General features: G+C 71.6%; 50 protein-coding genes and 1 pseudogene (1 of these 51 running past the window's edge). 28 read left to right on the forward strand and 23 right to left on the reverse strand.

The window, feature by feature from the left end:
* Positions 1–152: 152 nt before the first annotated feature.
* Genes ACIA8D_RS15050 through ACIA8D_RS15060 form a run of 3 tightly spaced genes read left to right on the forward strand, consistent with a single transcriptional unit; the run spans position 153 to position 3,832 of the window.
* On the forward strand, positions 153–710 hold the full coding sequence (locus ACIA8D_RS15050) for a 2Fe-2S iron-sulfur cluster-binding protein (protein ID WP_399232126.1): 558 nt from the start codon (positions 153–155) through the stop codon (positions 708–710).
* Complete coding sequence (locus ACIA8D_RS15055; RefSeq protein ID WP_399232127.1) at positions 707–1,699, forward strand: FAD binding domain-containing protein; 993 nt, start codon at positions 707–709, stop codon at positions 1,697–1,699. The genes ACIA8D_RS15050 and ACIA8D_RS15055 overlap by 4 nt, the downstream gene beginning before the upstream one ends.
* 39 nt (positions 1,700–1,738) lie before the next feature.
* A complete protein-coding gene (locus ACIA8D_RS15060; RefSeq protein WP_399232129.1) occupies positions 1,739–3,832 on the forward strand; it encodes a xanthine dehydrogenase family protein molybdopterin-binding subunit in 2,094 nt (697 codons plus the stop codon).
* Between the two features lie 84 nt (positions 3,833–3,916).
* Here ACIA8D_RS15060 and ACIA8D_RS15065 read toward each other — a convergent pair whose 3' ends face one another.
* Entirely contained in the window at positions 3,917–5,032 is a 1,116-nt protein-coding gene (locus ACIA8D_RS15065) for a serine hydrolase domain-containing protein (RefSeq protein ID WP_399232131.1), read from the reverse strand.
* A gap of 154 nt (positions 5,033–5,186) precedes the next feature.
* Between ACIA8D_RS15065 and ACIA8D_RS15070 the strand changes: the two genes are divergently transcribed.
* Both ACIA8D_RS15070 and ACIA8D_RS15075 read left to right on the forward strand, forming a co-directional pair.
* Positions 5,187–5,969, forward strand: coding sequence for a MerR family transcriptional regulator (locus ACIA8D_RS15070; protein ID WP_399232132.1), 783 nt, complete (start codon positions 5,187–5,189; stop codon positions 5,967–5,969).
* A gap of 276 nt (positions 5,970–6,245) precedes the next feature.
* A complete protein-coding gene (locus ACIA8D_RS15075) occupies positions 6,246–7,727 on the forward strand; it encodes a DHA2 family efflux MFS transporter permease subunit (RefSeq protein WP_399232134.1) in 1,482 nt (493 codons plus the stop codon).
* Positions 7,728–7,753: 26 nt separating this feature from the next.
* On the opposite strand, the gene ACIA8D_RS15080 is transcribed toward ACIA8D_RS15075, so the two are convergent.
* From ACIA8D_RS15080 to ACIA8D_RS15110, 7 genes are all read right to left on the reverse strand, one after another.
* Positions 7,754–8,698, reverse strand: a complete 945-nt coding sequence (locus ACIA8D_RS15080; RefSeq protein WP_399232136.1) for a 3-carboxyethylcatechol 2,3-dioxygenase — start codon at positions 8,696–8,698, stop codon at positions 7,754–7,756.
* A complete protein-coding gene (locus ACIA8D_RS15085) occupies positions 8,695–10,461 on the reverse strand; it encodes a bifunctional 3-(3-hydroxy-phenyl)propionate/3-hydroxycinnamic acid hydroxylase (RefSeq protein WP_399232137.1) in 1,767 nt (588 codons plus the stop codon). Before ACIA8D_RS15085 ends, ACIA8D_RS15080 begins: the two co-directional genes overlap by 4 nt.
* 52 nt (positions 10,462–10,513) lie before the next feature.
* Positions 10,514–11,374 carry an alpha/beta fold hydrolase gene (locus tag ACIA8D_RS15090; RefSeq protein WP_399232139.1) on the reverse strand — a complete coding sequence of 287 codons (861 nt, stop codon included), beginning with the start codon at positions 11,372–11,374 and terminating at the stop codon, positions 10,514–10,516.
* A gap of 213 nt (positions 11,375–11,587) precedes the next feature.
* On the reverse strand, positions 11,588–12,631 hold the full coding sequence (gene dmpG, locus ACIA8D_RS15095) for a 4-hydroxy-2-oxovalerate aldolase (RefSeq protein ID WP_399232141.1): 1,044 nt from the start codon (positions 12,629–12,631) through the stop codon (positions 11,588–11,590).
* On the reverse strand, positions 12,628–13,575 hold the full coding sequence (locus tag ACIA8D_RS15100) for an acetaldehyde dehydrogenase (acetylating) (RefSeq protein WP_399232142.1): 948 nt from the start codon (positions 13,573–13,575) through the stop codon (positions 12,628–12,630). The genes dmpG and ACIA8D_RS15100 overlap by 4 nt, the downstream gene beginning before the upstream one ends.
* A 3-nt stretch (positions 13,576–13,578) precedes the next feature.
* Positions 13,579–14,427, reverse strand: a complete 849-nt coding sequence (locus ACIA8D_RS15105) for a 2-keto-4-pentenoate hydratase (protein WP_399232144.1) — start codon at positions 14,425–14,427, stop codon at positions 13,579–13,581.
* An 85-nt stretch (positions 14,428–14,512) separates the two neighbouring features.
* On the reverse strand, positions 14,513–15,277 hold the full coding sequence (locus ACIA8D_RS15110; RefSeq protein ID WP_399232145.1) for an IclR family transcriptional regulator: 765 nt from the start codon (positions 15,275–15,277) through the stop codon (positions 14,513–14,515).
* Positions 15,278–15,398: 121 nt separating this feature from the next.
* Here ACIA8D_RS15110 and ACIA8D_RS15115 point away from each other — a divergent pair, with 121 nt between their 5' ends.
* A complete protein-coding gene (locus tag ACIA8D_RS15115; protein WP_399232146.1) occupies positions 15,399–16,085 on the forward strand; it encodes an IclR family transcriptional regulator in 687 nt (228 codons plus the stop codon).
* Between the two features lie 252 nt (positions 16,086–16,337).
* Positions 16,338–17,714: an MFS transporter gene (locus ACIA8D_RS15120; protein WP_399232147.1), complete on the forward strand. Its 1,377-nt coding sequence runs from the start codon at positions 16,338–16,340 to the stop codon at positions 17,712–17,714.
* Positions 17,715–17,771: 57 nt separating this feature from the next.
* On the opposite strand, the gene ACIA8D_RS15125 is transcribed toward ACIA8D_RS15120, so the two are convergent.
* The 3 genes from ACIA8D_RS15125 to ACIA8D_RS15135 all read right to left on the reverse strand — a co-directional run bounded on the left by ACIA8D_RS15125 (position 17,772) and on the right by ACIA8D_RS15135 (position 20,949).
* A complete protein-coding gene (locus ACIA8D_RS15125; protein ID WP_399232149.1) occupies positions 17,772–18,755 on the reverse strand; it encodes a helix-turn-helix transcriptional regulator in 984 nt (327 codons plus the stop codon).
* Positions 18,756–19,054: 299 nt separating this feature from the next.
* A complete protein-coding gene (locus ACIA8D_RS15130; RefSeq protein WP_399232151.1) occupies positions 19,055–19,972 on the reverse strand; it encodes a cupin domain-containing protein in 918 nt (305 codons plus the stop codon).
* Between the two features lie 68 nt (positions 19,973–20,040).
* On the reverse strand, positions 20,041–20,949 hold the full coding sequence (locus ACIA8D_RS15135; protein ID WP_399232153.1) for a zinc-binding dehydrogenase: 909 nt from the start codon (positions 20,947–20,949) through the stop codon (positions 20,041–20,043).
* Positions 20,950–21,508: 559 nt separating this feature from the next.
* Here ACIA8D_RS15135 and ACIA8D_RS15140 point away from each other — a divergent pair.
* The 4 genes from ACIA8D_RS15140 (at position 21,509) to ACIA8D_RS15155 (ending at position 25,887) form a co-directional block, all read left to right on the forward strand.
* On the forward strand, positions 21,509–22,684 hold the full coding sequence (locus tag ACIA8D_RS15140; RefSeq protein ID WP_399232155.1) for a hypothetical protein: 1,176 nt from the start codon (positions 21,509–21,511) through the stop codon (positions 22,682–22,684).
* Positions 22,685–22,724: 40 nt separating this feature from the next.
* Positions 22,725–22,910: a hypothetical protein gene (locus ACIA8D_RS15145; RefSeq protein ID WP_399232157.1), complete on the forward strand. Its 186-nt coding sequence runs from the start codon at positions 22,725–22,727 to the stop codon at positions 22,908–22,910.
* A gap of 434 nt (positions 22,911–23,344) precedes the next feature.
* Complete coding sequence (locus tag ACIA8D_RS15150) at positions 23,345–23,701, forward strand: hypothetical protein (protein WP_399232159.1); 357 nt, start codon at positions 23,345–23,347, stop codon at positions 23,699–23,701.
* A 302-nt stretch (positions 23,702–24,003) separates the two neighbouring features.
* Positions 24,004–25,887 carry an FHA domain-containing protein gene (locus ACIA8D_RS15155; RefSeq protein ID WP_399232161.1) on the forward strand — a complete coding sequence of 628 codons (1,884 nt, stop codon included), beginning with the start codon at positions 24,004–24,006 and terminating at the stop codon, positions 25,885–25,887.
* On the opposite strand, the gene ACIA8D_RS15160 is transcribed toward ACIA8D_RS15155, so the two are convergent.
* The gene (locus tag ACIA8D_RS15160; RefSeq protein WP_399232163.1) at positions 25,854–26,399 is read right to left on the reverse strand and encodes a hypothetical protein; all 546 of its coding nucleotides are present in this window, start codon (positions 26,397–26,399) and stop codon (positions 25,854–25,856) included. The two genes, ACIA8D_RS15155 and ACIA8D_RS15160, sit on opposite strands and share 34 nt — an antisense overlap.
* 311 nt (positions 26,400–26,710) lie before the next feature.
* Between ACIA8D_RS15160 and ACIA8D_RS15165 the strand changes: the two genes are divergently transcribed.
* A complete protein-coding gene (locus ACIA8D_RS15165; protein ID WP_399232164.1) occupies positions 26,711–29,371 on the forward strand; it encodes a penicillin acylase family protein in 2,661 nt (886 codons plus the stop codon).
* Between the two features lie 63 nt (positions 29,372–29,434).
* Here ACIA8D_RS15165 and ACIA8D_RS15170 read toward each other — a convergent pair whose 3' ends face one another.
* The 3 genes from ACIA8D_RS15170 to paaI all read right to left on the reverse strand — a co-directional run bounded on the left by ACIA8D_RS15170 (position 29,435) and on the right by paaI (position 32,289).
* A complete protein-coding gene (locus ACIA8D_RS15170) occupies positions 29,435–30,358 on the reverse strand; it encodes an LLM class F420-dependent oxidoreductase (RefSeq protein ID WP_399232166.1) in 924 nt (307 codons plus the stop codon).
* Positions 30,359–30,565: 207 nt separating this feature from the next.
* The gene (gene paaK, locus ACIA8D_RS15175; protein WP_399232167.1) at positions 30,566–31,909 is read right to left on the reverse strand and encodes a phenylacetate--CoA ligase PaaK; all 1,344 of its coding nucleotides are present in this window, start codon (positions 31,907–31,909) and stop codon (positions 30,566–30,568) included.
* Between the two features lie 2 nt (positions 31,910–31,911).
* Positions 31,912–32,289, reverse strand: a complete 378-nt coding sequence (gene paaI / locus ACIA8D_RS15180; protein WP_399232232.1) for a hydroxyphenylacetyl-CoA thioesterase PaaI — start codon at positions 32,287–32,289, stop codon at positions 31,912–31,914.
* Positions 32,290–32,479: 190 nt separating this feature from the next.
* On the opposite strand from paaI, the gene paaN reads away from it, so the two are divergent.
* The 8 genes from paaN to paaE are packed head-to-tail and all read left to right on the forward strand — an operon-like array spanning position 32,480 to position 40,031.
* A complete protein-coding gene (gene paaN, locus ACIA8D_RS15185) occupies positions 32,480–34,222 on the forward strand; it encodes a phenylacetic acid degradation protein PaaN (RefSeq protein ID WP_399232169.1) in 1,743 nt (580 codons plus the stop codon).
* The gene (locus tag ACIA8D_RS15190; RefSeq protein ID WP_399232171.1) at positions 34,215–35,447 is read left to right on the forward strand and encodes a thiolase family protein; all 1,233 of its coding nucleotides are present in this window, start codon (positions 34,215–34,217) and stop codon (positions 35,445–35,447) included. Before paaN ends, ACIA8D_RS15190 begins: the two co-directional genes overlap by 8 nt.
* Positions 35,444–36,223, forward strand: a complete 780-nt coding sequence (locus ACIA8D_RS15195; protein WP_399232173.1) for an enoyl-CoA hydratase/isomerase family protein — start codon at positions 35,444–35,446, stop codon at positions 36,221–36,223. Before ACIA8D_RS15190 ends, ACIA8D_RS15195 begins: the two co-directional genes overlap by 4 nt.
* The gene (gene paaA, locus ACIA8D_RS15200) at positions 36,220–37,227 is read left to right on the forward strand and encodes a 1,2-phenylacetyl-CoA epoxidase subunit PaaA (protein ID WP_399232174.1); all 1,008 of its coding nucleotides are present in this window, start codon (positions 36,220–36,222) and stop codon (positions 37,225–37,227) included. The genes ACIA8D_RS15195 and paaA overlap by 4 nt, the downstream gene beginning before the upstream one ends.
* Entirely contained in the window at positions 37,224–37,517 is a 294-nt protein-coding gene (gene paaB, locus ACIA8D_RS15205) for a 1,2-phenylacetyl-CoA epoxidase subunit PaaB (protein ID WP_399232176.1), read from the forward strand. Before paaA ends, paaB begins: the two co-directional genes overlap by 4 nt.
* 17 nt (positions 37,518–37,534) lie before the next feature.
* Positions 37,535–38,401, forward strand: coding sequence for a 1,2-phenylacetyl-CoA epoxidase subunit PaaC (gene paaC, locus ACIA8D_RS15210; RefSeq protein WP_399232177.1), 867 nt, complete (start codon positions 37,535–37,537; stop codon positions 38,399–38,401).
* Positions 38,395–38,907: a 1,2-phenylacetyl-CoA epoxidase subunit PaaD gene (paaD, locus tag ACIA8D_RS15215; RefSeq protein WP_399232178.1), complete on the forward strand. Its 513-nt coding sequence runs from the start codon at positions 38,395–38,397 to the stop codon at positions 38,905–38,907. Before paaC ends, paaD begins: the two co-directional genes overlap by 7 nt.
* A complete protein-coding gene (paaE, locus tag ACIA8D_RS15220) occupies positions 38,907–40,031 on the forward strand; it encodes a 1,2-phenylacetyl-CoA epoxidase subunit PaaE (protein WP_399232180.1) in 1,125 nt (374 codons plus the stop codon). The genes paaD and paaE overlap by 1 nt, the downstream gene beginning before the upstream one ends.
* A gap of 26 nt (positions 40,032–40,057) precedes the next feature.
* Here the strand turns inward: paaE and ACIA8D_RS15225 are convergent.
* Positions 40,058–41,352 (reverse strand): annotated as a pseudogene (locus ACIA8D_RS15225) (aminotransferase class III-fold pyridoxal phosphate-dependent enzyme).
* Positions 41,353–41,432: 80 nt separating this feature from the next.
* Here ACIA8D_RS15225 and ACIA8D_RS15230 point away from each other — a divergent pair.
* The gene (locus tag ACIA8D_RS15230) at positions 41,433–41,867 is read left to right on the forward strand and encodes an Lrp/AsnC family transcriptional regulator (RefSeq protein WP_399232181.1); all 435 of its coding nucleotides are present in this window, start codon (positions 41,433–41,435) and stop codon (positions 41,865–41,867) included.
* A 43-nt stretch (positions 41,868–41,910) separates the two neighbouring features.
* On the opposite strand, the gene ACIA8D_RS15235 is transcribed toward ACIA8D_RS15230, so the two are convergent.
* The 3 genes from ACIA8D_RS15235 to ACIA8D_RS15245 all read right to left on the reverse strand — a co-directional run bounded on the left by ACIA8D_RS15235 (position 41,911) and on the right by ACIA8D_RS15245 (position 46,292).
* A complete protein-coding gene (locus ACIA8D_RS15235; protein WP_399232183.1) occupies positions 41,911–43,440 on the reverse strand; it encodes an aldehyde dehydrogenase family protein in 1,530 nt (509 codons plus the stop codon).
* Positions 43,441–43,648: 208 nt separating this feature from the next.
* Positions 43,649–45,070 carry a 2-oxoadipate dioxygenase/decarboxylase family protein gene (locus ACIA8D_RS15240; RefSeq protein WP_399232184.1) on the reverse strand — a complete coding sequence of 474 codons (1,422 nt, stop codon included), beginning with the start codon at positions 45,068–45,070 and terminating at the stop codon, positions 43,649–43,651.
* Between the two features lie 37 nt (positions 45,071–45,107).
* The gene (locus ACIA8D_RS15245; RefSeq protein ID WP_399232186.1) at positions 45,108–46,292 is read right to left on the reverse strand and encodes an NAD(P)/FAD-dependent oxidoreductase; all 1,185 of its coding nucleotides are present in this window, start codon (positions 46,290–46,292) and stop codon (positions 45,108–45,110) included.
* A 246-nt stretch (positions 46,293–46,538) separates the two neighbouring features.
* On the opposite strand from ACIA8D_RS15245, the gene ACIA8D_RS15250 reads away from it, so the two are divergent.
* Entirely contained in the window at positions 46,539–47,495 is a 957-nt protein-coding gene (locus tag ACIA8D_RS15250) for a LysR family transcriptional regulator (RefSeq protein WP_399232188.1), read from the forward strand.
* On the opposite strand, the gene ACIA8D_RS15255 is transcribed toward ACIA8D_RS15250, so the two are convergent.
* Complete coding sequence (locus tag ACIA8D_RS15255) at positions 47,450–48,376, reverse strand: LysR substrate-binding domain-containing protein (RefSeq protein ID WP_399232190.1); 927 nt, start codon at positions 48,374–48,376, stop codon at positions 47,450–47,452. The two genes, ACIA8D_RS15250 and ACIA8D_RS15255, sit on opposite strands and share 46 nt — an antisense overlap.
* Positions 48,377–48,552: 176 nt before the next feature.
* Here ACIA8D_RS15255 and ACIA8D_RS15260 point away from each other — a divergent pair, with 176 nt between their 5' ends.
* A complete protein-coding gene (locus ACIA8D_RS15260; protein ID WP_399232192.1) occupies positions 48,553–49,698 on the forward strand; it encodes a Glu/Leu/Phe/Val dehydrogenase in 1,146 nt (381 codons plus the stop codon).
* Positions 49,699–49,714: 16 nt separating this feature from the next.
* Here the strand turns inward: ACIA8D_RS15260 and ACIA8D_RS15265 are convergent, their stop codons facing one another.
* The gene (locus ACIA8D_RS15265) at positions 49,715–51,313 is read right to left on the reverse strand and encodes a GMC oxidoreductase (protein WP_399232194.1); all 1,599 of its coding nucleotides are present in this window, start codon (positions 51,311–51,313) and stop codon (positions 49,715–49,717) included.
* 266 nt (positions 51,314–51,579) lie between these two features.
* On the opposite strand from ACIA8D_RS15265, the gene ACIA8D_RS15270 reads away from it, so the two are divergent.
* Positions 51,580–52,218 (forward strand): TetR family transcriptional regulator, encoded by a 639-nt coding sequence (locus ACIA8D_RS15270; protein WP_399232195.1) that lies wholly within the window; start codon positions 51,580–51,582, stop codon positions 52,216–52,218.
* Positions 52,219–52,255: 37 nt separating this feature from the next.
* On the opposite strand, the gene ACIA8D_RS15275 is transcribed toward ACIA8D_RS15270, so the two are convergent.
* A complete protein-coding gene (locus ACIA8D_RS15275; RefSeq protein WP_399232197.1) occupies positions 52,256–53,875 on the reverse strand; it encodes an FAD-dependent oxidoreductase in 1,620 nt (539 codons plus the stop codon).
* A gap of 119 nt (positions 53,876–53,994) precedes the next feature.
* On the opposite strand from ACIA8D_RS15275, the gene ACIA8D_RS15280 reads away from it, so the two are divergent.
* The 3 genes from ACIA8D_RS15280 to ACIA8D_RS15290 all read left to right on the forward strand — a co-directional run bounded on the left by ACIA8D_RS15280 (position 53,995) and on the right by ACIA8D_RS15290 (position 55,385).
* Positions 53,995–54,351 (forward strand): histidine kinase, encoded by a 357-nt coding sequence (locus ACIA8D_RS15280; protein ID WP_399232234.1) that lies wholly within the window; start codon positions 53,995–53,997, stop codon positions 54,349–54,351.
* A complete protein-coding gene (locus ACIA8D_RS15285; protein ID WP_399232199.1) occupies positions 54,257–55,087 on the forward strand; it encodes a hypothetical protein in 831 nt (276 codons plus the stop codon). The genes ACIA8D_RS15280 and ACIA8D_RS15285 overlap by 95 nt, the downstream gene beginning before the upstream one ends.
* 127 nt (positions 55,088–55,214) lie before the next feature.
* The gene (locus tag ACIA8D_RS15290) at positions 55,215–55,385 is read left to right on the forward strand and encodes a hypothetical protein (RefSeq protein WP_399232201.1); all 171 of its coding nucleotides are present in this window, start codon (positions 55,215–55,217) and stop codon (positions 55,383–55,385) included.
* A gap of 24 nt (positions 55,386–55,409) precedes the next feature.
* Here the strand turns inward: ACIA8D_RS15290 and ACIA8D_RS15295 are convergent, their stop codons facing one another.
* Positions 55,410–55,874, reverse strand: a complete 465-nt coding sequence (locus tag ACIA8D_RS15295; protein WP_399232203.1) for an SRPBCC family protein — start codon at positions 55,872–55,874, stop codon at positions 55,410–55,412.
* 46 nt (positions 55,875–55,920) lie between these two features.
* Here ACIA8D_RS15295 and ACIA8D_RS15300 point away from each other — a divergent pair, with 46 nt between their 5' ends.
* Positions 55,921–55,922 carry a 2-nt sliver of a TetR/AcrR family transcriptional regulator gene (locus ACIA8D_RS15300; protein ID WP_399232205.1) on the forward strand. Its footprint extends 610 nt past the window's final position, so only 2 of the gene's 612 nt are visible here; its start codon straddles the right edge of the window (only 2 of its three bases are visible, at positions 55,921–55,922); its stop codon lies beyond the right edge, outside the window.

The following is a 55,922-nucleotide window of genomic DNA, read 5'->3' on the forward strand; positions in this document are numbered from 1 at the left end:
GTCACGCGACTCAGGCCCTGCCGTTTCGTGGCGGACCGAGCCCTCGCATGGCGCGTCTTCGGCGTGCCCGAGTGCGTGCCCTGGCCCAGTCTGGATACACGGGGCCGTACGACGGACCAGGCTTCGACGTCGGACGAGGGAGCAGAGCGCGCATGGCAACCGATGCCTTCCACTCGGCAGTGTCACTCACCGTGAACGGCAAGCGCTGCGATCTCACGGTCGACCACCGCGCCACACTGCTGGACGTCCTGCGCGAGCGGCTGGATCTGACCGGCGCGAAGAAGGGGTGCGATCACGGTCAGTGCGGCGCCTGCACCGTGCTCGTCGATGGGCGGCGCGCCAACAGCTGTCTGTTACTGGCCGTGGCCCACGAGGGATGCGACATCACCACCGTCGAAGGGCTGGGCGCCGACGGCGAGGACGCTGCGGGAGAGGGGGGCGAGGGCGGCCTGCATCCGCTCCAGCGCGCCTTCGTCGCCCGTGACGCCTTCCAATGCGGCTACTGCACACCCGGACAGCTCTGCTCGGCCGTCGGTGCCATCGCCGAAGCGGAGGCGGGCCGGCCCTCGTACGTGACGGATCCGGACGCGACCCCGGGCGAACCCGTCGAGCTGAGCCGGGACGAGATCCGCGAGCGGCTCAGTGGCAATCTGTGCCGCTGCGGCGCCTATCCGCACATCGTCGAGGCCGTCGAGGACGTGACCCGATGAAGCCCTTCCAGTACGTACGTGCCCGCAGCGTCGACGAGGCGACCGCGGCCCACGCGCGTCACCCCGGATCCCGTTACCTGGGCGGTGGCACCAACCTCGTCGACCTGATGAAGCTGGGGGTGGAGACGCCCGGAACGCTGGTCGACGTGAGCGGGCTGCCGCTGGACGGCGTCGAGGAGCTCGACGATGGCTCCGTGCGCGTCGGAGCGACCGTCCGCAACAGCGATCTCGCCGCCCATCCACTGGTGCGCACCCGCTATCCCGTCCTGTCCCAGGCACTGCTCGCGGGGGCCTCGGGGCAGCTGCGCAACATCGCCACGACGGGCGGCAACCTCCTCCAGCGCACCCGCTGCCCCTACTTCCAGGACCTGGGCAAACCCTGCAACAAACGCGAGCCCGGCACCGGCTGCGGCGCCCGCGACGGCGTCCACCGCGACCACGCGGTCCTCGGGCACTCGCCGCAGTGCATCGCCACCCACCCCTCGGACATGGCGGTCGCGCTCACCGCGCTCGACGCCCAGGTGGAGCTGCACGGAGCCGAGGGCCGGCGCACGCTGCCCGCGGCCGAGTTCCACCGGCTGCCCGGCGACCGCCCTGACCTGGACACCGAGATCGCGCCCGGCGAACTCGTCACCGGCGTCCTGCTCCCGGCCGCCACCGCCGGGCTGCCCTCCGCCTACCGCAAGGCCCGCGACCGCGCCTCGTACGCCTTCGCGCTCGCCTCGGTGGCCGTCGCGCTCAGGGTGGAGGACGCCGTGGTGCGCGAGGTCCGGATCGCGTTCGGCGGGCTCGCCCACCGGCCCTGGCGGGCCCTGCGCGCCGAACGGGCGCTGACGGGCGAGGCCGCGGGCGACGCGGCGTTCGAGCGGGCCGTCGACGCGGAACTCGCCGCCGCCGAGCCGTTGCGCGACAACGCGTTCAAGGTGCGCCTCGCCCGCAATCTCGCGTGCGACATGCTGCGCCGCCTGATGCCGCCCACCGCGCCCTGACACGTCCGCCCACGACCCCGCCTTCCAGGGAGAAGAACCATGCCGGACACCATCAGTGCCCTCGGGACGCCCGCCGTGCGCAGGGAAGGCCCGGCCAAGGTGACCGGGGCCGCCCGTTACGCGGCCGAACACACCCCCGAGGGATGCGCCTACGCCTGGCCGGTGCCTGCCCTGGTGGCACGCGGTGAGGTCACCGCCGTCGACGACACGGCGGCGCGGGCACTGCCCGGCGTGGTCACCGTCCTCACCCACCACAACGCGCCGCGCCTGACCGAACCGGACGACGCCACGCTCGGTGTGCTCCAGAACGCGAAGGTGCCGCACCGCGGCTGGTATGTCGCCCTCGTCGTCGCCGACACCCTGGAGACGGCACGCGAAGGCGCCGCCGCCGTCCGCGTGACGTACGCCGAGGAACCCCACGACGTCACCCTGACCGCCGACCACCCCGACGCCTACGTTCCCGAGGACTCCGACGGGACCTCGGGCGAGCACGTGCGCGGCGACGCCGACACCGCGTACGCCGACGCGACCGCCCGGGTCGATGTCACCTACCGGGTGCCGCCGCTGCACAACCACCCCATGGAACCGCACGCGGCGACCGCCCACTGGCAGGGCGACCGGCTCACCGTGCACGACTCCAGCCAGGGCGCCACCACGGTCCGCGACGTCCTGGCCGGTCTGTTCGAGCTGCCGAAGGAGCAGGTGACGGTCGTCTCCGAACACGTCGGCGGCGGCTTCGGCGCCAAGGGCACACCACGGCCGCACGTCGTGCTCGCCGCCATGGCCTCCCGCGTCACCGGGCGACCGGTCAAACTCGCCCTGCCCCGTGCGCAGTTGGCGGCCGTCGTCGGCCACCGCTCACCGACCGTGCAGCGGGTCCGGCTCGCCGCGGAGGCCGACGGCACGCTCACGTCGGTGATCCACGAGGTGACCTCGCACACCTCCCGTATCAAGGAGTTCGTCGAGACGGCGGCCGCCGCCACCCGCGTCATGTACGCCTCGCCGCACGGCCGCACCACCCACCGGGTGCTCCCGCTCGACGTCCCCAGCCCCTCCTGGATGCGGGCACCGGGGGAGGCGCCGGGCATGTACGCCCTGGAGTCGGCGATGGACGAACTCGCCGCGACCCTCGGCATCGACCCCGTCGAACTGCGGCTGCGCAACGACACCCAGCACGAACCCGACAGCTCCCGCCCCTTCAGCAGCCGCCACCTCGCCGAATGCCTGCGCGAGGGAGCCCGCCGCTTCGACTGGTCCGCCCGCGACCCGCGCCCCCGCTCGCGCGCCGAAGGCCCCGTCCTGGTCGGCTCCGGCGTGGCCGCGGCGACGTACCCCGTGATCGTGGCGCCGTCGCGCGCGAGCGCCCACGCCGCCCCGGACGGCGGCTTCGTCGTCCGGATCAACGCCACCGACATCGGGACCGGCGCGCGCACCGTCCTCGCCCAGATCGCCGCCGACGCGCTCGGCGTCGCGGTCGACCGCGTGCGCACGGACATCGGCAACAGCGACCTCCCCAGCGCCTCCCTGGCGGGAGGCTCCTCCGGCACGGCCTCCTGGGGCTGGGCCGTCCACGAGGCCTGTACGCGACTGGCGGCGGACCTGGCCGACCGCGAGGGGCAACCGCTTCCCCCGGAGGGGATCGAGGCCACCGCCGACACGGCGGGCCGCGCCGACGCCGACAGCGAGTACGCACGGCACTCCTTCGGGGCCCACTTCGCGGAGGTCGGTGTCGACACGGTGACCGGCGAGGTCCGGGTGCGGCGCCTGCTCGGTGTCTACGCGACGGGCCGCATCCTCAACTCCCGTACGGCACGCTCCCAGTTCATCGGCGGGATGACGATGGGCCTGGGGATGGCCCTCACCGAGGGCAGCACGCTGGACCCGGCCTTCGGCGACTTCGTGGAACGCGACCTCGCCGCCTACCACGTACCGGCGCACGCCGACGTGCCCGAGATCGAGGCGCACTGGATCGACGAGGACGACCCGCACCTCAACCCCATGGGCAGCAAGGGCATCGGCGAGATCGGCATCGTCGGAACGGCCGCCGCCATCGGCAACGCCGTGCATCACGCGACCGGCACCCGGCAGCGCGATCTGCCGATCACGCCGGACCGGGTGCTGACGGGCGGGTGACCGGGGCGGGGGCGGACGTGGAGTCGGGCGCCCCGGTCGCTGGGACGCCCGACTCACTCCCGCTGCCCGCCCTCCTGCGCGGGCTCAGCTGCCGAACACCGCCTCGACGAGCCTGTCCTGCGCCTTCATGAACGGTGCCGCCAGGGTCATCGCGGCGTCGTCCACGTAGTTGAGCGCGGCCGTCAGGGTCCTGCTGCCGTCGGCCGTGCTGTACATCAGCGCCGCGTGGCCGCTGTGTCCGCCGTTGTGGAACAGGAGGGTGTCGCCGCCGTCGGGGGTGGTCTGCTGGATGCGCAGGCCGAGCCCGAAGCCGCTCGCGGGGTGCGGCTTGCTCATCTCGGCGACCAGCGGTGCGGGCAGCAGCTCGCCGCGGGCCAGCGCGGAGATGAAGGTGTGCAGGTCCTCGGTGGTCGAGATCATGTCGCCGCCGGCGTCGACCCAGGACGGGTTCTGCCGGCTGACGTCGACCGTACGTACCTGGCCGGCGTCCTCGTACCGGTAGTAGGCGTGGGCGTACGGCTCGGGAATGTCCTGCGAGCTGCCCGGCACCACCGTGCCCGTCAGGCCGAGCGGGTCCAGGATCCGCTCCCGTGTCACCTCGGCGATCGGGCGGCCGGTGACGTTCTCGACCAGCAGCCTGGCCAGCACGTAGTTGGTGTTCGAGTAGCTCCAGCCCGCGCCCGGTTCGAAGCGCGGCGGCTTCGACAGCGACAGCCGGGCCAGGTCCTGTGGGCGGTGGCTGTGGAAGCGGTTGTCCACCCATTCCTTGCCCGCGAGGGTCGAGATGATCCCGGGAACCATGCTCCCGTCCTCGGAGAACTCGCCGGTGTGGTTGAACACCCCGCTTGTGTGCTGCAGCAGCATGCGCACCGTGACCCGGCGGTCGAGGTCGTACTCGGGGAGGTGGTCGACGGCGGGCGCGTCGAGGTCGACCTTGCCCTCGGCGACCAGTTGCAGCACCAGGGTCGCCGTGAAGGTCTTGGTGTTGCTGCCGATCCGGACGTGTCCGTCGACCGGAGGTGCGGCGTCGCGGTCCAGTTCTGCCGCGCCGGCGGTGGCGGCCCACGTGCCCCGTTCGTCGTGCACGCGCAGCTGGATTCCGGTGATGCCGGAATCGACGATCTCCTGGAGGACGTCGCGCAGTTCCGGGCGGTCCGGACCGGCGGGGGAGTGGGTCGCGGTGTTCGGGGACTGGCTCATGATCGTCTCCTCGGTTCCTGAGTTCCTGAGTTCCTGAGTTCCGGAATTCCGGCGTTCTGGGATTTCTGCGTTCCTCTGCCGGAAGCGGCAGTACGGCGAGCGTGGTCCCTGCCCTAAGGTCAAGGTCAAGTCTCTTCGGGGGGAGTGGGATCGAATGCGTGCCAGGGGCGGGCTCACCATCGGTCAGGCGGCGGCCTACGCGGGCGTCACGATCAAGACCGTGCGGCACTATCACCGGCTCGGACTGGTCGCCGAGCCGGAGCGGGACACATCGGGCTACCGGCGTTACGGATCGGCCGAACTGCTCCGCCTCGTCCAGGCGCGGACCCTCGCCGGGGCCGGAGTGCCGCTCGCCGAGGTCGGTGAGCTGCTCGACGCGGAGCCCGAGCGGTTCAGCACCGCCGTGGACGACGTCCACCGCCGGCTCACCGACCAGATCGAGGACCTGGTCGCCCGCCGCGACACGCTGCACCGGATCGCCCACGGCGACCGGGCCCTGCTGCCCGACCGGGCCTGCGCGGTCCTGGACCGCATGGCCGAACTCGGCTTCAGCGCCGACTACTTGGCCACGCAGCGGGAAGCGCTGGTGCTCACCCGGGCGCTGGTCCCGGAGATGCTCGACCCCTTCGTCACCCGGCTCGAGCACGTCCTCGACGACCCCGAGCATGTCGAGCTGACCAAACGGGCCTGGGAGGCGGGGTCCTGGCCGCCCGACGACCCGCGGCTCGACGGACTGGCGGCGGCGCTCGCGGAGAAGGTGCTGGCCGACAGCGAGTTGCTGGCGGCGGGGACCGGGCTTCGCGGCCGGTCCGACAACGCGGCCCGATACGCGCTGGTGAATCGCCACCGGGAGGACGTCGCGCCCTCAATCGCCCGGCTGAATGAGCTGGTTGAGGCGCGGTTGCTCGAGGCCGGTGTCGACTTCCCGCGAGGGTAGGCGACGACTGCGATCCACCGCGCAGGCGTGGCCGGTCGAAAATCGCGTGACCGGTTCCGATGGCACGTGATCTGCTGTGATCACCGTCATGCCGGGAATTCCCGGCCCCGACGGGCCGTTGGGGAGTGAGTGCGCACTGCGTGCGCGCGCGGTTCTCCTGCCCTGCGGCGAGCGCCCTGAGCGGCCCGGCCCGTCCATGTGTGCCAGTTCCCTGGCTCGCGGCGTACGGCAGCCCGGCCGATGACCACGACCGACTCTTGCGAGGTACAGCCCCACATGAGCCAGCCAACCAACGTCGAGAACCTGGACGCGCCCGGGGAGGACGGCGGTGCGGCCGTCACGCCCGCGGACGGGACGTCGGCGCGCGCGGGCGTCCTGATCGCGGTCCTTGTGGCCTCCGCGTTCGTGATGATCCTCAACGAGACGATCCTGAGCGTCGCCCTGCGCGACCTCACCGTCGACCTGGGGGTCTCCACGACGACCGTGCAGTGGCTGACCAGTGGCTTCCTGCTGACGATGGCCGTGGTCATCCCGATCACCGGTTTCCTTCTCGAACGCTTCTCCGCGCGCCAGATCTTCCTGGCCTCGCTGACGGCGTTCAGCACCGGCACCCTGATCAGCGCCCTCGCGCCGGGCTTCGGCGTGCTGCTCACCGGACGCGTGGTGCAGGCATTCGGCACCGCGGTGATGATCCCGTTGCTGATGACGACAGTGATGCGCCTGGTCCCCGCGGAGCGCCGCGGGGCGATGATGGGCACCATCACGATCGTCATCGCGGTGGCCCCGGCCATCGGCCCCACGGTGGGCGGCGCGGTGCTGTCCTCGCTGGGCTGGCGCTGGATGTTCTGGATCGTCCTGCCGCTTTCACTGGCGGCATTGGTGATCGGCGCGATATGGCTGCGCCTGGACAGCGAGACGCGGAAGGTGCCGCTGGACGTGCTGTCGGTGGTGCTCTCCGCCCTCGGCTTCGGCGGCGTCCTCTACGGCCTCGCCTCCATCGGCGAGTCCGGCGGCGGCGAGCACACCGTAGCGCCGTGGATGCCGATCGTCGCCGGTCTGCTGTCCCTCACCGTGTTCGTCCTGCGCCAACTGCGCCTGCAGCGCCAGGATCGCGCCCTGCTGGACCTGCGCCCGCTGGCGAACCCGACCTTCTCCGTGGCCCTGTTGCTGTCCGCGCTGCTGTTCATGTGCATGCTGGGCGCGGCCGCGATTCTGCTGCCGCTCTACCTCCAGACGGTCATGGGGACGACCACCTTCGTCAGCGGCCTCGCGGTCCTCCCCGGCGGCCTGCTCCTCGGCCTCCTCGGTCGCCCCGTGGGCCGGCTCTACGACCGCGTCGGCGCGCGCCCGCTGGTGATCCCGGGAGCGGCCGCGCTGGCGGCGTCGCTGTGGCTGTTCTCGCTGCTCGGCCCGGAGTCCCCGATGGCGGCGGTCGTCGGCATCCACCTGCTGCTCATGGGCGGGCTCGGCCTGATGATGACCCCGTTGATGACGGCATCCCTGAACGTGCTGCCGGACCACCTGCACTCCCACGGCAGCGCGATCCTCGCGACGATGCAACAGGTCGCGGGCGCCTTCGGCACGGCGGTCTTCGTCACCGTGGCGTCCCGCGCGTCCGACGCCGCATCCGGCGCACCCGACGCGAGCGGCCTGAGCGCGGCGTTCATCCTGGCGGGTGTCATCGGCCTGGTGGCGTTCGCGGCGTCGCTGTTCTTCGGGCGCGGTGCGGGCTCCGTGCAGAAGGAGACCGGGGTGTAGTCGCGGTCGTACTGCCGCACTCCGCGTCACTCCGCCCCCTGCGCCACCATCACCCCGAACCCCGCGATGTACTCCTTGATCGGACGGTAGAAGGAGTACGTCACGTCGTAGCGGCCCGCCGCGCCGAGAGCCGCGAAGGCTGCGACCCATGTGCGCACCTCGTGGGCGGAGTTGCCCGCGTCCTCGGCCATCTGGTCCGGTGTCATCGCGTCGACGGGGGAGAGGTCGCCGGAGGCGAAGGTGGCCATCAGGGACGTGTCCCAGTCGGGGTTGAGGTCCTGGATGGGCGCCGTGCCCGCCGCGAACGCCTTCGCCGTGTCGATGACCCGCCGCTGGCGGGCGTCGCGGGCCGCGGCCGTGGGGTGTCGGCCGTTGAGCAGCATGGCGCGGGCGGTGTCGTCGGCGGTGGCCCACTGGGGGACCGGCGGGTCGTGGGAGAGGCCGCCGGAGCCGATGACCAGGACGCGTTCGTGTTCCAGGCCGGCGAGGTAGCCGCCGATCGCCTCGCCGAGCCTGCGCACCCGGCGCATCGTCACGAACGGCTTGGCGACGCCGTTGACGAAGACCGGGATGGTCGGCACCGTGTCGATGCCGTCGAAGAGGATCTCCAGCGGCTGGATCGCGCCGTGGTCGACCTCCATGCGACGCGAGATCGCCACATCGATGTCGCGCTCCGCCACCCACTGGGCGAGTTCCTCGGCTCGCTCGGTCGGCACGTTCAGCGGGCCTTCCGAGGTGCCGTAGTCGCCGACGCCCAGGGCCTCGTAGCCGATGCAGAACGGTGGCATCAGATCGTAGAAGAAGCCGTTGTAGTGGTCGGGCGCGAAGGAGACCACCAGTGTGGGGTCGTAGTCCCGGACGAAGGTGCGCGCCGCCGAGAAGGCGCCCTGGACCGCGGCGTTCACCTCGGCGGGCGGGTCCGCGTACTCCAGCAGCGGGCTGTGCGACATGGTGACGAGGGCGACGGTCATGCCGATGCTCCTTCCAGGGGCTGCGGGGCCTGGTCCGCGGCGGGTTCGGTGGCCAGCGAGGCCGCCTTGCGCAGCGCGGCGAGCGCCCGAGGTGCCTGGCGGGCGAGGCAGGCCGCGGCCACGAAGTGATCGGGGCGCAGGACGACCAGGCCGCAGGCGCGCACGTCGAACCAGTCCTTGAGGGCGCCGGTGCTGTCGCCGACGACGGTCACCGGCGCCGGGGCGTCGGCGTACTGCCGTTCCGCCCAGGCGCGTTGGGTCTCCGGCATGAAGGACACCAGCTTGATGCGGTGGCGGCGCACGAGTTCGAGATCGGTGTCGTTGAGGTACGCCGTCGGGTCGGTGCCCCAGGTGGCGAGCGTCCACCAGTCGCCGGTGACGTCGTCGAGCAGCACGTTCGCGGCGTCCGCGGTGTTCACTCGCGGTTGGATGAACTGCAGTCCCACCGGGGAGAGTTCACCGGACGAGTCCACGAACGGGGCCAGTGGGCCGGGGAGTTTGCCGCCGCGCCGCCTGGTGGCCTTGAAGTCGGCGCGGGCCCGGCCCGGTGTGAGCGTGGCCTGGTCGACCACGACCCCGGTCGCGTAGCGCGGCATCGGCTTGAAGCGCAGCTCGGTGAAGTACGACTTCCACTTGGGTACGAGGTTGAGCGCGGACGCGGCGAGGTCGCGCACGGCGCCGCCGAAGCGGCCCATCTTCATGACCGTGCCCGCCGCCATGTTCACATCGATCATGTCGGAGGCGTGCTTGCGGCGCTCCGCGGTGTACGTGTCCAGGAGTGTGTCGGAGGCGTCGCCCGCGAGGACGGCGGTGAGCTTCCACGCCAGGTTGGTGGCGTCGCGGATGCCGGAGTTCCAGCCCTGGCCGAGCCAGACCGGCATCAGGTGCGCGGCGTCGCCGGCGAGGAAGACACGTCCCTTGCGGAAGTCGGCGGCCACCCGGCCGTGATGGGTGAAGGTGCGCTGGTTGATGACCTGGAGCGCGGCCGGGTCGGGGACGTGGCGGCGCAACAGCGAGCGCATGAACGCGGGGTCGTCGCACAGCTCGGTCGGCTCGTCGTCGTGGAGCATGAACTCCCAGCGGCGGATGCCCTGCGGCAGGCCGATGGAGACATAGGGGCGGCGTGGGTCGGCGCCGAGGTAGACCGACGGGGTGCCGATCGGGTCGTTGGCGACGTCGACGACCACCCAGCGGGTCGAGGGCGAATCGCCCTCGAAGGCCACGCCCATCCACTTGCGGGTGAAGGAGCTGCCGCCCTCGCAGCCGACGGCGTACCGGGCGGTGACGGTGACCGTGTCGGTCAACTCGCCTTCGGCGTCACGTCGTTCGGCGGTGACGACGACGTGGTCGCCGCGGTCCTCAAGGCCCACCACCTGGTGGCCGAAGCGGAGTTCGGTGGCAGGGAAGCGGTCGAGGCCCGCGGCGAGCTCCTTGTCGACCAGCGGCTGCACGAAGCCGTGCTTGCGCGGGTAGCCGAACTCCTGCGTCCGCGGGTTGTTGGTGGCCAGGACCTGGCCGGTCCCGTTGACGAGGCGCACCACGTGGTGCGGGACGGTGAACGGCTGGACCCGTTCCCACAGTCCTGCGGTGTGCAGGGTGCGGATGGACTCGTCGTCGAGCCCGACGCCGCGCGGGTAGTCGATCAGCTCCTGGCGGGCTTCCAGGACGGTGGCCCGGTGGCCGCGGACGCCGATCAGGTTGGCGAGGGTGAGGCCGACGGGCCCGGCTCCGATGACGACGACGTCGGTGTCGAAGGTGGTCATGGGGTGTTCCGATCGATTCAGATGCCGGTGCTGTACCGGTGCGGGGGCCGGTTCAGTTGTGCGACAGGAAGTCGACGACGAGGCGGTTGAACTCCGCGGCGTGCTCGATCATCGCCCAGTGGCCGCACCGATTGAGCAGCACCAGACGGGAGTTGGGGATGTTCGCGAGGAGCCACAGGCTGGTCTCGTAGTGCAGGACGCGGTCGTCCTTGCCGTGGATCAGCAGGGTCGGCGTCTCGATGCCGGGGATCCTGTCGCGGTCGACCTTGATCGGGATGGGCGCGCCGTGCGCGAGGCCCTCGACGTAGTTGGCGAGATGGTCGGGGCGGGCGAGCGCCGCCTCGGAGCGGGCCCGCGTGAGTTCCGGCGTGGCGAAGCGAGCCTTGTCGTACGTCATGATCTCGACGAGCGCCCTCATGTTCTCCGGGCTCGCGTCCTTGTACGCCTTGACCAGGACCTTCAGGCCCTCGCTCGGACCGTCGCCCGGGCCGAAGAGGGAGGCGGGGCCGCGGCCGAGCGAGGCGCCCATGGTGACGAGGTGGGTGATGCGCTCGGGGTGCAGCGTGGCGAAGCGGACGGCGGTGTGGCCGCCCATCGAGTTGCCGACGAGCGCGGCCTTCGCCAGGCCCAGCGCGTCGAGGAACTCCACGAGCGTCGCGTCGTGGTCCATGTCCTTGGTGGCCTGGGCGTCGGAGTCGCCCCAGCCCGGCATGTCGGGGGCGACGACATGGAATCCGGCGTCGGCGATCGCGCCGATGTTGCCCGAGAAGTTCGACCATCCCGTTGCGCCGGGGCCCGAGCCGTGCAGCAGCACGACCGGGGTGGCATCGGCGTCCCCGGCCTCGTAGTAGCGCATGCGCAGGCCCGACGGAAGGGCGATGTCGTGGGACGCGGCTTCCTTGGTGAGGGACATGACCCGACTCCTCGTTCTTTATATGCACGCTGGTGATCGTTATTTACACGCCAGTGATTCCGATGGAACGCTTGCCCGCTACGAATGTCAAGGGTTCCGAGGCGACTGTGATCAGGGCTTTCGTGCGCCGCACGGCCAGGGGTGGTCGGCCGTGCGGGCACGCCGCGCAGGGCCGGGGGCTTCAGCCCTCCCGGCCCTGCGGTGTCCGTGGTGTCAGCTCGCCTGCGCGAGTCCGAGCGCCACGTCGACGATCATGTCCTCCTGGCCGCCGACCAGGCCGCGCTTGCCGACCTCGACGAGGATCGTGCGGACGTCGACGCCGTACCGCTCGGCCGCCGCCTCCGCGTGGCGCAGGAACGAGCCGTAGACCCCTGCGTAGCCGAGCGTGAGGGTCTCGCGGTCCACGCGCACCGGGCGGTCCTGGAGCGGACGCACCAGGTCCTCGGCCGCGTCCTGCAGTGCGAACAGGTCGCAGCCGTGCTGCCAGCCGTTGAGGTTCGCGACGGCGACGAACGGTTCGATCGGGCAGTTGCCCGCGCCCGCGCCCTGGCCGGCGAGCGAGGCGTCCACGCGGGTCACGCCCTCCTCGACGGCGACCATGGAGTTGGCGACGGCCAGCGAGAGGTTCTCGTGGGCGTGGATGCCGATCTCGGTGGCGGGGTCGAGCACGTCGCGGTAGGCGCGCATCCGCCCGCGGACGCCGTCCATCATCAGGCGGCCGCCGGAGTCGGTGACGTAGACGCAGTGGGCACCGTAGGACTCCATCAGCTTGGCCTGACCGGCGAGGGTCTTCGCGTCGGCCATGTGACTCATCATCAGGAAGCCGGACACGTCCATGCCCAACTCGCGTGCGGTGGCGATGTGTTGGGCCGACACATCGGCTTCGGTGCAGTGCGTGGCCACCCGCACGGAGCGCACCCCGAGGGCGTAGGCCCGCTTCAGCTCCTCGATGGTGCCGATGCCCGGCAGCAGGAGGGTGGTCAGGCGGGCGTTCTTGATGTGTGCGGCCGCGGTCTCGATCCACTCCCAGTCGGTGTGGCTGCCGGGGCCGTAGTTGAGGGAGCCGCCGGCGAGACCGTCGCCGTGGGACACCTCGATGCCGTCGACGCCTGCCGCGTCGAGCGCGGCCACGATCTTCCCGACTTGTTCGGGCTCGATGCGGTGCCGGATGGCGTGCATGCCGTCGCGCAGGGTGACGTCCTGGATGAACAGCTTGGTGTCACGCCCCGTGGTGCCACTCGTGGTGGTGTCACTCATGCGTCGGCTCCCTGGAGTTCGGTGGCGCGGGCGGCCATGGCCTCGGCCATCCGCACGGCCGCGCTGGTCATGATGTCGAGGTTCCCCGCGTACGCCGGGAGGTAGTGGGCGGCCCCCTCGACCTCGAGGAACACGGACACCTGATGGGTGACCGGGGCCTCGGTGAGGGTGTGCACGGGCTGGTCGGCGGGGACCGGCGTGATCTGCACCTGCTGCTTGAGGCGGTAACCCGGCACGTACGCCGACACCTCGTCGACCCGCTTGGCGACGGCCGCGCGGATGGCGTCGTGGGCGGCCTCGTCGGGCGCGTTCACCAGCGCGAGCACGGTGTCCCGCATGATCAGGGGCGGTTCGGCCGGGTTCAGGACGATGACGGCCTTGCCGCGCTCCGCGCCGCCCACCGTCTCGATGGCGTGGCTGGTGGTCTCGGTGAACTCGTCGATGTTCGCGCGGGTGCCGGGACCCGCGCTCTTCGACGCGATCGAGGCGACGATCTCCGCGTACGGGACGGGCGCCACCGAGGAGACGGCGTCGACGATGGGGATGGTGGCCTGGCCACCGCACGTCACCATGTTGACGTTCTCGGCGGCGAGGTGGTCGTCGAGATTGACGGCCGGGACCACCATCGGGCCGATGGCGGCGGGCGTGAGGTCCACGAGCTGCTTGCCGTACGGGGCGAGCGCGGCGGCGTTGGCGACGTGCGCCTTCGCGGACGTGGCATCGAAGACGATCCTGATGTCCTCGAAGCCGTCCATCGCGATGAGCCCCCGCACGCCCTCGGCGGTCACGGGAATCCCGAGCCGCTCGGCACGGGCGAGCCCGTCGGACGCGGGGTCGATGCCGACCATCGCGCCCATCTCCAGGGTGTCGGAGAGCCGCAGCACCTTGATCATCAGGTCGGTGCCGATATTGCCCGAGCCGATGACGGCGACCTTGGTCTTCATGCTTCAGGCTCCTTCGGGGCCGGTGGTGTGAAAGCGGACGGAGACGGAGCCGAGTCCGCCGATGTCCGCGGTGAACGCGTCCCCGGCCGCGGCGGGCACCATCGGGCCGAGCGCGCCCGAAAGGACGACCTGACCGGCGCGCAGCGGGTCGCCGACGTCGCGGGCGGTCCGGGCGAGCCAGGCAAGCGCGGTCAGCGGGTCGCCGAGGCAGGCCGCGCCGTCGCCGCTGGACACCGTCTCGTCGCCCCGCTTGAGCGTCATGGTGGCCTCGACCGGCTCGAACTCGGTGAGCGGCTTGGCCGGGGCGCCGAGGACGTACAGCGCGGAGGAGCCGTTGTCGGCGACGGTGTCACCGAAGGTGATGTCCCAGTCGGCGATCCGGCTGTCCACGATCTCCAGGGCGGGCACGGCGTGCGCCACGGCGGCCCGGACCTGCGCGTCGTCCAGCGGCCCCTCGGCGAGGTCCGCGCCCAGGACGAACGCGATCTCCGCCTCGACCTTCGGCTGGAGCAGTCCGTCGACCGGCACGGACGCCCCGTCCTCGACGCTCATGTCGGCGAACAGCACCCCGAAGTCCGGCTGGTCCACGCCCAGTTGCCGCTGAACGGCGGGGGAGGTGAGGCCGATCTTGCGGCCGGTGACCCGGCCGCCCGCCTTCAGGTGATCCGCGGTGAGCAGTTCCTGGACGGCGTAGGCCGCCTTCACGTCGTCGCTGCCGATCAGGCCGCGGACCGGCGCGCAGGGCACGCGCTCGGCGGCGGCGCGCAGCAGCCGTGCGGCGGCTTGCGCGACGGCGTCGTCGCCGGGGCCGGGCTCGCTGCCATTGCCGTTGCCGGGGGATGTCTCGTTCATGCCCTCAGCTTGGACAACGGGACGGCTCACGGCCCAGCAATGAGTTCCGTCCGGCGGAACTCGGTGGTGAATCCTCGGGGGTGAATCAGTGTCCGCGCAGCTCGGCGCGGCGGCCGAGCGTCGCCGAGATCCCCGCCGCGGCGGCCCGCACGCTGGTGGCGTGCCGGGCGGGCTGGAAGCGGTGCACCGGCCCGGTGACACTGACCGCCGCCACGATCTCGTCCGCCGGTCCGAAGATCCCGGCCGCGACACACACGATGCCGACCGCCGACTCCTCGTACTCGAAGGCGACCCCCTTCGTGACGACATCGGCCAGCTGCCGAGACAGGACGTCGACGTTGGTGATGGTCCGCGGCGCCTTGCGCTCCAGCGGACCGCGCAGTGTCACGTCGCGCACCTCGGCCGGGGCGTGGGCCAGGAGCACCTTCCCGATCGCCGTGGCGTGCAGCGGCATCCGGCCGCCGAGCCGGGACGGCGAATCGGCCTGTTGGTGGCCGCCCATCTTGGCGACGTACACGACCTCCGAACCTTCGCGCGTGCCCAGGTGGACGAGCTCGTGCGTGCGCACGTACAGGTCCTCCAGGAAGGGGGTGGCCACCTCCAGGAGCCCGCGCTCGACCGAGGCCCGCATCCCGAGCTCGAAGACGAGCCCGGACAGCCGGTAGCGCCCCTGGACGCGGTCGAGGAGCCGGGCCGCCACCAGGTCGCCGAGCACCCGGTGCAGCGTGCTCTTGGCGAAGTCCGTACGGCGCTGCAGCTCGGCGAAGCCCAACGTGGTGTCCTCGACGGTGAAGGCCTGCAGCACGGTGAGGGCCTTGGCCAGGACGCCGCTCGGCGCGTCGTCGCTCACGGGGGACTTCCTTCCGGGGAGCATTAACGCCTCGACTGTACGGGACGGTGTGCACCGGTACGGGACCATGCGACCGCGCCGGGGTGACGGTGTGTCACCACCGCGCACGTAGACTGAACGGATGAGCGACAAGCAGGTGGGCAAGGCCGTCGGGTCCCAGACCCTCTCCCGTGGACTGCGCGCCCTCGAGCTGGTCGCCGGGCAGCCGCGGGGCCTCGCCGTGCAGGATGTGGCGGAGCACCTCGGGGTCCACCGCACCATCGCGTACCGCACGCTGGTCACGCTCGCCGAGCACCACCTCGTCGTCCGGGACCCGGACGGCCGCTACCGGGCCGGGTCCGGCACGGTCACGCTGGCCCGCGGCTACGCGTCGGGCGTCCGCGAGGCCGCCCTGCCGGTGCTGCGCCGCACGGCCGACGAGCTCGGCGCCACGGTCGCGCTGATCGCGGCGGAGGGCGAAGAGGCCGTCGCCGTCGCCGTGGTCGAACCGCGGTCGGTGGACTACCACATCGGCTACCGGGTCGGCAGCCGTCACCCCGTCGGGGTCGGCGCCGCCGGCCTGGCGCTCGCGACGCTGCGGCTGCCCGCGCCCGCGGAGCCGGCCGAGGTCGCGCAGGCCCGCGACCAGGGCTACGCGCGCACGTTCGGCCAGATCGAACCCGGCGCGCACGGGGTCGCCGTACCCCTGCACATGGCGGACCCGGCGCTGCACATGTGCGTCAACCTCATCACCTCGCGCGGGGACGTGGCCGACGCGTCGGTGGCCGCGATGCGTGCGGTCGCCGAGGAGATCTCGGCGCTGGGCTGACCGCGCCACCATCTCCCGTACGTCACTCGACAGGCCCCCGCGTCCGACGCGGGGGCCTGTCGTTCGTGCGCCTCCACGGCCTTGATCGATCATCCGGGCGGGGCTTGACACCCTCCTGAACCACCCGCATGGTGTTCGCTATCTACAAGCGCTTGTGCGGAGTTTGCACACGAGGTGAGTGGTGGCCGTGGACGACCGGCCGCCTCCCGGTGCCCGAGACCTCCGCAGCGCGCCGAACCCCCGGAGCCGAAGATGCCCCTCAACGACGCCGCGCGTCGCGCCGAGTCACGACGGATCGCGCTGTCCAGCTTTGTCGGCAGCGCCATCGAGTTCTACGACTTCCTGCTGTACGGCGCCGCCGCCTCCCTCGTCTTCAACGAGCTGTTCTTCACCGACCTGAACGCCCTCGCCGGCACCGTCGCCGCCTTCGGCACCCTCGCCGTCGGCTACGTCGCCCGCCCCCTGGGCGGCATCGTCTTCGGCCACTTCGGCGACCGCGTCGGCCGCAAGTCCATGCTGGTCCTGACCATGACGCTGATGGCGCTCGCCAGCTTCGCCATCGGCCTGCTGCCCACCTACGACACCATCGGTATCTGGGCACCGATGCTGCTGGTCGCCTGCCGCCTGGTCCAGGGCGTCGCGGTCGGCGGCGAATGGGGCGGCGCGGCCCTCATGGCCATGGAGCACGCGAGCGCCGAACGCCGCGGCCTGATGGCCTCGTTCGCGAACATGGGCGGCCCCGCCGGCGCCGTGCTCGCCACCGCCGTCTTCGCCGCCTTCTCCGCGCTGCCCGAGGACGAGTTCCTGGCCTGGGGCTGGCGGGTGCCGTTCCTGCTCAGCCTGCTGCTCATGGCGATCGGCCTGTTCATCCGGATGAAGGTCACCGAGAGCCCGGTGTTCGCCGAGGCGCAGCGCAGGGCCCAACAGGAGGCAGCCGAGGGGGAGTCGGGCAAGCAGGAGGCGCCCCTGTTCACCGTGCTGCGCCGCTACCGCAAGAACATCGTCCTGTCCTGCCTCGGCGGCTGCGCGGCCCTCGTCCTGCAGTCGCTGCTCGCCACCTTCATGCTCACCTACGCCACCGGCGTCGGCTTCGAACGCTCCACCGTGCTGCTCGCCCAGACCGTCTCCTCGGCGCTGCACATCTTCACGATCCCCGCGTTCGCGATCCTCTCGGACCGGGTGGGCCGCCGCCCCGTCATGATCACCGGCGCGCTGCTCACCGCCGCCGCCGCGTTCCCGCTGTTCGCCCTGGTCAACACCGGTTCGGCGGTGGCCCTCTTCGCGGCGTACATCATCGGTAACCCGATCCTGCAGGCATCGATGTACGGCCCGATGGCGGCGTTCGTCAGCGAGATGTTCGGCACCCGCGCCCGCTACACCGGCGCCTCGATCGGGTACCAGCTCGCCACCACGCTCGGCGCGGGCACGGCCCCGCTGATCGCGAGCAGCCTGCTCGCCGGGTCCGGCGGCGGCACCCACTCCGCCCCGGTCAGCGTCTACCTGATCGCCGTCTGCCTGATCAGCGCCGCGGCGATCGCGCTGACCCGGGAGTCGCACCGAGCCGACATCGGCGACGGGCCGGTGCGGGCTCCGGTGGCCGGGAGGTCATTGTCGGCGGCGTCGCGTTGAAGGGGGCGGGCCGGTCACCGGCGATGCCGTCCCCGTCAACCCTTGTCGTGCGGGCGGCTATTGGCGCAGGGCGGTGGACGGACTGTGACCGTATTGGCTGCGGTACTGGGCCGTGAACCGGCCGGGATGAAGGAAGCCCCAGCGGGCGGCGATGGCGGCCACGGTGGTGCTGTCGGGGTCCGCGGCCAGCAGGTCACGGTGGGCATTGGCCAGGCGCGCGACGCGCAAGTAGGCGAGGGGAGTCGTGTCCTGGTGCCTTCGGAAGGCGTACTGCAGTGCCCGAGGGGTGACATGGGCGGCGGCAGCGATGTCGGCGAGCCCGATGTCGCGATGGGCGTGGTCGTCGATGAAGGACATCGCACGCCGCACGGTGGCGGGCACGGGTGCGCTCGCGCGTCGTGGCGGGGCGGGCGGCAGGGCGTCGTTGGGGAAGACGGTGAGGGCCGTGGCGGCGAGCAACCGGGAGGCATTGCCGATGAGCAAGGGCTGGCCGGCGGCTTCGTCGTTGGCGAGCACGTGATGGGCGATGTGGCGGACGGTGCTCTTCCAGAGTTCGGCCAGCTGCGGAGATGAGGGCCGCAGCCCGGTGAACTGCCAGGCGCCGAGCGGTTCACCGGGCAGTTGACCGGCCGCCTCGTGCAAGAGGGACGGGCGTAGGAGAACGGCCTGCAGGGCCGCGTCGTGGGTGGAGGACCGGTAGGTACGGTCGGGCAGCGCCTGGATGAAGACGTCGCCGACGGCGAAGCGTTCGTCGAATCCGGCGCATTGGTGGGCGAAAGTGCCCCGACGGACTCCGACGATCAGCAAGGAGTCCATGCGGGCGGCGACATTCAGGTCCAGAGGTGTGTCGACGTCGTCGACCGCGAAGGTGCCGGCGTCGGTGCGGCTGTGGCGGAAAGCGCGCCCGCTCCTGGGGGTGGTCATGCGCACATTCAGCTCGTAAGCACAGTCCAGGAACGTGCGCACCGCGTCCGGGTCGGTCGAGGAGAAGCTCGTGTGCCTGGGCGCGGCGTGCTGCGGGGGAAGGCCGTCGGGCGTCACGAGCGGGTGCCGTCCGCCTGGTGCCGGTCGACGCGGCAACGCGCCAAACGCATGATCAACATACGGAAAAGCCTGGCATACCGTCGGCACGGCAGGGGAGCGTTTCGTGCAACGTCCAGGCACCTTCGTTGTGGGCACTGTGCGCTGCGGCGCGGCCTGGTGAGGATGGTCGGGCGCGGAGCTCCCCGTGAGGGTGGTCCGCGGCGCCGGGGGTGGGGACCGGTCGGCGGGCCCCCACCCGCGGTCAGCGGTTCATGGGTGGTGCCCCAACATGCGAGCCCACCAGTCCCGACGCCGGGTCACTTGCGAAGCCGAGAACGGTACTCGCCCGGGGACGTGCCTCGGGCGCGGCGGAAGGCACGGCTGAAGGCGTGCGGAGAGGCGTAGCCGACCGCGCCGGAGATCGACTCGACCGGCTCCTCGGTGTCGCGGAGCCGTACGCACGCCAGGTCGATGCGCCACTGTGTCACGTAGGCGCCCGGCGTCTGGCCGAGGGCGGACCGGAAATGCCTGGACAGCGTCGCGCGGGAGACGTTCGTCGCGGCGGCCAGGGTCTCGGTGGTCCACGGGCGTTCCGGTCGGGCGTGGACACATGTCAGAGCCTCGCGCACGACCGGATCACGCATCGCTCCCAGCCATGAGCCGGCCTGCTCCTGCGGGTTGCGGGCCAGCCAGGCGCGTACGAACTGGACGAGCAGTAGGTCGACGATGCTGTTGACGGCGGCGGTGGTGCCGATCTGCGGCTGTGCGAGCTCGGCGGCGAGAAGTTCGACGGTTCGTCCGAGCTGCGCGTTCTCCCGGGCGGTGACATGCATCGGCTGGGCGAGGGAGGTGAGCACCGGTGTGTGCACCTCCGGGTCCTGCTCGTAGCGCAGGACGATCACTTCCGTCAGTACGGGCGCCGAGCCCAGCCGCAGGGCTCGGCCGTCGCCGAAGGCCCGGGCCGCCGCGGCACGGTCGCAGGAGCCCATCGTCGCGTCGGCGCTGCCGGCTATGCCGTGTGCGGTGCCCGGTGACACCAGGACGGCGTCTCCGGCCCGCACTTGAAGTGGCTTCTCGGCCGGGACGTGGAGCCACATCGTGCCGCGGGACACCACGTGCAGTGCCGCACCTGGAGAGGAGTCCAGCCGCAGGCCCCAGCTTCCTCCGGCCTTCAGCCTGACCCCGAGTGCCCCTCGCGCACCCGACACACGCAAGACCTCTGCCAGCACATCCATGGAGCCATTCTCGTCCACTGCTGCCTGCTGCCTGCCGCCCGTCGATGCACGTGCCCTCGTCGACGGCTTCAAGTCACGTCGAGAACGACCTTTCCGTGCACCTTCCGCGCGAACAGCGCCCGGACGGCGTCGTCCACGTCCCGCCAGTCGCCCCGCAGTCCGACCGGTGCCGTGAGCCTCCCCGCGACCATGAGGCCCAGCAGATCCGTCAACTCCCCACTGGTCGGCGTCATGTCGCCGAAGGTGGCGATGCTCCGGGGTTCGCCGAAGCCGAACAAGTCCCCTGCCGGGAACGTGGTTTCCTGCCCCGAGGAGTAGCCGACCAGGTGGATGGTGCCGCCCTCGGCGAGGGCGCTCCACGCCTGGGCCACCAGCGGCCCGCCGACGGTGTCCAGGACGAGGTCGAACCGGTCCGCGGTCCCGGCCAGGTCGGTCAGGACCTTGTCGGCCCCGAGCTCGCGGAGCCCGGCGGACCGTTCCGGCGCCCCGACGAGTGCCGTCACCCGGGCGCCCGCCAGCGCCGCGAGCTGGATGGCGAAGTGCCCAACGCCCCCGCTCGCGCCGGTGATCAGCACGTGGCGCGCCAGCAGGGAACGCTTGCGCAGCACTCTGAGTGCGGTGACCCCGGCGATCCCCAGCGCGGCGGCGTCGGCCAGATCCAGGCCATCGGGAACGGTGCCGAGCGAGGCCGGGTCGACTGCCGCCCGCTCCGCCCACGCGTGAGGAGCCATCCCCACCGCGACGCGTGTGCCTTCGGGCGGCCCCGAGCCGTCGGACGCGGCGCGCACCACGATGCCGGCGGCGTCGTGACCGTGCACGGCGCCGGCCGGCCACTGATGCACGTAATTCAGCTCTCCGAAGTTGAGACCGATGTGCCGTATCTCCACCAGCGCCTCGCCGGCGGACGGTACGGGCTCATCGACATCGGCGAACCGGACGGGTCCGGCCTCACCATGATCGACCACAAGGGCACGCATAGGGGGTGTGTTTCCTTCTCTCGGGGATGTGCCTGAACCTTCCTTGAACCCTACGCAGGGCCTGGTCAGCGACCAGGCCCGCGAGAATCAAACAGTTGACGATCCGTGTCACCACCCACCACGCGCGCCCGCGTTGCGCCGGGCTGGATTCGGTCAACTCTCAACTGACGGCCTGTACCGTGCATGGTCCTGACGTCGTCATTTGGCACCGCCCGGACGGCTGCGGTCGGTTCCGATTCGGACAGACCTGTGACGACTTCACGTGGTTCCCGCTGATACCTGCGGACTCGTCGCAGTGCAGGGCGAGTTGGATCTTCACGCATCGTCATTCGGCTTCAGCCCCCTTGGAGGGGCCGAATGGCGACGTCAGAGACACAGCGCTCTCTTGTCGCGTCCATGACTCGCTGCATAGCGTGCCCCACCGTCAGACCAGACGCAGTGGGGGACACGCGCCTTTCGGTGACCCTCCGCACCCATGGCCGCAATTGGAAAGTGGGGGAAGAACGTGCAGAGAAGCAGAGGGTTGACCCGGGTCCGCCCGTTGGCCGCGGTGACCGCCGTGGCAGCCGCGCTCACGATGGTGCTCGGCGGCACCTCGTCGGCGGCCGCGGCACCGGCCGACTCCGGCAGCCGCACCGGCACCGACTCGTTATCCGCCGGCACCGGTTCCTTACCTGCCACCGCCACCGCCACCGACGCCGCCCGGGAGGGTGCCGACCGCACCGCCAAGGCCACCATGCGCGAGATACCGGTGGAGAAGCTGGTCACCCGCACCCCCGACAGCAAGGGCAACCTCAAGGTACTGCTGGACAACGGGAAGACCGTTCGGATCCCCGCCTCCGCCAAGGACCGGATCGCCAAGGCCCTGGCCGCACACGGCGCGGACGGCGACGTCAGCACCAAGGGAACCGTCTACGGCAACTGCGGCAGCTCCTACGTCACGCTCCACCAGAAGTCCAACGGCTACCCGGTCCGCATGCGCACCGGGTTCGATCTGAAGCAGCCCGCCGTCGCCTACACGTGGGTCGTCGCCCTCACCGGCCCCGGCTTCGCCGACGACTACGAGAGCGCCGGCGGCCTGGCCCTCCAGCGAAGCTGGGACGGCGAGTACAACAGCGACAACGACGAGTCCGAGGGCTGGTACTTCGCCTCGGTGGCCCCCGTCGCATCCAACGCCGTGCTGTGGAACGGCAACGTCTGCACCAGCGGCGGCCCGACCGAGCTCGAGTACCTCACCGAACCCAAGGCTTCCTGCCTGGAGAACGTGTCCTCCGGCACCGAGCCCGCGGGCACCGGCTGGATCCGCAACACCAGCGTCGGCGTCGATCACCGCAACAAGACCACCAGCGCGCAGGACGGACCCGGCCGGCGCGCCTCCGAGGCCAGCGCCTGCCTGACCCGGAACGGCGGCGCCAACATCCTCGGCGGCAAGGGCCAGTCCGCCCGCCACCAAGAGACGAACCTCGTGCCCTGCTTCCAGGTCGGCGTGAACACCGGCGCCGGCAGTATGCGTACCTACGAGACCATCGTCCAGAACGCGGTGGCCAACGACCTGGGCCGCAACGGCGCCGTCTACTACCGCGTGACGCCGCTCTATCGGGACGCGACGAGCACCATCCCGTCCTCGATCCTCATGAGCGCCACGCTCCAGCGCGACAACGGCAGCTCGCGGTCGCTGTTCTGGTTCCGCATCGTGGGGAACACCGGCCCGGGTAGCGTCAACCTCGGAAACTGATCCGGAGCACGGCGAGCAACGCGTCATGAGGGAGCCGGAAATGGGCACCGTTCTGCACCGCACCACCCTGCCGCGGCCGTACGACGCCGCAGCGGTTGTCCCCGAACTGGCTCCCCTGGCCCGCACTGCGACCCGGCTGCACCCGCGGCCCGGGTCGCCCACCCCGCGCGACAGCTCGATCGGCGGGCCGCTGTTGTGGCCCGCCGACGAGCCCTGGCCCCACTGAGAGGGCCCGCACGAGCCGGACGGCCGCAGCATCCCGACGCCCGACGACGTCCGCGTGCTGCGCCGTCTGCGCCCGGCCGCGGCCGGGCGCGCACTCACCCCGCAGGAGCAGGACCAGCGCGAACGCGCACGAGTGGGCCGCGCATAGCCCCAGCCGGGTGAGCCGGTGGCGATGCTCCCGGTGGCACAGCTGTACGTTGCCGAGGTCCCCGGCCTGCACCCGCCGCACGACGTCGACCTGCTGCAACTCCTGTGGTGCCCCTTCGACCACCCAGGCCAGGCCGAACCCGCCACCGCCTGCACTGGCGCACCGCCGAGGCGATCGCGAAGCCGCTTCAGGAGCCTGCGCCGCAGCCCCCCGCTGTCCAGTGCGAGGGCAGCCTCCCGGAGCCCTGCCTCCTCGCCCCCGAGCAGGTCACCGAGTTCCCCGACCCCATGGAGCTGGAGCCAGACCTCGCCGCCCGCATCGAGGACCCCGACACCTGGGACGGCGACGAGCTCGCTTACCTCAACGACCGTTCCTACGCCCCCGGTTCGAAGGCCGGCGGCTGGCCCGCCTGGGGCCTGACCGACCCCGAACCCGTCCCCTGCTCCGCCTGTGGCGCGCGGATGACCCCGCTCCTCACCCTCGCCTCCACCGAGTGGACCGACGAGTCCGCCTCCTGGACCCCCTTGGAAGACCACGGGACATCCCCGACCCCCGCAATGCTCCAGGTGGCCGATGCGGCCACCCTCCAGCTGTACGCCTGCCCCACCGACCCGAACCATCCCCACCAGGCCCGGGTGCAGTAATCGCCGCCCCATCCTTCCGTTGCGCGTGAGGCGGGGGCCCTTGGCGTTTCGATCCGGAGCGGGGACGCCGAGCCCGCCGCGCGGGCCCGCCGACCGGGCACGCCCGCGTGGCGCGAACACCTCGGTTCGGCGGGCAGAGGAGAGGTTGACGGGGCAACGCTCTGAACACCTACGCGAGTTGCCCCGTACCTTCGTATGTACCGCACCGACAGGGGAGAGCCACTGGCGTCCGCGGACGGCGGCCCGGGCAGGGCGCGTGGGCAAGGTGGCTCACGGGACGAGTGGGACGGAGTGTGGGGGACATGCCTCCAGAGATTGTCGGCCACCATGGAGCGCTGGCCGGAAAGAGGTTCGCGATCGGGAGCAAGCCGCTCACCTTCGGGCGCAGGAGCGGGAACAGCGTGGTGATCTCCGATGTGAGCATCTCGCGGCTGCACGCGGAGGTACGCCGCGAGGGGCACGGCTTCGTCCTCTACGACAGGGGGAGCGCCAACGGCACCCTGGTGAACGGGGAACGCGCCACGTCGCATGTGCTGCAGCCCGGCGATCTGTTCACCATCGGAGAGGAGTCCTTCACTTTCGAGGCGGCAGCCCCGATGGAGACGATCCTGGATCTGTCGGTCCTGGACGCCCTCACCCCGCCACCGCTGGCAGAGCCGGGGCCGGTGCTGGAAGTCACGGTCTCCGGCGGCGGCCCGGTCGGTCTCGCCTTCGCGCTCCAGCTGGAATCGCTGCTCGGCCGCCGGGTTCGCATCACGGTGTACGACGGCCGCTGGACCCGGGACGGTGACGGTGACGGCGGCCGGGTGGTGTGGAAGGACGAGAAGCAGGGCAACGTCCGGCGCCAGCAGGTGGTCACGGTGCAGAGCCGGCAGTACATGGGGCTCGCGGAGGAGATCAGGGACCGGCTCTTCCAGGAGGGCCGGTACAGCGAGATGTGGCCGTCGGGTCCGGACTCCGTCGACGGCCGCGCGCCGCGCAACATCCGTATCTCCCACGTCGAGGACGCACTCCTTGAACTCGCCGGTGAGAAGTCCGACCGGATCCGGCTGGTCCCCGAGCGTTTCGATGCCGTCGAGCACCGGGAGGTGGCGGCCGCCGGCCATGTCCTCGCCGTCTGCGAGGGGGGCCGTTCGCGGACCCGGGAGCACTTCGCGGGCAAGTTCGGCCGGGCCGACTCGTCGATCTATTCGCTCGAGGGCGCGCACCTTCAGGACGTGGTCCTCGGCCTCAAGGTCAAGTCCGGCCTCAGCGACCCGATGTCCGTGCTGCTCACCGTCGCGCAGAACCGTTTCCTGCTCAACTCGCTGCGCGGTGAGGGCTTCCTCAACATGCGGCTCACGGACAGCGAGGCGCGAGAGGTGGTGGGGATCGACCCGGTCCGGCAGGTCTTCGAGGAGTGCATCGCCTCCCGCCCGTGCGTGATGAACCGCGGCACGGACGGCGACTTCCTCTGCGACACCCACCGCACCCTGTTCCTGCCCGCTCTCATCAAGAGCTCGGCGCTGTGGAAGCGCGTGGGGGAAGGGCTGCGGCTGTTCGGCGTGGCCGAGGAGGACCTGACCGCGGTCACCGCGTTCCGCCTGGACATGGTGCAGCGCACCAGGTTCACCGCACGCCTGTACGCGGTCACGGCCACGACCCCGGGCACGTACGGGTTCCTGCTCGGCGACGCCGCCAACGCCATCCATTTCTGGCCGGGTCGCGGCCTCAACAGCGGTCTGGGATCGGCGGTCTCGCTCGCCCGGACACTCAGCGGGACATGGCGCGGGCAACCGTTCAGGGACGCCGACTTCGTACGGCACGAGGCCGCGATGTCGATGCTGCAGTACCGGCACAAGAGCCGCGCCTGGAACGCCATGATCACCACGGACGAGGACGGGGAGACCGCCGCGATCAAGGAAGTGATCGAGCAGAGCCTCACGGACGCGGCGGACGACCCCCGCAGCCGTGAGGTCGACCTGGAGGCGCTGTTGGACCAACTGTGCTCCATCCGAGACCGGTTGGCGTCACGCCTCCCCGGCATGCCGGACGACGCCCAGCTGCGATCCCACCTGGAGACGCTGCGCGGCGAGACGCTCCACACCCTCCTTCGCAGCGGCCCCTGGGACACCCGGACCGTCGGCGGCGAGGAGGTCGACATCGACATCTTCTATGCGCAGGAGGGGGCTGTGGTGGCGGCCTGAGCGGCGCACGGCGACCTGGAGCGGAAGGCCGACCGGCCGCAGCCCGTGCGTGGCCGTGTCGGCCTCGGTCGAAGACGACCACCGTGGTGTCCGGTTCCCCCGTCGGGAGCCAAGTCGCCTGCCCCGTCGCGCCCTTGAAGTCGCCCGTGCCTCCGGTCACCGCGGAGTGGGTGACGCGCGGGATGGTCGAGTGCGCCGACCGTCGTCTTCCCGGGCGACTGGGTGGTGCAGTCGTAGAAGAACCGGCCCACCGCCTTTCCCGAGGCGTCGAGAAGGCGGGCGTCGCCGTCGAACTCGCCGCCCTCCTTGCCGCTCGGGTTCTCGTCCTCGTAGCCGCGATCCACGGTCAGTGTTGGCAGCGGGTCGGACGTCGGCGACGGCTCCAGGGCCGCCGCGGGCGTCGTGAGGGCGCCGGCCGCCACCGTGAGTGAGGCGACCGCGAGTCCCAGGAAGCGACTGAGGATGTGGGTGGGTGTCATGACGTAGCCGGTCGCCCACCGTGAGTGACTCACGTCTGCGTCGTGGTGCCTCCGGGTGTCGGTGACGGGCGGTCAGGTCGCGGGACATGTCATTGACGTGGCGTGTGCATGCTGCGAAACTCCCCTCGCTTGAACCAACCGATCGTTCGGCCGGTGTGCCGGACGTCCTGCTCCGGCCGTGCGCGGTCGTGGTGGTGCGGCGACCCCGAAACCACCCCGCCCCCGGAGCGCGGTCCACGAGAGCGCCGTGGGATCCCGGCGTCGTGGTCAATTCCCTTTGGTGACTCGACGGAAGGTGGAACCATCCTGTGATTGCGGAGTCCATGCCTGCGGAGCCCATACCTGTGAGTGCGGATCCCGCGACGGTCCAACCCCGGCGCCGGGCGCGGCGCCTTGTCGGTGTGTTGGGGGCCGGTCTGCTGGTGGCCGCGGCCGCCGTGACACCAGCGCATGCGGGTGCGGGTGCGGGTGCGGGTGCTGGTGTCGGGACGGACGGCGACGGCGGCGCCGGTGTCTCCGTCACGTCGCTGCGGCAAGGGGCCGTCACCATCAAGCGCGACAAGTGGGGCGCCCCCAACATCTACTCCGGCACCACGTTCGGGCTGTTCTACGGATACGGCTACGCCGCCGCCCAGGACCGCCTGTTCCAGCTCGACATGACCCGGCGCGGCGCCGAGGGAACCGTCTCGGAGGTGCTCGGCGCCGACTACGCCGACTTCGACTCCGCCGTGCGCGGGAACGTCGACACCGACTCGGTGCGCAAGCAGTACGAGGCGCTGTCCTCCCGCGACCGGGACATCCTCGACGGCTACGCGCGCGGCCTGAACACCTGGATCGACAAGGCGCTCGCCGACCGGGACCGGCTGCTGCCGAAGGAGTACTACGACTTCGGTTTCACCCCGAAGCACTGGACCGGTCTGGACGTCGCGATGGTCACCGTCGGCACGATGGCCATCCGCTTCTCCGACTACAACGCCGAGTTGGACAATCTCGCCCAACTTCGGCAGTTGGAGGCGAAGTTCGGGACGAAGCGCGGGCGTGAGGTGTTCGACCAGTTGCACTGGAAGGTCGATCCCAAGGCGCCGTCGACCATCTCCGCCGCCGATGGTGGCAGTCGGGTGTCGGGCGGGCGAGGAGGACCTGCGGAGTTGCCCGCGTCCGGGGCCGTCAACGGGCTGCGGGCCGGTGCGCCCCCGGCCGCCGTCCCGCCCGAGGAACAGCTTCCCAAGGCCGTAAGTGCCAAGGGTGCGAAGGGTGCGAAGGGTGCGAAGAAGCGTGACCGCGCCGCCGTCACCGAGCAGTTGTCCGCCCTCTGGGCCCCCGCCCGCCAACCGCGCTTCTCCAACATGATGCTCGTCGGCAAGAAGCGCGCCCGCGGCGCCGAGAGTCTGCTGCTCAACGGGCCGCAGTTCGGCTCGTTCAACCCGTCCTACGTGTACGAGGTCGGGCTGCACGGCGCCGGGTTCGACGTCGTCGGCAACACGCCCTTCGCATACCCCGTGGTGCTCTTCGGGCACAACGCCGACATCTCCTGGGGCGCGACGGCCGGCAACGGTGACACCGTCGACATCTACGAGGAACGCCTCGATCCCGCCGATCGCCGGCGCTACCGCCATGGCGGCGGCTATCGGGCGATGACCACGCGCACCGAGACCGTACGGGTCAAGGGCGCCGCCGACCGCAAGGTCACGGTGCGCTCCACGGTGCACGGGCCCGTCGTCGCCGTCGACGCCGACCGCGGCGTCGCGTACACCAAGAAGCGCAGCTGGGCGGGGAAGGAGCTGGAGTCGCTGTTCGCCTGGGTCGACTCCACGCAGGCCCGCGACCACGCCGAGTGGGAGAAGCAGGCGCGCCGCCTGGCCATCAGCATCAACTGGTACTACAGCGACCGGCACGGCAACATCGGCTACTTCTTCGCCGGACACTTCCCCGAGCGTCCCACGGGCCAGGACCGGCGGCTGCCCGCCGACGGCAGCGGAGCCATGGAGTGGCGGGGCACTCAGCCCGTGGCCACCGGCAATCCGCATGTCCTCAACCCGCGCGAGGGCTACCTGGCCAACTGGAACAACTCGCCCGCGCCCGGCTACCCGAACTCCGACTTCACCCCGTGGGCCAGGGCCGACCGCGTCGTGCTGCTGCAGAAGCAGCTCGCCGCGCAGCAGCGCATCAGCGCCGACGACCTGTGGCGGATGATGAAGAACGCCGCCCTCACGGATGTCAACGCGGACTGGTTCCGGCCGCTCGTCCGCAAGGCCACCGCCGGTCTCCCGGCCGACAGTCCGGAGCGGCGCGCGGCCGATGCCCTGGCCAAATGGGACGGGCGCAACACCGACGACGACCGTGACGGGCGCTACGACAGCCCCGGCAGCGCCATCATGCGGACCTGGCTGAACGCCGCCCTCGCCGATACCCTCGGCAAGACCCTGCCGAAGGACGTCGCCGCGAAGTACACGACCACGGAGTACGCCGAGCCGGGCAAGCCGACGCCGGGCAGCCAGCATGTCACCGCCGGCGGCCAGGTCCTCTACAACGCCCTGCTCGGCAAGGACGCCTCCGTGCCCCAGCGCGTGGACCTGCTCGACGGCCGCAGTGTCACGGACGTGATTCGCAAGGCCCTGCGTACGACGGCGAGTTCGCTCACCGACACGTACGGCAGCGGTGACACCGCGAAGTGGCTGGCGCCCGTCGCGGGACACACCTTCGGCACGAGCAGCTACCTCGGCATCCCCATGACGGACAAGGGTGCCGAGCTCTCCGGGCCGGTCTTCATGAACCGCGGCACCGAGAACGACCTGATGGTGGCCACACCCGAGCGGATCTCCGGCCATGATGTGCTGCCGCCCGGCCAGAGCGGCTTCACCGCATCCGACGGCACCCGGTCACCGCACTACTCCGACCAGCTCGACCTGTACGTCAACTGGCGCCACAAGCCGACGTACTTCACCGAGCGCGAGGTGGACGAGAACCTCAGGTCCACGGAGCGGCTGACGGTCCCGGAACGCTGACCGGCCGTGGTGTCGCCGACGCACAGGGAGACGTGCAGGGAGCTGTCGGGCTGGCAGGTGTGCTCAGCGGGCCAGTTCACCGAGCAGCCGCCAGGTGCGTCGGCGATCGGCGTCTCCCGCGATCTCGGTGCCCGAGAACACGACCTCGGTGGCGCCGGCGTCGCGGTAACGGCGCACCTCGGTCTCGAGCGCCTTCTCGTCGCCGATCACGGCCAGGTCCGCGGCCCGCCGACCGCCGGACAGTTCGATGACCCGCGCGTAGGACGGGATCTGCTCGTAGAACGCGAGGTTCTCCGTGGCCTTGGCGCGCACCGCGTCGACATCGTCCGTGACCACGCCGGGCACCAGGGCCACGACCCGGGGCGCCGGACGGCCGGCGGCCTCGGCCGCGGCGGTCAGCGCGGGCACGATGTGGTCCGCCAGGGCACGCGGTGCCGCCAGATAGGGCAGGATGCCGTCGGCCAACTCGCCGCTCGCCCGCAGGGCCTGCGGGCCCATCGCGGCGACCAGCAGGGGGACGCCGTTCTCGGCGCCCGGTACCCGCGCCGGGACCGGTGTGGTGGCGGTGAGCAGCTCGCCGTGGAAGTCGGCCGCGCCGGTCTCGGTCAGCTCGCGCAGCCCGGTGAGGAATTCACGCAGCCGGGCGACGGGGCGTTCGAAGGGCAGACCGAAGCCCGTCTCCGTCAGCAGTTTCGTGCCCAGGGCCAGACCGAGGTGATATCGGCCGTGGGTCGCGGCCTGGGCGGTCTGGGCCTGACTGGACACCAGGAGCGGGTGCCGGCCGAACACGGGGATCGCGGAGGTGCCGACCTGAAGGCCGGGCACTTCGCGCCCGACGATGGCCGCGAGCTGGGGCGAGTCCGCGCCGAAGGTCTGCCCGAACCAGGCCGACGTGACACCGAACTCCGCGGCCTCCCACGCCAGTTGAACGGTGGCGTCGACCTGGTTCGGCGCGTCGGCCGCGTTGAGTGCTACTCCAACAGTCATGTCAGTCGGAACGGGTGCCGGGCGAACCCGCATTCCGGTCCGCGTATGACAGCTTCTTGTCAGTCGTATGAACAAGGTCCTGTACGGGAGCCCGGCCGTCGTCACCCTGGCCCCTGACTCCGGCGGCCGTTGGCGCGAAAAGGGACCGGCGCCCTGCCCTTCGCGGGCGGGCGCCGGTCCTTCGGAATCACCGGATCAGCAGATCAGTCAGTCCCGGTTGTCGATGATCCGTTTGATCTTTCCGATCGAGCGCTTCAGTGTCTCCGGGGCCACGATGTCGACCCCGACACTGATGCCGACGCCGTCCTTGACACCCTTGGCGATCTCCGCGGCGGCAGCCGAGCGCCGCTCGGCGCCGGTGTCGGCGCGTGCCTCGACCCGTACGGTCAGGTGGTCCATGCGGCCCCGCCGGCTCAGCTCCAGCTGGAAGTGCGGGGCGACGCCTGGCGTGCCGAGGAGGATCTCCTCGATCTGGCTGGGGAAGACGTTCACCCCGCGCAGGATGATCATGTCGTCGCAGCGTCCGGTGACCTTCTGCATCCGGCGGAAGGGCGCCCGGGCCGTGCCGGGCAGCAGGCGGGTCAGGTCCCGGGTGCGGTAGCGGATGATGGGTAGCGCCTCCTTGGTGAGGGAGGTGAACGTCAGCTCGCCCTCCTCCCCGTCGGGAAGTGCCTCGCCCGTGATCGGGTCGACGACCTCGGGGAAGAAGTGGTCCTCCCAGATGTGCAGCCCGTCCTTGGTGTCCACGCACTCCTGGGCGACCCCCGGGCCGATGACCTCGGAGAGCCCGTAGATGTCAACGGCGTGGATGCCCATGCGGTCCTCGATCTCCCGGCGCATCGCCTCGGTCCACGGCTCGGCGCCGAAGATGCCGATCTCCAGCGAGGTGCTGCGCGGGTCGATGCCCTGGCGCTCGAACTCGTCGAGCAGCGTGAGCATGTAGGAGGGTGTGACGAGGATGATCTCCGGCTGGAAGTCCTGGATGATCTGAACCTGGCGTGCGGTCATGCCGCCGGAGGCCGGGATGACGGTGCAGCCGGCCCGCTCGGCCCCGTAGTGGGCGCCGAGGCCGCCGGTGAACAGGCCGTATCCGTAGGAGTTGTGCACCTTGTGGCCGGGGCGGCCGCCCGCGGCGCGGATCGAGCGGGCGAAGACGTCGGCCCACATCGACAGGTCGTTGTCGGTGTAGCCGACGACGGTCGGGCGTCCTGTCGTGCCGCTGGAGGCGTGGATGCGGCGCACGTCCGCCATGGGGACGGCGAACATGCCGAACGGGTAGGTGTCGCGCAGGTCCGCCTTGGTGGTGCAGGGGAAGCGCGCGAGGTCCTCCAGGGTGCGGCAGTCCTCGGGTCGCACCCCGGACGCGTCGAACTTCTTGCGGTACAGCTCGACGTTGTCGTAGGCGTGCCGCAACGTGGCCTGGAGGCGGGTCAGTTGCAGGTCCCGGAGTCCGGCGCGGTCCAACTGCTCGCCCGCGTCCCGGAGTTCACCGGGGAGTGCGGGGCCGAGCCGCCGTCCCGATTCGGTCGTGACTTGCGTGTTGCTGCCCATCGTCATGCCTCCACACTTCGGATCACGCGGCTTCGTCCCCGGAACTCCGCGATGACTTCCTCGCCCCGCCGGACGCTGATGTCGTAGATTCCGCTCCGCCCGTAGGTGGTGCGTTCCCACGCCGTCGCCGTCAGGACGTCGCCCTCGGCGGCGGGTGCCACGAAGGTGATGTCCGCGCCCGAGGCCACGGTCACCGGTCCGCGGCTGTTGCAGGCGCAGGCGAAGGCCGTGTCGGCGAGCAGGAAGACGTAGCCGCCGTGGGCGATGCCGTGTCCGTTGACCATGTTCTCGCGCACGGTCATCCGCAGCTCGGCCGCCCCCTCGCCGGCCGAAAGCAGCTCGATGCCCAGCTGCCGGGACGCCTTGTCCGCGGCGAACATCTTCTGCGCGGGACCGGCCTCCGCCTGCCCCTCAGGTCCCTCGGTCGGCGCCGGTTCACCCGCCTGCTGCCCGGAATCGGATATTTCCACAGTTCATCGACCACCCTTGCTGCCCGACCGAACATTCGGTTAGCGTTACGACGCGATCAAGGAATCAGCATCTGAAGTGCCTGTCAAGAGGTGGATTGTCTTGTCCGAGACCCCCAGCCAGCGCCCCGACTTCTTCGCCCGCCACCAGAACCTGCTGGAGCGGGCCGTCGTCGCCGCCTCCGAGCGCGACCACTGGTCGGCGTACGCGGAGTCCCCCAGCCCCAAGGTGTACGGCGCCGAGGCGGCGCCCGCGGGGGAGGCCGCCTTCCGTGCGCGCCTCGACGCCGCCTTCGAGATACCCGGCCACCCCGGCAACGGGACCGTCTCCCCGCAGGAGCGCTCGCCGTACGGCTTCGACCTGGGCATCGACTACCCCCGCGTGACGCCCGAGGAGGCCGTCGCCGCGGCGAAGGCCGCCGCCCCGGCCTGGCGCGCCGCCACCGCGGACCAGCGCGCCGGTGTCGCCGCCGAGATCCTGGCCCGGCTCAACGCCGCGAGCTTCGAGATCGCGCACGCCGTGCACCACACGACCGGCCAGCCGTTCGTGATGGCCTTCCAGGCGGGCGGCCCGCACGCCCAGGACCGCGGCCTGGAGGCCGTGGCGTACGCCTGGGCCGAGCAGAAGAAGCTCCCGACGACCGCCCGCTGGACCAAGCCGCAGCGCAAGGGCGACGACCTGGTGATGGAGAAGACCTTCACCCCCGTCGGCCGCGGCATCAACCTCCTCGTCGCCTGCAACACCTTCCCGACCTGGAACGGCTACCCGGGCCTGTTCGCCGGCCTCGTCACCGGCAACCCGGTCGTCGTCAAGCCGCACCCGGGCGCCGTGCTGCCGCTCGCCCTCACCGTCCGTATCGCCCGCGAGGTGCTCGCCGAGGCCGGTTTCGACCCGGACGTCGTGCTCCTGGCGGCCGAGGGCACCGGCGAGCGCACCGCCGCCGAGCTGGCCGTGCACTCCGCCGTACGGGTCGTGGACTTCACCGGCTCCAAGGAGTTCGGCAACTGGCTGGAGGACAACGCCCGCCAGGCCGTCGTCTACACCGAGAAGGCCGGGCTCAACACGTTCGTCCTGGACTCCACCGACGACTACAAGGGCCTGCTGCGCAACCTCGCCTTCTCGCTGTCCCTCTACAGCGGCCAGATGTGCACCACCCCGCAGAACCTCCTGGTCCCGCGCGACGGCCTCCGCACCGAGCAGGGCCCGCGCACGGCCGCCGAGTTCGCCGAGGACCTCGGCCTCGCGCTCGACAAGCTCCTCGGCGACCCGCAGCGCGCCGCGGGCACGCTCGGCGCGATCGTCAGTGCCTCGGTGAACGAGCGCCTCGATGCCGCGGCCGGTCTGGGCAAGCCCGTCCACCCCACGCAGGCCCTGGAGCACCCCGACTACGAGGGCGCCACGCTGCGCACTCCGCACGTCGCCCTGCTGGACACGGCCGACGCCGACAGCCGGGAGATCTTCACCCGCGAGTGGTTCGGCCCGATCTCCTTCGTGATCGCCACCGACTCCACCGAGCACAGCCTGCGCCTCTTCACCGAGACGGTCGGCGAGCACGGCGCGCTCACCTCGACCGTGCACGCCACCGGCGAGGACACCCTCGCCGCCGCGCGGCTCGCGGCCCTGGAAGCGGGCGTGCACCTCTCGGAGAACCTGACCGGCGCGGTGTTCTCCAACCAGACCGCCGCGTTCAGCGACTTCCACGGCAGCGCCGCCAACGCCGCCGCCTCCGCGACGCTCACCGACTCGGCGTTCATCACGGGCCGCTTCGACACCCTTCAGTCGCGTCGGCACGTCCCCGCGGACGCCGCCGAGCCCGCCGCCGGTGAGGAGAATTCCCGTGCCTGACAAGGCTCTTGGCGAGGTCTACCTCGTCGACGGCGCCCGCACCCCGCAGGGTCGCTACGGCGGCGCGCTCGCCTCCGTACGCCCCGACGACCTGGCCGCGCTCGTGGTCGGCGAGGCCGTGCGGCGCGGCGGTGTCCCGGCCGAGGCCGTCGACGAGGTCGTGCTCGGCGCCGCCAACCAGGCGGGCGAGGACAACCGCGACGTGGCGCGCATGGCCGCGCTGCTCGCCGGGCTGCCGCACACCGTGCCCGGCTACACCGTCAATCGGCTGTGCGCCTCCGGCCTCACCGCCGTCGCGTCGGCGGCGCAGGCGATCCGCGGGGGAGAGGCGGATCTGGTCGTCGCCGGTGGCGTCGAGTCGATGACCCGCGCCCCCTGGGTGATGGCCAAGCCCGGCACCCCCTGGGCCCGGCCAGGCGAGGTGCACGACACGTCGCTGGGCTGGCGCTTCACCAACCCGCGCTTCTCCGCCGCCGACCGCGACACCGCCGGATCGGGTCCGGAGACCGTCAAGACGACGCTCTCCATGGGCGAGACGGCCGAGGAGGTCGCCGCCCTCGACGGCATCACCCGCGCCGAGTCCGACGCCTTCGCGCTGCGCAGCCACGAGCGGGCCATTGCCGCGCAGGAGGCCGGGCGCTTCGACCGGGAGATCGTGCCGGTGCCCGTCAAGGACGGCGAAGTGACCCGGGACGAGGGCCCCCGCCCCGGCACCACGCTGGACAAGCTCGGCTCCCTGCGGACCGTGTTCCGCAAGGACGGCATCGTGACCGCGGGCTCCGCGTCGCCGCTGTCCGACGGCGCGGCGGCCCTGGTCGTCGCGAGCGCGGCGGCCGTGGAGCGGTACGGCCTCACGCCCCGGGCCCGTGTGGTCATCTCCGCGTCGGCGGGAGTCCAGCCCAACCTCATGGGCCTGGGCCCCGCACCGGCGACGCAGAAGGCGCTCGACCGGGCGGGCTGGAAGGTGTCCGACCTCGACGCCGTCGAGCTGAACGAGGCGTTCGCCGCCCAGGCGCTCGCGGTCACCCGCCGCCTCGGCCTCGACCCGGACACGGTCAACGCGGACGGCGGAGCCATCGCGCTCGGCCACCCGCTCGGCTGCTCCGGCGCCCGCATCCTGCTGACGCTGCTGGGCCGCCTGGAGCGCGAGGGCGCCCGAAGGGGCCTCGCCACGTTGTGCGTCGGCGTAGGACAGGGCGTCGCGATGCTGGTGGAGCGGGTATGAGCGCGGCGACGCCCACGGAGGCGTACGAGACGCTGCGCGTCGAGGAGCGCGACGACCGCGTCGTCGTGACCCTGCACCGCCCCGAGGCCCGCAACGCCATCAGCGGGCGGATGATCGACGAACTGCACGCGGTGTGCGACGCGTTGGAGCGCGAGCCCCGGCTGCTGCTGCTCACCGGGCACGGCGGGGTCTTCGCGGGCGGCGCCGACATCGCCGAGCTGCTGGCCCGTGGCCGGGACGACGCCCTGCGCGGGATCAACAGCCGGCTCTTCGAGCGGGTGCGGCGGCTGCCGATGCCGACCGTCGCCGCGGTCGACGGCTGGGCGCTGGGCGGCGGCGCCGAGCTGTCGTACGCCTGCGACGTCCGCATCGCCGGGCCCGACGCGGTCTTCGGCAACCCGGAGCCCGGGCTCGGCATCCTCGCCGCGGCCGGGGCCTCCTGGCGGCTGCCGGAACTGGTCGGCGAGTCGGTCGCCAAGCAGGTGCTGCTGGCGGGGCGCACCCTCGACGCGGCGGCAGCGCTCGCGTGCGGCCTGGTCATGGAGGTCGTACCGGCCGACGAACTGACTGAGCGGGCCCATGCGTTGCTCGACCGGATGGCCCGCTCGTCGGCGACCGCGCTGCGGCTGACCAAGCTCGTCGTCGACGCGCCCGGAGCGCATCCGGTCGCCGACGACCTCGCGCAGGCCGTGCTGTTCGAAGGACAGGACAAGAAGGAACGGATGACGCACTTCCTGAACAAGCGGGGACCGGAGAAGAAGGTGAGCCGATCATGAGTTCCACGGCATACGACAACGAGAGCGTCGACGGCGGCACCCTCGATCCCCTCCAAGCACACTTCGAGCGCACCATCGCCAAGGACCAGCGCGTCGAACCGCGCGACTGGATGCCCGAGGGCTACCGCAAGACGCTGATCCGGCAGATCGCTCAGCACGCCCACTCGGAGATCATCGGCATGCAGCCGGAGGGCGACTGGATCACCCGGGCGCCCTCGCTGCGCCGCAAGGCGATCCTGTTCGCGAAGGTGCAGGACGAGGCCGGGCACGGCCTGTATCTGTACTCGGCGGCCGAGACGCTCGGCGCGGACCGCGACGACCTGACCGGGCGGCTGATCTCGGGCCGCCAGAAGTACTCCTCGATCTTCAACTACCCGACGCCGACCTACGCGGACGTCGGTGTCATCGGCTGGTTCGTCGACGGCGCGGCGATCTGCAACCAGGTGCCGCTGTGCCGCAGTTCGTACGGTCCGTACGCGCGGGCCATGGTGCGGGTGTGCAAGGAGGAGTCCTTCCACCAGCGCCAGGGCTACGAACTGCTCATGACGATGATGCGCGGCACCGAGGGGCAGCGCGCCATGGTGCAGGACGCCGTCGACCGCTGGTGGTGGCCCTCGCTGATGATGTTCGGGCCGCCCGACGACGACTCGCCCAACTCCGCGCAGTCGATGGCCTGGCGCATCAAGCGGCACTCCAACGACGAACTGCGCCAGAAGTTCGTCGACATGACCGTCCCGCAGGCCGAGAAGCTCGGCGTCACGCTGCCCGACCCCGAACTGCGGTGGAACGAGGAGCGCGGCCACCACGACTTCGGCACCCCGGACTTCTCCGAGCTGATGCGCGTCATCAAGGGCGACGGGCCGTGCAATGCCGAGCGGGTCGACCGGCGGCGCGCGGCGCACGAGGACGGCGCCTGGGTGCGCGAAGCCGCCGCGTCGCACGCGGCGAAGCAGGCCCGTCGGGCAGAGCCGGCAGACCAGGAAGACAAGGAGCACGTCGCATGAGCGGGACGAACGGCCAGTGGCCGCTGTACGAGATCTTCGTGCGGAGCAAGCGCGGACTCAACCATGTGCACGTCGGCTCGCTGCGCGCCGCCGACGACCGGATGGCCCTCACCCACGCCCGCGACCTCTACACCCGGCGCAACGAGGGCGTCAGCATCTGGGCCGTGCGCAGCGAGGGCATCGCCGCCTCCGCGCCCGACGAGAAGGACCCCTTCTTCGAGCCCAGCGGTGACAAGGTCTACCGCCACCCGACGTTCTACGACATCCCCGCGGATGTCCCGCACATCTAGCCGGACCAGGAGCAGACATGAGTGACGATCAGGTGTACCTGGCCCTGGCCGATGTCGGGGCCGACGAGGAGGGCGACGCGCGCTGGGCCTTCGGCACCGGCTTCGCCGACCCGCTGCACGGGGTGGCGACCTCGCTGCCCGAGTGCGTCGACGGCCGTGCGCTCGCGGCCTGTTGCACGGCGCTCGGCGACGACGCGCTGGTCACCGCGCAGCGCCTCGCCCAGTGGTGCACCCGCGCCCCGGAGCTGGAGGAGGAGGTCGCCCTCGCCAACATCGGCCTCGACCTGCTCGGCCAGGCCCGCCTGCTGTACGCCAGGGCCGGCCAGGCCGACGGCAGCGGCCGCGGCGAGGACGCGTACGCGTACTTCCGCGACGCGGAGGAGTTCCGCAGTGTGCGCCTGGCGGAACTGCCGGGCGGGGACTTCGCGTTCTGTGTCGGCCGCCTCCTGGTGCAGTCCGCCTGGCGGCTCGCGCTCTTCGAGGAGCTGATCGGCTGCGCGGACCCGGTGCTCGCGGCGGTGGCGGCCAAGGGCGCCAAGGAGCTGGCGTACCACCGCCAGTACGCCGCCGAGTGGGTCGTCCGCCTCGGCGACGGGACCGAGGAGTCGCACCGGCGTATGCAGGCGGCGTGGGACGAACTCACGCCATGGCTGCGGGAGTTGCACGAGGACGGGATCGCGGAGGACTTCGGTGCCTCGGCCCGGTCGGTGGCCGACACGACGCGTGCCGTCCTGGCGCAGGTGGCGCAGGCCGCCGGGCTGACCGACTCCGCGGCGGCCCCCGTGCCCGGTTCCGGCCGAGCCGGCGATCGCACGGAGCACTTGGAGCCGCTGCTGGCCGAGTTGCAGAGCGTGGCCCGTGCCCACCCGGACGCGACATGGTGACGGCGGCCGGGACGCTGAGCGCGCAGCAGGTGGCCGCGCAGGTGGTGGACCCGGAGCTGCCCATGCTCACCCTCGCCGAGCTGGGGGTGCTGCGCGCCGTGGAGACCGGCGCGGACGGTGCGGTGACCGCCACCCTCACGCCCACGTACTCCGGTTGCCCCGCGATGGCCGAGATGCGGGCCGATCTGGCGGTGCGCCTGGAGGCGGCCGGGTTCACCGACGTCCGTATCGAGACCGTCCTCGACCCGCCGTGGACGACCGACTGGATCTCCGCGGACGGCCGCCGCAAGCTCACCGAGCACGGCATCGCGCCGCCCGGCCCGGCTCCGAGGCACCAGAGCGGGCCGCTGCCCCTGGTGCTCTCACCGACCCGACGGGTCGTGCCCTGCCCGCACTGCGGCTCCGCCGACACCGAGGAAACCTCCCGCTTCGGCGCCACCTCCTGCCGGGCGCTGCGCCGCTGCCGCAGCTGCCTGGAACCGTACGAGCAGGTCAAGGAGATCTGATGACCGCCCAGACCACCGACGCCACGGCGGCTCCCGCGCCCTCCGCGGGCGCCCCGGTCCGCCGTCGCCCGGCGTTCCACACCCTGCGGATCGCCGCGGTGGAACCGCTGACCGAGGACTCCGCCGCGATCACCTTCGACATCCCGGCCGAGCTGGCCGAGGAGTTCGCGTTCGCGCCCGGCCAGTCACTGACGCTGCGCCGCGAGATCGACGGCCGTGACGAGCGGCGCTCGTACTCGATCTGCTCACCGGTGGGCAGCGGCCCGCGGATCGGCGTGCGCGTCGTCCCCGGCGGCCTGTTCTCCTCCTGGCTGGTCAACGACGTCCGCGCGGGGGAGGAGATCGAGGTCATGGCGCCCACCGGCCTGTTCACCCCCGACCTCGCCGAACCCGGCCACCACGTCCTGATCGCCGCGGGCTCCGGCATCACCCCGATGCTGTCCATCGCCGCCTCGGTGCTGGCCGCCGACGACCGCTCCCGCGTCACCCTCTTCTACGGCAACCGGCGCTCCAGCACCGTGATGTTCGCCGACGAACTGGCCGACCTCAAGGACCGGTTCCCCACCCGCTTCCAGCTCGGGCACGTGCTGTCCCGCGAGCCGCGCGAGGCCGAGCTGCTCTCCGGCCGCCTCGACGCCGACCGCCTCGCCGCACTCATCGGCTCGCTGGTCGACGTCGGAGACGCCGACCACTGGTGGCTGTGCGGCCCGCACGGCATGGTCCGCGACGCGCAGGGCGTCCTCGACGGCCTCGACGTACCCGCCGACCGCGTCCACCAGGAACTCTTCTACGCCGACGACGAACCGGTCCGCGAGGCACAGCACACCGAGGCCCCCGCGGACGGCCCCGTCAGCGAGGTGACCATCAGCCTCGACGGCCGCACGAGCACCACCCCGCTGCCGCGCGACCGCAGCATCCTGGAGGGCGCCCAACAGGCCCGCCCCGACGTGCCGTTCGCCTGCAAGGGCGGCGTCTGCGGCACCTGCCGCGCGCTGGTGTGCGACGGCGAGGCCGAGATGCGTCGCAACTTCGCCCTCGAACAGTCCGAGGTCGACGCGGGCTACGTCCTCACCTGCCAGACCTTCGCCGTGTCCGACTCCCTGACCGTCGACTTCGACAGCTGACCCGTACCGGGTGCGTGGTGGGTGTGTCACCGAGTGGCGGTCGCCTCCGTCAGTGCGCGTTCGATGACATCGGCGGCGCGGTGGGCCTGGTCCAGGCTGAGCACCAGGGGTGGCTTGATCTTGAGGGCGTTGTCGCCGGGGCCGTCCGTGGACAGCAGCACGCCGTCGCGCTTCGCGAGCTCCACCACCCGCTTGGCCAGCGCGCGGTCCGGTTCCTTGGTGGTGCGGTCGGCGACGAGGTCCGCGCCGAGGAACAGGCCCCGCCCGCGTACGTCGCCGATCGCCGGGTGGTGTTGCGCCATCGCGGTCAGCCGTCCGCGCAGGACACGGGGTTGCCGCCGAAGGTGTTGAAGTACTCCATGCCGGTCCGGAACCTGCGGGCCATCTCTGGCGTGGTGACCACCGCGGCGACGGGGTGGCCGTTGCCGATCGGCTTGCCCAGCGTGACGATGTCCGGCACCACCCCGTGCCGTTCGAAGGCCCACACGGCGCGCTGTTCGACGGCGTTGGCGATGCTCATCGCGAGGCGGGCGTTGATCAGGTCCGGCAGCAGCCGCAGCTCCGCCGCCGACAGCGGGGCCTCGGCGTGGTACCCGGCGATCACCGCGCAGGCCGCGGCCACCGGGTCGGCCTGCCCGAGCTGGGCGTAGGCCGCGGCCACGGCGAGCCCGCACATCCGCGGGGCGCGCACCACGTCGCCGAAGTCGATGATGGCGGCGATCCGCCCGTCCGCGTCGAGGAGCACGTTGGCGTCGTTGTGGATCGCCTGCTGCGGCAGGGCGCGCAGCTCGGGCAGCAGTTCGTCGAGCCCGGCCAGGGCGTTCGCGGTGAACTCCCGTACGTCATCGGTGACATGCGGCACCGCGCGTTCGAGGTCTCCCGCGCGCAGCGGGTGCCAGCGGAAGTCGCGGTCGAGCGCGGAGTGCTCGAACCCGGCGAGGACACCGTCCAGGGTCGCGACGGCTGAGCCGAGGGCGTGCAGCCTGCGCGCGTCCGCCGGTCCTGCCTGCGAGTACGGGGTTCCCGGGAGCCACTCCAGCAGGTGCGCGGTGCGCCGCTCCCCGGCCACGGTCGCGGTGTCGGCGGCCACCAACGAGGCGGTGGGCAGGCGGGGTTCGGTGCCCACCAGGCGGGCGAGCAGGGTCTCCTGGAGCTCGATCTCCACGGGGCTGGTGTCGGCCGCGTACATCTTGAGCAGGTACCGCGGCCTGCCCTCCACGTCCAGACGTGTGTTGTCGGTGGCTTCGCCGGGCAGCGGCACGGCCTCGGCGCTGACGTCGAACAGGTCCGCGGCGAGGGCGGACAGCATCGTGGTCTGCATGCGCCGGAAGCTAGGTTCCGGGTGCAACGATTGTCGATGGAACCGGCGCAACTCGTCGTGCCAGTGCAAGGATTCGACGCATGGAGGATACGGATCGCGGAATCTTGCGCGAGTTGGCGATGGACGCCCGGGCCTCCCTCGAACACCTCGCGCGCGTCTCCGGGCTCGCCGCCTCCTCGGTGAAGCGGCGCATCGCACGCCTGGAGGAGACGGGTGTCATCCGGGGCTACACCGTGCGGGTCGACCAGCGGCAACTCGGCCTCGGCGTACAGGCGTTGATCGGACTTTACGTCGCGCCCAGCACGTCGCGGGCGGAGCTGATCGCCTCGCTGAACGAGCAGGAGGAGATCGTCCGGGCCTGGACGACGGCGGGCAACGCCGATGCGCAGGTCCTGGTGCAGGTGCGGGACACCGACCACCTTGAACAGGTGATACTCCGGCTGCAACAGATGCCCGGATTCGCCCACACCCGCACCCAGATCCTGCTCACCGAGCTGGTGCACCGGTCCAGCTGAGCGGTTGCCCGACCCACACACACCATGCTGGGCAGCGCTGCGGTCAGAGGAAGCTGACGTTCTGCGCGAGGGCCAGTTCGCTTGAGTAGTTGATGGTGTTGGTGGCCGAGCGCATGTAGGCCTTCCAGGAGTCGGAGCCGGACTCGCGGCCGCCACCCGTCTCCTTCTCACCGCCGAACGCGCCGCCGATCTCGGCGCCGGAGGTGCCGATGTTGACGTTGGCGATGCCGCAGTCCGAACCGGCGGAGGACAGGAACAGCTCGGCCTCCTGCTGGTCGCGGGTGAAGATGCTGGACGACAGGCCCTGGGGGACGTCGTTGTGCAGCGCGATGGCTTCGTCGAGGGTGTCGTAGGTCAGGACGTAGAGGACGGGAGCGAAGGTCTCCTCGCGTACGACGTCGTTCTGCTCGTCCACGCGGACGATGACCGGCTCGGTGTAGGCGGCGTCCGGGGCCTCGTCGGCGAGCCGGCGGTTGCCGCCCACGAGGACCTTTCCGCCCTGGGCCTGCACCCGGTCGAGCGCGCCGCGCATGCCGTCGAGGGCCCTGGGGGAGATGAGCGGGCCGACGAGGGTGGTCTCCTCGAAGGGATTGCCGATGGGGAGCTTGCGGTAGGCGGCCGTGAGGCGTTCGACGAGGGTGTCGGCGATGTCGCGGTGGACGATGAGCCGGCGCAGCGTGGTGCAGCGCTGGCCCGCCGTACCGGCAGCGGCGAAGACGACACCCTGGACGGTGAGGTCGAGGTCGGCGGAGGGCGTGACGACCGCGGCGTTGTTGCCGCCGAGTTCGAGCAGGGTGCGGCCGAAGCGGGCGGCGACGCGGGGGCCGACCTCGCGCCCCATGCGGGTGGAACCGGTGGCACTGACGAGCGCGACGCGCGGGTCGTCGACGAGCCGCTCGCCGACGGCACGGTCCCCGAGCAGCAGCCGGTGCACATCGCGCGGCGCCCCGGCGTCGTCGGCGGCGCGGCACACCAGCCGGTCACAGGCCAGGGAGATCAGCGGGGTGAGCTCGGAGGGCTTCCACACCACCGTGTCACCGCAGGCCAGGGCGACGGCGGTGTTCCACGACCAGACGGCGGCGGGGAAGTTGAATGCGGAGATGACACCCACCACGCCCAGCGGGTGCCAGGTCTCGGCGAGGCGGTGGCCCGGGCGCTCGGAGGCGATGGTGCGGCCGTAGAGCTGGCGGGACAGGCCGAGGGCGAAGTCGCAGATGTCGATCATTTCCTGGACCTCACCGAGCGCCTCGGAGCGGATCTTGCCCGCTTCGATGGTGATGAGGTCGGCCAGGTCGCTCTTGTGCTCGCGCAGCAACTCACCCAGGCGGCGCACGAGTTCACCACGCCGCGGGGCCGGCGTCGTACGCCAGGTGAGGAACGCCTCGTGGGCGGCGGCGACCGCGGCTTCGGCGTCCGCCTCGCCCGCGGCCGCCAGGCCGAAGAGGTCCTCGCCGGTGATCGGTGTGCGGGCGTGGAAGTCGCTGCCGTCGTCGGGCGTGACGCCGACGCGGCCCAGCGCGGCGAGCGCGCGCTCACGCAGCTCGTCGGTGGTGGGAAGGGAGGTGCCGGTCATGGTGTGCTCCTCGTCGTGGAAGTGAGTGGGTGAGTCAGTCGAGGGTGACGATGGCGCCCTTGAGCCCCAGCTCTCGGGCGGCCTGCGCGAGGGACCGGCGCTGCTGCTCCGCGTAGAGGGCGTACGGGTCGAGCACGTCGCGGCCGATGGCGCCGGAGAGCCAGGCGGCGTCGTAGGCGACACCCTCCTGGGCGCTGTCGCGGGTGCCCTAGGGCTTGTCGTTTGGATCAGGCCGGGCTCGCGGGGCCTGGCACGCACGCTCGCGGCGTTGTCGTCGGTCGACGACGCTCCGCGTCGCCTCCCTCCTCCGCCTTGCGATCGCACGCACCAGGCCCCGCTCCCTGATCCGGCCTGATCCAAACGACAAGCCCTCGCCGCTGAGGTTGGACTGGAAGATGCCGGCGGCCGAGCGCGGCAGGAAGTCCTCGTACACGATGGGCCGGGCGCGCACCCAGCCGCCACGCACCAACTCATCAGCAGGAGAGGGCGGTTGACCCTCGCGCGACCGCCCTTCGACCGTCTCGTACGTGAAGTGGGCGAGCCCCCGCGCGGCCAGCTCGCCCTCGTCGGCCGGCATGTGCTCTTCCCACACCGCGCGTGCGATGTCGCCGCGGCGCTGCGGCGGATGCCCCGCCGCCCGCTGGTCGACCTGCCCGAGCACGTCGTCGTAGAGTGCCCGGCCCTCACGTGTGAGGGCGATGCCGCGCGCCTCCACCTCGCCGAAGCGGACGCGCAGGGCGCCGCTGGTCACGCTGCCGTCGGGGTCGCGCATCGCGCGCGGTTCGGCGAGGGCCTTGAACGAGGTCTGGCGCAGCAGCACGTCGGGGCCCTTCCAGGAGGGCGGCCCCTGGATGGTGTCGATCATCTCGATGCCGCGGTCGGTCATGCGGCGGTACAGCTCGTCGATGTCGAGGACGCGGGGCGTGAGGTGGTTGATGTGCGTGCTGCGTACGCCGCCGATGTCCGCGGCGACGGCGGAGGCCCGCTCCAGCTCTTCGTACCAGGCCCGGTCCACCGGCTCCGGCGACAACTCGAAGGCGGAAACGGCCAGTGCGAGGAAGCGGTCGGCCTGCGCCTCACGCAGTTCGCCCTCGGCTGCCGCGCGGTCGGCCAGCGTGAGCAGTTCCTGGGGGAAGAGTTCGCGGGCGCCGAGGAAGTTCTCCAGGCGGGAGCGGAGGTCGGGGCCGAAGAAGCGGGGATCGGCCGGGGTGAGCAGGGAGGTGAAGACGCGGAACGGGTTGCGTGCCAGTTCCTCGCCGTCGACCGGCCGGAACGCGGTGGAGACGACCGGCACCGCGCTGGCGGCGGCCTCCCGCAGGTCGTAGAAGCCGACCGGGTGCATGCCGACGGCGGCGAAGACCCGTGCCACCTGCGACAGTTCCTCGGGTGTGCCGACCCGGATGGCGCCGTGCCGCTCGGCGGTGACCCGGCCGATGGAGCCCAGGCGTTCGGCGTCCGCGCCGCGCTCGCCCAGGACGTCCTCGTTGACCTCGCGCGAGACGTCCACGAGCGTGGTGTAGGCGGGCACTTCACGCCCGTACATCTCGGAGAGACGGGTGGCGAACGCGGCCCGCAGCCGCCATTGCGGAACGGTGGACGTGGACGTGGACGCGGACATGGGCGAGGACATGGGATCCCTTTCGCTCGGTTCGGCGTGTTTCACGCGCTCACACCACATGCGCCTCGGGACGGCTCACCGCGGCGCCGGACCGGAAGCGGTCGGCGCTGAGCGGGGACACGTCCGTGAACGGCTCCCGCTCCAGGTACAGGTCGCGCACGATCTCCCCGACCGCCGGGGCCTGGAGGAACCCGTGGCCGGAGAACCCGGCGGCGTACAGGAGGTTGGGGACCTCGCCGGAGCGGCCGATGAGGGCGTTGTGGTCCGGGGTGTTCTCGTACAGGCCGGCCCAGCCGCGCACCGTCTCCATGTCGGCGAGGGCCGGGGCGCGGTGGCGTACGGCGGCGCGGAACAGGTCCAGCCACTCGGGCGTCCAGGTGGTGTCGAAGCCGTCCTCCTCGGAGGGGTCGGCGAGGCCGAACAACAGGCCGTCGTCGCTGTTGTGGAAGTACCCGGTGGAGGCGAAGTCGATGGTGAACGGGATGCGCGGGGCCGGTGGTGCGAGCCGCGCGGTGAACGCGAGTTGGCGGCGCACCGGGCGGACGGGGAGGTCGACTCCGACCATGTCACCGATCCGGGCCGACCAGGCGCCTGCCGCGCACACGACGGTGGAACAGGCGATCCGGCCTGCACTGGTGTGCACGGCGGTGACCCGGTCCCCGGTGAGGTCGAGGCCGGTGACCGTGGTGTGCGTGGCGATGGTGACACCCGCGCGGGCGGCGGCGTCGGCGTATCCCCGCACGACGCGGGCGGGGCGGGCGTGCCCGTCGTCGGGGGAGTAGGCGGCGGCGACCAGACCGTCGGTGCTGATGTACGGGCACAGGGTGCGGGCCTCGGCGGGGTCGATCATCCGGCTGGACACCCCGAGGGCGTTCTGCGTCTCGACGCACTGACGGAAGTCGTCGGCCTGTTGGTGTGTGCTGAGGAGGAAGAGGTAGCCGACGGTGTCGAGCCGGATGTCGGCGCCGGGGCGGCGCGTGAAGTCCCGGTACGCGTGCAGACTGCGGTGGCCCAGCTCGATGTTGAGCGGGTCGGAGAACTGGGCGCGCACCCCGCCGATCGGCTTGCCCGAGCTGCCGCAGGCCAGCTCACCGCGCTCGACGACGACGATGTCCCGCACTCCGGCCTCGGCCAGGTGGAAGGCGGCACTGGCGCCCATCACCCCGCCCCCGATGATCACGACGGCGGCGGCGGAAGGAATAGTCCGGAAAGCTGAGGAGGTCGTGTGCTGCACGTGCTGATCCCTTCCAACAGCCGCCACCGGGCCCGGACGTGGTCCGGTGTACCGAGGCGGCGAGGGCGGTCAGTGGCGAGGGCAGTCGAGTACGGAGGCGATGCCGATCAGCTGTCTGGAGGCCATCGTGCAGCAGCGAACCGTTGACGTCCATCAACGGTTACTGCTCACGATCGTCTACCGGATCTATACGGTTTCCGCCGCCGGCCCGGCCTGATCCAAACGACAAGCCCTAGTGTCCCCGTCATGGACTGGACGAGTGCGCAGCTGCGGTCCCTGGTCGAACTGACCCGGCGGGGCACCGTGACCGCCGTCGCCGACGCCCTGGGATACACCCCGGGTGGGGTCTCGCAGCAGCTCGCCGCGCTGGAGAAGGCCACCGGCACCCCACTGCTGCGGCGCACCGGGCGGCGCGTCGAACTCACCGACGCGGGTGCCGTGTTGGCGGCCCACGCCGAACGCATCCTCACCACGCACGGCGAGGCGGTCCAGGCGCTGGAGCGCACCCGCAACGAGGTGTCGGGCACCCTCCGGGTCGGCCTCTTCGCCTCCGCGGCCGCCGAGATCCTGCCGCCCGCCCTGCGCCGCGTCCGCGAACTGCACCCGGCGGTGACCGTGCGCAGCCGCGACATGGACGTCGACGAGGTGTACGGCGCCGTGGCGGGCGGCACCGTGGACCTGGCCATCGGCCTCGACTACCCGGACGTGCCGATCCGGCGCGAACCGGCCCTGAAAATGGTGCGGTTGGCCCGCGAACGCTTCTCCCTCGCCGTGCCGTCCGGCACCGCGCCCGGCCGCCCGACGGTCTCGCTCGCGGACGCCGCCGAGTGGGGCTGGATCCTCCCGCTCGCCGACAGCTACTACGGACGCGCCGTGCTCACGGCCTGCCGCCGCGCCGGGTTCGAGCCCCGTGTCCTGCACGAGGTCACGGACACGGCGGCCACGCTGGCCCTGATCGAGGCGGGTGTCGGGGTGAGCGTGGTGACGGACCTGATGCTCAGGCTGCGACCCTCCCGCCTGGACGTGCTGGCGCTGGAGGATGTCATGGAGCGTCACATCGTGGTGGTCATCCGCTCCTTCGCCGAGCACCGGCCTGCCGTGGCGGCCCTCGTCGACGTCCTGCGCAAGGGTGCCCAGCCCGATCCGAACGACCCGACCTACGGCGTGCCGCCCCCGTCGCCCGCCCCGTGCACGTACGGCTGACCGGTGGGCACCGCGCCGCGCAGCGCGCAGATCGCCGACCCGAGCAGCGGGTTGGTGTTGCCGCGGCGGTGCAGTGCGAGGACGCGGCGGAACGCCGAGCGCCGGGCGACCCGGCTCGCCCGCACCGACGTGCTCGGCACATGCGCGAGGCCCGGCACGATCGCCACGCCCTGCCCGGTCGACACCAACTCCCGTACGACGTCATAGTTGTTGCTGCGAAAGGCCACGCTCGCCTCGAAGCCGGCCGCCGCGCACAGCCGGTCGAGGGACAGCGCTCCGGCGGTGTCCTCCCGGCTCGTGATCCAGCGCTCCCCGGACAGCCCCGCAAGGCGTGTGCCGTGGGGGCTGTCGGGGGCCCGCAGCAGCACGAGGTCCTCGCGCAGCAGCTGGTGAGGGGTCAGGCCGGTGGGCCACTGCTGGGGGCTGAGCCCGTACTCGTACACCAGGGCCACATCGAGATCACCCGCGTCCAGGGCGGCGACGAGTTCCTTGGGCTCGCCCTCCTGCAACTGGATCTCGGCGTGCGGATGGGCCGAGGTCAGGGCCGACAGCGCGGCGGGCACCAGCCGCACCCCCGCCGTGGGAAAGCTCCCGAGCCGCAGCCGCCCGGTCGCCCCCGTGGCGAGCCGGCGCACCTGCTGGTCCAGCTCGTCCAGAGTGGCCAGGAGCGGGGCGCCGAGTTCGACGAGGCGGTCCGCCGCCGAGGTCGCGCGGATCCCGTGCGCCTCCCGCTCGAAGAGCACCAGGCCCGTGTCCTTCTCCAGCGCCGAGATCTGCTGGGAGACCGCCGACGAGGTGTACCCCAGCTCGCGGGCCGCGACGACGAACGACCCCGTACGCACGACGGCCCTCAGCGTGAGCAGATGCTGCGGCTTCAACAAACCGGAACTTCCCCGTACTTGGGCACCACTGCGTGTGTGCCGACAGCATAAGCATCACTGGTGCTCGCAGGTGAAGAGTCTCGTGCTGCTGACTCTTGTGGGCCGGGACGCGCGGCGCGGAGGGTGAAGGCACGCAACCGGACCCGCCATCCCCCGGACAGACAAGGATCAGCACCGTGACGGACGCACTCTCGCTCGTCGACGACTGGGGCCCCGAGAGGATCGTCGTCGTCTCGCACCGGCGCACCGGCATGAAGGGCGTGCTGGTCATCGACAACACCGCGCGCGGCGTGGGCAAGGGCGGCACCCGCATGAGCCCCACCGTCTCCGTCGGTGAAGTCGCCCGCCTGGCCCGGGTGATGACATGGAAGTGGGCGAGCGTCGACCTCTTCTACGGGGGTGCCAAGGCCGGCATCGTCGCGGACCCGGCCGCACCCGACAAGGAGGCGGTGCTGCGCGCCTTCGCCCGCGCGCTGTCCAACGAGGTGCCCCGCGAGTACGTGATGGGCCTCGACATGGGCCTGACCGAGGACGACGCCGCCGTCATCCAGGACGAACTCGGCGACCGGGGCGCGGCGGTGGGCACCCCGGCCCATCTCGGCGGGGTCGCCTACGACGAGCTCGGTGTCACCGGCTACGGCGTCGCGGAGGCCGCCGACGCCGCCGCACACCACCTCCAACTGCCGCTGTCCGGCGCCCGGGTCGCCATCCAGGGGTACGGGGCCGTGGGCCACGCGGCGGCCCGGCGGTTCGCGCAGCTCGGCGCCACGATCGTGGCCGTGTCCACCGTGCAGGGCGCCCTGCACGACCCGGCCGGGCTCGACGTCCGCGCCCTGGAGACCGCCCGCGAGGAATTCGGCGACGCCTTCGTGACCCGCCACCCCGCGGGAACCGTGATCGCACCGGGCCAGGAACTCACCGTCGACTGCGACATCCTCGTCCCCGCCGCCCTGCAGGATGTCATCGACGCCCCGACCGCCCACCAGGTCAAGGCGAAACTCGTGGTGGAGGGCGCCAACCTGCCGACCACCCCCGAGGCCCAGACGGTCCTGGAGGAGCGGGGCGTCCATGTGCTGCCCGACTTCGTGGCCAACGCGGGCGGTGTCGTGGCGGCGGCCTTCGCCATGGACGCCCGCTACTCCGGCTTCCGCCCCGAGACACCCACCATCTTCGACACGATCAGCAAGCGCCTGCGGGCCAACGCGGTGACGGTCCTGGACGAGGCCGCCCGCCAGTCCGTCACGCCCCACGCCGCCGGCCGGGGGCTGGCCGAGCAGCGGGTGCGCGATGCGATGGTGAGCAAGGGGCGGATCCGGGCGTAGCGGGCGGTGGCCCGGGTCAGACGACCGTGCCCACGTCCTTGGCGGTGATGATGTCCATCGCGCGTTCGGCGACGGCGGCGATGGTCATCGAGGGGTTGCACGCGCCGGTGGTGCCGGGGATGAGGGCGCCGTCCAGTACGTAGAGGCCGCGCTGGCCATGGACACGTCCCTCCAGGTCGCACACCGTGCCCATCGGTGCGCCGCCGAGCGGGTGCCAGGTGCTGTTCACCAGGGAGTTGGTGTCGATGAGCGTGCCGACGCCCCGGGACAGCCGCGTCACCCGCTCGTGGATGGCGCGGTAGCTCCCCGAGTCGCCGCCCGACGGCCAGTGCAGGGACACGGAGTCGGTGGCGGAGTCGTAGCGCAGGCGGCCGCGGTCGGGGCTGACACCGAAGCCGACCAGCATGGTCGTACGGGTGTCGAGGCCCAGCGGCGGCAGCGACGCCTGGATGACGGTGTTCGCGGTGGCCGGGTCCGCCCACGCCTTGCTGCCGTAGACGACGGGGCCGCCCTGCTCGGCGCCGAAGTCCTCCTGGAGGTCGGTCCAGGCGTAGATGCGGTCGCCGTTGGTGCCCCAGCCCTCGCCGACGCCGTCGGGCAGGTCGGGGATGGCACCGGTCGCACCGGCCCGGACCAGGAGCTTGCTGGTGTTGACGCTCCCGGCCGCCATGATCAGGGAGCGCGTGGTGAGCACCTTGTGATCCTGTACGACGCCGGAGTCGTCGGTGCGGTCGACGCGTACCTCCCAGCGGCCGTCGGCGGCGCGGGCCACGGAGGTGACGTTGTGGTGGGTGGCGACGGTGACCTTGCCGGTCGCCTCGGCCCGCTTCAGATACGTCACGTCCACGGAGTGCTTGCCGCCGTTGTTGACGCCGAGCGCGCAGTCGCCGTTCGTGTACGAGGGCTTCATCTCGCCGCGCAGTTCGGCCAGGGCGTAGTCCCAGTCGATCGGCATCGGAATCTTCTCCAGGCCGTATCCGGCCTTGCGGGTCCGTTCGGCGAAGACCCGTGCCGCGTAGTAGTTGGGGGAGTCGATGAGCTGGTCGGGTGCGGTGTCGGCCTGGAGCATGCGGGCGACGCGCGGGTAGTGGACGCGGTCCATGCGCCGGTAGTCGAGGGCGTCGGGAAACCAGGTGTTGAAGACGGCCTCCGAGGGCTGCAATGTCATGCCCTGGTAGACGAGCGATCCGCCGCCGACCCCGGCCGCGCACACGCTCAGGATGTTCTCCCCCAGCACCGGTTCGAGGAGCCCGGCGTAGGGCGCGAAGCCGAGGGGGGTGCCGAGGAGCCGGGCGAGCGGCCTGACGGCCTCGGGCCGGGTGCCGTACCAGAGCATGCGCTTGTCCAGGCCCGACACCCGCGGGAAGGTCTCCGCGTTCGGGCCGGTCGGCCAGCGCCGGCCGCGTTCGAGCACGGTCACCGGCACGCCGGCCTGTGCGAGCCGCAACGCCGCGACGCCGCCGCCGAATCCGGATCCGATGACGACGACCCGATGCTCCTCGCGGGTCAGGTTCACGCGGGCGGGCGCGGCCGAGGCGGCCGGGGCGGAGAGGGCGCTCGCGGCGGTGAGGGCGGCGGCGCCGGTGAGCAGGGCACGCCTGCTGGGGGAGGGCATGAGCATCTCCTTGACCAAGTGGGGGAGGGCTGTGCCGAACGGTGGGGGGAGAGGGGAAATCGGGCACACGCGTGCCAACACCGGTCGAGAGCACGGTAGTTACTCGCCGGTCAGCTACCGCAGAGTAGAGTCGCGTGTCACTCAGTGACAAGAAGGCTGCATGCGTCAGATGGTGTCCGGCCGGCGGTCCGCCGGGAAACGGCCTCGCTATGCTGCGCTGACTTCGGACGAACAGTCGAACGGCCAGTAGGGCAAGGGGGCGTCAGATGCCATGGGAGGCGTGGCGGCAGGAGGTGCCGACGGACGAGCGGCCGTCGCTCACCGAGCGTCGCAGGGCCGATCTCCGGTTCGAGATCGCCTGCGAGGCGGTGCGTCTGTTCACCTCCCAGGGCGTCACCGCCACGACCGGGGAGCAGATCGCGCAGGCCGTCGGGGTCTCCACGCGCACGCTGTGGCGGCACTTCCCGACGAAGGAGGGCTGCGTACTGCCGCTGCTCGCGGCGGGCCTCGACTTCGCCGTGACCCAACTGCGCCGCTGGCCGCGGCAGATGAGCCTGCGGGACTTCTTCAGCGAGACGTGCAGGACGGGCGACCTGCCGCCGGGCACCCCCACCATCCTGGCCCTGATCCGTATGACCTCCACACAACCGGCGCTGCGTGCCGTCTGGCTCCAGGCCCACGACGACGCGCTCCCCGTCCTCGGCCGCCTGCTCGCCGAACGCTCCGGCGGCGACCCCGACGACCTGCGCCTGGCCGTGCACGCGGCCACCCTCAACGGCGCCCTGCGCGCGGCCGCGGAGGACTTCGCGCGACGCTACGCTGACCGGCCCGAGGCCTCGTCCGGCGAGATCGCGACGTGCCTCGACGCGGCACTGCGGGCGGCGTCGGAGGGGCTGCCGTATTGAACGTCGCGTACGGGGAAGGTGGTTCGGACGCTCGCGGTCACACCCGCGCCCGGAAGTACCCGGGCACCTCCGCACCGTCCAGCAGCCGCCCCACCGCCGTCCGCGCGGCCAGTGGACCCACCAGGTTGCCCGAGCCCGAGTAGCCGCCCACCGCCATGACACCGTCGTGCACCGGTACGCACAGGGCGCGCCGGTCGCGGGTGCAGCCGACCGACGCGGCCCAGCGGTGCGTGACCCGCACCGGTTCGCCCGCGGCGCGTTCGGCCTGAGCGTCGATCCAGCGCTGGACCGGGGCCGTGGGGTGGTCGTCGAGGGTGTTCTCGGCGGACTCGAACTGGTCGCGGCCGCCCCCGATGAGGAGGCGTCCCTCGGCGTCCTGCTGCATCCACTCGAAGCCGTCGCGACAGCCCAGCGGGCCGTCCAGGATGCGGCGTGAGAGGGGCTCGGTGGCGAGCATTTGGAGGCGTACCGAGTGCACCGCGTCCGAGAGTTGGGGGAGGATCGCGTCCAGTTTGCCGTCGACCGCGACCAGCACCACTCGTGCCCGCACCGTGCCCCGCCCGGTGTGCACCGCGCCCGACTCGACGCCCGTGACGTGGCTGTTCTCGTGCAGCACCGCGCCGCGCTTGAGGCAGTGGGCCGCCAGTTCCAGGGCGCGCACCGTGGGGTTGATGCGGGCGCGGTTCGGCAGCACCAGGCCGCGGCCCATGTCGCCGTCGTACTCCTCGACCGGGATGCCGACCTCGCGCATCACGGCTGCGTCCGCGCGCATGGCGGCGAGGTGCCCGGCCTCAAGAGCCCGCTCGGCGTCGTCACGCGGGCCGCGCACGAAACCGGCGATCCGGTAGAGCGGGGCGCGCTCGACGACCGCGGGACCGAGCAGCTCCTCCAGGCGCCGCAACTCGGTGTCGCTGTCGTGGTGGAGCGCGATCCGGTCGGCGCGGGGGACACCGCTCGCCTCGGAGGCGAGGGGCAGGGCGCCGCCGCAGGACAGGATGCCGCCGTTGCGGCCCGCCGCGCCCGCCGCCACGGCGGTCGTGGACTGCGTCTGGTCGTCGTACGAGTCGATCTTGATCGCGGGCTGCCCGGCCCTGACACACTTCTTGCTGAGCGTCGGCAGGTAGTCGAGCAGCTGGTACGTGTTGTTCTGCGCGCCGACCGTCTTGCCGCACGCGTTGTCCGGGCCGACCTTCTCGGTCCTGGTGCCGCTCGCCCGCTGGGTGCCGGCCTTGTAGTAGTCGACGAAGTCGACCTTCTCCCGGCGCTCGGCGGTGTCGTTGAAGGAAGAGATGCCGATGTCGTAGTCGCCGATGCCGAGACCCGACAGGATCCGCGGGAAGTTCGACTCGACGTACTTCGCCTTCAGGCCCAGCTTGGCGGCCGTCGCGTCGCCGATCTCGACGTCCCAGCCGACAATCTCGTGGTGTGCGTCGCGGTACTCGTTCGGGAAGTAGTTGGGGCCGATGCCGATCTTCAAGTACCCCTTGTCCGCGACCGACTTGGGCACCAGGTCGGCCACCTCTGCGTCCGCGGCTACCTTCACCTTCGGCCCGGCCGGGCTGCCGGTGTGCTCGGTGTTCTTGACGCACCCCGCCGCGGCGACGACGCAACTCAGGGCGAGAGCGGCGGCCACGCCCCGACGTCTGCTGGCCAACATGTCTCCCCCTGGCGACGAGACGCCTTGTGACGGCGATGCTGACCTGCCTGGCCGGGATCCTGCCGCTGGTGCTCTCCGCCTGGTGCACCCGGGGCCTGCTCAAGCTCGTCGTCCGGCCGATGGCCCGCGCCCTGCTCGGACCCGGCCGTCTCGACGACCGCGTGCACGTCCTCGAAGAGACCCGTGCGCGCGCCGTGCAGGACTCCGCCGCGCCCCTGCGCCGCATCGAGCGCGACCTGCACGACGGCGCCCAGGCACGGATGGTCGCGGTGGCCATGACCCTCGCCCGGGCCCGCGAGCGGCTGGGCCGGCTGCCCGGGAGAGCGGGCCCGCGCGCGCTGGTCAGGTCGGATTGTCAGTGGCGTGGCGTACAACGGACGCATGGACAGGGAACTCGAAGCTCGTATCAACGACATCGTGGGGCTGACCGGCGTCGATGCCGACGGCCCGATCGTTGCCGAGCAGGCGCTGGCTGAGGAACGTACGCGCAGAACGCGCGTGCGCGCCTGTCAGGGCAAGACCGAGTTCCTTGATCGTGAGAGTGCCGAGCAGCGGTTGAAGGAGATCCGTGAGCGGCCGAGGCGCACCGGCGGAGTTCCGCGGCGGGTGTACGAATGCCCGCAGTGCGGCCGCTGGCATCTCTCCTCGCGCGCGGAGTGGAAGGCGAAGCCGCCGAAGAAGCCGGCGGTCGAGCAGTCGCTTCCGTCGTCGGCCTCGTACCGCAAGCACCGCGCTCGTGCCTTGCTGCGCGGTCGGGAGGCGCTCGTGGCGGCGCACATCGCGGAGTTCAGGGAGCAGCACGGAAGAGGCCCGTCCTGGGGCTACCTGCGTGAGCGCTTCGACTGGACGGTGCCGGAGCTCGCCGGCGTGCTCGAGTACCTCGCCGAGCGCGGAGTGGTCACCTACACCGATGCCGCACACAGCCTCGCGCTCGGCCCCACGCCGCCGCGGGACCTGCCGCCCACGCCGACCGGTCTGTCCGCGCGGGAACAACACGATGCTGTTTCCTGGGTCGCCTCGTACGAACGGCGTGTGGGCGGGAGCCCCACCGCTCATCAGCTGCGAGATGCCTTGAGCTGGAGTGACGAAGAGCATCTGGGACACCTGAGGGCTCTGGTCGATCTCGGCCTGCTGCGGTACGTCCCCGTGGACGGGACCTTGTGTGTCGGACAGGCCGTGCCGCAGGCATGGACCCGGCGGTCGGACGGCTGAGCGGCCGTGGTGCATCCATCGATGGGAGGGGCATCGCAGCCGATCGGTTGATGCGGGGCGTCGGGTGGGCCGCCGATGATGGATGTACGACACCCCCTCGCCCGCATAGCCCCCTCAGGGAGACACCATGGGACTCATTTCCCGCATGCGTGAGCGGACCGCCCGGAAGATGGACGAGTCACGCACGAAGGCCTACGAGAAGAGCCGCGCGCGAGGCGCCACGGAGCAGGAGGCGAAGGCCGCGGGGGAGCGGGCCGCTCGTCGCCGTCGCCGTACGCGCCGGTCCATGCCCATGTAGTTCGTGCAGCAGCGCCGCAACGCATCACGACCCGGTCGCGGGCGCGTGGTGGGCCAGTTCGGTGGCCAGGCGGCGCATGGCCGTGCGGTTGGCGTGGCGCATCATGGCGCGAACGGCGGGGGCCAGCAGCCGGTCGGCGAGCGGGGCCCGCAGCCACTTGTAGGTGAACGCGATGCGGGTCCCGCCGGCCTGCCGGGGTTCCAGGGCGTAGGTGCCCTGGGCCAGGCGCCTGCCGGACGCACTGACGTTGCGTTCCACGATGAGCCTCGGTGCTTCGGCCTCGACGACCTCGATGGCGACGTCGGCCTTGGTGCCGCCCAGCGCGGCGGTGACCGTCGCGCGCGACCCGATGCCGCGGGCGGGGCCGCTGTAGCGCCAGTCGGTCAGGTAGTGGTCGGTGAACCGCTCGTGGTGAGCCATGACATCGAGGAAGTCGTAGACCTCCCCTGTCGTCTGCGGTACGTCGATCGACACGATGACAGACTTCATGTACCACACGGTACATCTCGGGTGTACCGATTGGTACACTCGCGGCGT

This window comes from Streptomyces sp. NPDC051684 (assembly GCF_044453445.1).
Lineage (GTDB): Bacteria > Actinomycetota > Actinomycetes > Streptomycetales > Streptomycetaceae > Streptomyces.

Coding starts and splice junctions, on each gene's coding strand:
- ACIA8D_RS15050 (WP_399232126.1), top strand. CDS start 153: ATGGCAACCGATGCCTTCCACTCGGCAGTGTCACTCACCGTGAACGGC.
- ACIA8D_RS15055 (WP_399232127.1), top strand. CDS start 707: ATGAAGCCCTTCCAGTACGTACGTGCCCGCAGCGTCGACGAGGCGACC.
- ACIA8D_RS15060 (WP_399232129.1), top strand. CDS start 1,739: ATGCCGGACACCATCAGTGCCCTCGGGACGCCCGCCGTGCGCAGGGAA.
- ACIA8D_RS15065 (WP_399232131.1), bottom strand. CDS start 5,032: ATGAGCCAGTCCCCGAACACCGCGACCCACTCCCCCGCCGGTCCGGAC.
- ACIA8D_RS15070 (WP_399232132.1), top strand. CDS start 5,187: ATGCGTGCCAGGGGCGGGCTCACCATCGGTCAGGCGGCGGCCTACGCG.
- ACIA8D_RS15075 (WP_399232134.1), top strand. CDS start 6,246: ATGAGCCAGCCAACCAACGTCGAGAACCTGGACGCGCCCGGGGAGGAC.
- ACIA8D_RS15080 (WP_399232136.1), bottom strand. CDS start 8,698: ATGACCGTCGCCCTCGTCACCATGTCGCACAGCCCGCTGCTGGAGTAC.
- ACIA8D_RS15085 (WP_399232137.1), bottom strand. CDS start 10,461: ATGACCACCTTCGACACCGACGTCGTCGTCATCGGAGCCGGGCCCGTC.
- ACIA8D_RS15090 (WP_399232139.1), bottom strand. CDS start 11,374: ATGTCCCTCACCAAGGAAGCCGCGTCCCACGACATCGCCCTTCCGTCG.
- dmpG (WP_399232141.1), bottom strand. CDS start 12,631: ATGAGTGACACCACCACGAGTGGCACCACGGGGCGTGACACCAAGCTG.
- ACIA8D_RS15100 (WP_399232142.1), bottom strand. CDS start 13,575: ATGAAGACCAAGGTCGCCGTCATCGGCTCGGGCAATATCGGCACCGAC.
- ACIA8D_RS15105 (WP_399232144.1), bottom strand. CDS start 14,427: ATGAACGAGACATCCCCCGGCAACGGCAATGGCAGCGAGCCCGGCCCC.
- ACIA8D_RS15115 (WP_399232146.1), top strand. CDS start 15,399: ATGAGCGACAAGCAGGTGGGCAAGGCCGTCGGGTCCCAGACCCTCTCC.
- ACIA8D_RS15120 (WP_399232147.1), top strand. CDS start 16,338: ATGCCCCTCAACGACGCCGCGCGTCGCGCCGAGTCACGACGGATCGCG.
- ACIA8D_RS15130 (WP_399232151.1), bottom strand. CDS start 19,972: ATGGATGTGCTGGCAGAGGTCTTGCGTGTGTCGGGTGCGCGAGGGGCA.
- ACIA8D_RS15135 (WP_399232153.1), bottom strand. CDS start 20,949: ATGCGTGCCCTTGTGGTCGATCATGGTGAGGCCGGACCCGTCCGGTTC.
- ACIA8D_RS15145 (WP_399232157.1), top strand. CDS start 22,725: ATGGGCACCGTTCTGCACCGCACCACCCTGCCGCGGCCGTACGACGCC.
- ACIA8D_RS15150 (WP_399232159.1), top strand. CDS start 23,345: ATGGAGCTGGAGCCAGACCTCGCCGCCCGCATCGAGGACCCCGACACC.
- ACIA8D_RS15155 (WP_399232161.1), top strand. CDS start 24,004: ATGCCTCCAGAGATTGTCGGCCACCATGGAGCGCTGGCCGGAAAGAGG.
- ACIA8D_RS15170 (WP_399232166.1), bottom strand. CDS start 30,358: ATGACTGTTGGAGTAGCACTCAACGCGGCCGACGCGCCGAACCAGGTC.
- paaK (WP_399232167.1), bottom strand. CDS start 31,909: ATGGGCAGCAACACGCAAGTCACGACCGAATCGGGACGGCGGCTCGGC.
- paaI (WP_399232232.1), bottom strand. CDS start 32,289: ATGTTCGCCGCGGACAAGGCGTCCCGGCAGCTGGGCATCGAGCTGCTT.
- ACIA8D_RS15195 (WP_399232173.1), top strand. CDS start 35,444: ATGAGCGCGGCGACGCCCACGGAGGCGTACGAGACGCTGCGCGTCGAG.
- paaA (WP_399232174.1), top strand. CDS start 36,220: ATGAGTTCCACGGCATACGACAACGAGAGCGTCGACGGCGGCACCCTC.
- paaB (WP_399232176.1), top strand. CDS start 37,224: ATGAGCGGGACGAACGGCCAGTGGCCGCTGTACGAGATCTTCGTGCGG.
- paaC (WP_399232177.1), top strand. CDS start 37,535: ATGAGTGACGATCAGGTGTACCTGGCCCTGGCCGATGTCGGGGCCGAC.
- paaD (WP_399232178.1), top strand. CDS start 38,395: ATGGTGACGGCGGCCGGGACGCTGAGCGCGCAGCAGGTGGCCGCGCAG.
- paaE (WP_399232180.1), top strand. CDS start 38,907: ATGACCGCCCAGACCACCGACGCCACGGCGGCTCCCGCGCCCTCCGCG.
- ACIA8D_RS15230 (WP_399232181.1), top strand. CDS start 41,433: ATGGAGGATACGGATCGCGGAATCTTGCGCGAGTTGGCGATGGACGCC.
- ACIA8D_RS15235 (WP_399232183.1), bottom strand. CDS start 43,440: ATGACCGGCACCTCCCTTCCCACCACCGACGAGCTGCGTGAGCGCGCG.
- ACIA8D_RS15240 (WP_399232184.1), bottom strand. CDS start 45,070: ATGTCCTCGCCCATGTCCGCGTCCACGTCCACGTCCACCGTTCCGCAA.
- ACIA8D_RS15250 (WP_399232188.1), top strand. CDS start 46,539: ATGGACTGGACGAGTGCGCAGCTGCGGTCCCTGGTCGAACTGACCCGG.
- ACIA8D_RS15265 (WP_399232194.1), bottom strand. CDS start 51,313: ATGCCCTCCCCCAGCAGGCGTGCCCTGCTCACCGGCGCCGCCGCCCTC.
- ACIA8D_RS15270 (WP_399232195.1), top strand. CDS start 51,580: ATGCCATGGGAGGCGTGGCGGCAGGAGGTGCCGACGGACGAGCGGCCG.
- ACIA8D_RS15275 (WP_399232197.1), bottom strand. CDS start 53,875: ATGTTGGCCAGCAGACGTCGGGGCGTGGCCGCCGCTCTCGCCCTGAGT.
- ACIA8D_RS15280 (WP_399232234.1), top strand. CDS start 53,995: ATGGCCCGCGCCCTGCTCGGACCCGGCCGTCTCGACGACCGCGTGCAC.
- ACIA8D_RS15285 (WP_399232199.1), top strand. CDS start 54,257: ATGGACAGGGAACTCGAAGCTCGTATCAACGACATCGTGGGGCTGACC.
- ACIA8D_RS15290 (WP_399232201.1), top strand. CDS start 55,215: ATGGGACTCATTTCCCGCATGCGTGAGCGGACCGCCCGGAAGATGGAC.
- ACIA8D_RS15295 (WP_399232203.1), bottom strand. CDS start 55,874: ATGAAGTCTGTCATCGTGTCGATCGACGTACCGCAGACGACAGGGGAG.